Genomic DNA, 55,998 nt, shown 5'->3' on the forward strand with positions numbered 1-55,998 from the left:
TCCTGAGCCAGGATCAAACTCTCCATAAAGGTAGAACTTTGATTTGTACTCATTCCTTGCTGACGAGAATTTGCATTCTCTTGTACTGCTATTTACTCACTCGTTGATTCAGTTTTCAAAGGACAATCAGTTAAATATTCATTTTGGACCACCATTTTCATTAAATGTTATTAATCATTTAATTTTAGCGGCGACTTTTTTAATATACCACACTGACCCACTTCAATGCAAGCTTTTTTTGAAATTAATGATAACATGCTTGATCTAGTTGGTCTTATGCTTGTACCGTTTTTAGCGGCGAGAAGTAATGTATCATATCGCTGTTGTATAAGTCAAGCGTTTCATACAATTATTTTAACGTTGCATTTTATTCCTCGCATATTTGGAGATTTCTCTGGGCGAAGCCAGCCTCGCATACATTCGAAAAATCACTTTATAACGGGATTCAATCGCCTTCTTGATCTCATTATCCAACTTTTTATCATTTAAATCGAACAGCATTTCATCCAATTCTTTTTTTAATACATAGTCGAGCTCACTACATTCCCTTGCATTAAACAAAAAACCGAGCATCAGGCCTCAATGCCCCTTTCCTCTGAAGTTATTCTGTTCATCTGAAGACGCCAAAAAGCATGCATGGTTAAAGCACTGATCCATCAAAATTCACTTTGCTTTAAACATGCATGCCTAAGCCAGTTAAACAGCTCGTCTGCTTTACTGTTATGCACATATTTAGTTTTTTTATGCGGTATACGTGTTAACTTTTTACAAGCCAGTACGTAAATGTACTTTCGATCAGCGCGGCTACGGTCAATGTAACAACAAGCACGATCACGACCGGACCTATCGCTTTAGCAAAACCAAGAAGCTCTTCCTTATACGCATTCGGTCGATTCGGGCTTATTAGGCCAGCTATAGATTTCATCACCAGAACACCTAAGCGCATACCAAAAGCAGCTGCAATGATGATCGCAGGGATTTCAAGAATACCGTGAGGGACGATTCCTTTTAAAACAAAGAGCAGCGATTCTTTATGTGCAGACAAAGCTCCTATATAACCGAGCAGCAATCCGTTCGTTAGCAAAAAAAACAACGGTAATATTCCAAAAAAAGCGCCTAATGCGATGACCAGCAGCGTCTTTAATACATTATTCCAAAAAATTAGCCAGAACATCGACCATTGCGGATTCGGTTTGTCAGCCATCGATTGTGTCAGCTGCTCCAAAGCTTTTAATTGTGTTTCAATAAAAGTCTGGAATGAATCCGAAAATCCCGCTCCAAGTATCATCCCAACAACAAAGACAAGCGTCGCTGCGATAAAATAATGCTTCATTAGCTTGAGTTGAATTCTTATATTATTCATGCTTTCTCATCTCCCTACGATTGTTTTATGGTTTTCGCAAGTGGTAGCCAAGCTCTTATCATATCTTCCTTGTCCCAGCATACACTGTATCAAATGCAAAATATACAAGCCCTTCTTGGTAAGCAGGGCTGCCGGGAGGTTAGGTTCATGAATTATTTTTATGTAGTGAACGGGAAAAAAATTAAGCAAGTTTTGATTATTGCTGTAGCGATCATTTTTGCAATTGGCATTATTTATTCAGAGCGAGATCAAGTGACGGTCTTTTCACAAAGTGAGCCCGCAGCCATTTACAGTGTACAAACCGAGAAAAAGTGGATAGCACTTACCTTTGACATCAGCTGGGGAGACAAACGAACCGAACCTATCCTCAAAATTTTGGAGGACAAAGGGGTAAAGAACGCTACTTTCTTCCTCTCTTCACCCTGGAGTAAGGATCATCCCGAGATGGTACAGCGAATTGTCAAAGGCGGATGGGAGGTTGGAAGTCACGGCCATAAGCATGTCAACTACAGCAGCCTTAACGACGATGAGATTCGGACACAAATACAAACAGCCAACCAAATCTTAAACCAGGTTACGGGTAAAAATCCGAATCTGATTCGGTTACCTAATGGTGATTTTGACAAAAGAGTGCTCCGCATCGCTAACGAGCTTAATTACACGGTCATCCAGTGGGATACAGACTCTATGGATTGGATGAATAAAGGTGTCGATAATATTATCAATCGTGTTGTATCCAAGGCTCACCCCGGAGACATCGTACTTATGCATGCCAGCGATTCCGTCAAGCAAACTCACGAAGCGCTGCCCGTCATTATCGATCAGCTTCGCGCCAAAGGCTATGAGTTCGTTACGGTCAGTGAGCTGATGAAGCAAACAGAGGTTCGCAACAAACCGCCCGTGGAAGATCAGGCCATGAAACAGCTGCAATAATTCAGTGCTGACTAATAGAAATTAAGAAGAGCCGTCACAGCGGCTCTTTGTTTGTTTTTAGCACTTTCGATAAAATCAATATTTGCCATGCATTGCAAGCAAGCAAAGGGATCATCATAAAGAGAGTTGAAGCTGCACTATTGAGCCTGAGCGCTGGTACTGCTTCGATGGCCGTAACAGCTGTCATAAAAAATAACGTAGGGATAAATCCATTCCTGTTCGTCAGCTTTACCTTCCACCAAGACGTGGAGAACGCGACAACAAGTAAAATAAGCGGCAGCAGCATGTAAGTAAGCCAGCTTTCCTGTGCATCTTCATGTCTTAGAAACACCAAATCGACCAAGGCAATAAGGACACAGATCAACTGCAGTGTATCTGTAATCCATTTGGCTCTTATCATGCCCATCACTATAAAGCGAACAATCAAGTAAGAGAAAAAACCCATTTGACTGAGAACGCTAATCATGGCCCCGCCAAGCAGCATCGTTACCATGTTAAAGCCAATTTCATTACCATTAAGCACACTTATCTTCTGATCGGTGGACTGTAAAATAAAACCTATAATTAAAGCTGCTACAGCTCCAATTACAAGTGTCGTCCAGAATAAATAAAACCATTTACGTAATGTCACAACTTTTACCCCCAGCACATGCATCTTTTCTGATGCTAATTGTACCAACCTTCTCAATAAAAAGCTAATGGGGAGGGCATTTCAAATAAGGCATTTTGGCGAATACTACACACAACAAAACATGAAAGGAGCCACGAAGTCATGAAATCTCAATGGTTGCGTCAGGTTGTTCTTCTCATTCTTATTGGGATGGTATTATCTTCTTGCGGCTCGGATAGCAGCTCTTCACAATCGCAAAACGGCGGTTACAAAGATACAAAAACGATGGTGCTCGACATATTAAAAACCGAGGATGGTCAAAAGGCTATACTTACAGCATCGCAAAAAGCAGCCGCACAAGATGGAGGGCAGCTAAAGCTACTGTCAGCCGGTGATGCCCAGCACATTCAACTTGCGGTTAAGGATGTACTTACCGATACGAGCAATAATAAATTTTTACAAACGGTCATTACAGATCCTAAGTTTGCAGGTGAATTTGCCAAAGCGATTCAAAAGGAAATGAAGCAGCTGCAAAAGGATTTGATGAAAGACCCTGAGTACCAGCAAGCACTGGTCAGCACCATGAAAAATCCGGATTTTGAAAAAATGCTACTGGATACACTAAAAAGTACTCCTTATAGACAGCAGACCAAAACAGTTATTCAAGAATCCATGCAAAGTCCGCTTTTTCGTCTCGATTTAATGAATGTGATGAAAAAGGTGCTTGAGGAAGAATCTCAACCCAAACAGCAGGCGAGCTCAGGAGGAGAAAAAAGCCAGAGTGGCGGCGGGTCTCAGGAAAGCGGCGGCGGCGGCGGCGGTGGCAATCAAAAGAAATAATTCGAGGTATCCTTGAGAAATTACAAAAATGACCGCCCGATTGCGATCTCGGACGGTCTGTTTATTATGAAGGCTATTTATTAATGACCTTTTGTGCCAGTTCAATATAAAGGCTGCCGGTTTCGGTATCAGCTTTGTAAACCGATGGTGAATAGTCAGACTCAGCAGGGTGATTATCTGGCGCACCCAAGGGGATTTGAGCAAGCAGCTCTGTATGCAGCTCTTCTGCAAGCTTCCCGCCACCACCTCTACCAAATATATAAGCCTTTTCACCACTGGAATCATTATAGTAAGACATGTTTTCAACGATACCAATGATTTCATGCTCGGTATGTATAGCCATAGCACCGGCTCTTGCGGCAACAAAAGCTGCTGTGGCATGCGGGGTTGTGACGATGATTTCTTTGCTTTGCGGAATCATCTGATGTACATCCAGGGCAACATCACCTGTACCCGGCGGTAAATCCAACAACACGTATTCAACATCTCCCCAGGTCACTTCCTGAAAAAAGTTGCGCAGCATTTTACCCAGCATCGGACCACGCCAAATGACTGGTGTATTGTCCTCGACGAAGAAGCCCATAGAAATTACCTTAACTCCAAATCGCTCAATCGGCACGATTTTATTGTCAATTAGCTCAGGCTTTTGGTCGATTCCCATCATATCAGGCACACTGAAGCCATAAATATCGGCATCAATAAGGCCTACCTTTTTGCCTAATCTTGCTAGCGCCACGGCCAGGTTAACGGTAACAGTGGATTTTCCTACTCCACCCTTGCCACTTGCAATAGCGATGAATTGCACACCTTCTGCAGCATCTAATATGTTACGCGCAGGCACGTTTACTGGATGATCAGCAGGTTCTTTGATTGTGTCTGCTTGTTTTTGGGCCGAAACAGCCGCCTGGGTTTTGCGTGAAGCTTCATTACGATCAAATTCAGATAGCCCCCGAAAGCGTAAATGCACCTCCTGAGCGCCCACTTTTTGAAAAGCGGCTGTAATTTGATCTTCCAAAGTTGTTCGGTAATCTTCACTTTCGTTGGACAATAACACCGTAGCTGCGACTCTCTCTTCTTTAATTACCATATCTCGAATAAAATGCAGCTCCACCAAATCCAGCAAAAACTCCTGGTCATGAATCGAGCGAACCGCATCCAATAATTGTTCCTTCGTAACCATAGATTCACCCCAGCAATTGTATTCATACTTGAGTGTTATTATACCATAGTTTGTTTATAAACCCACTTTTTCACCGGAGTAATATCTGAGGACACCTTGATAGATAGCAGCCGCGAGCTTCTTTTGATAATTGCGACTTTTCAGCTTGTCAGCCTCCGGAGGATTCGATAGAAAGCCTACCTCTATCAAGGCACTGGGCATTTGCAAAGTTTTCAACAAAAATACATTACCCACTGGCTTTGCGATACGTTCTGTATTATTCAGATTGGTTTTCAGTTCCTCCTGGATGAGTGTGGCCAATACAATGCTGTCTTTATGATTGGGATAGTAGAACGTCTGTGCCCCTGACCATTTAGCTGAGGGTATGCTGTTTACGTGAACACTTAGGAACAAGTCCGATTTTTGCTGGTTAATAAATTGCGCCCGATTCATCAAATCCTCGGTCTTTCTTTTACTATAGCCCTTGGTAGACGAGTCTGCCAAATCTTTATCATCCTCTCGGGTCATGACCACGAGTGCGCCGGCTTCCTGCAAATAATCGCGGAGGTGCAACGAAATGTTCAGGTTTATGTCCTTTTCTACAGTTCCATCTTTGCTTTGTGCACCTCCATCGGGACCACCATGTCCCGGGTCAAGCGCAATGACCTTACCAGACAAAGGCATCGTCCAGTATGTCCATGTTTTGGTTGCAGGCAATTCATAACTAAACATAATCAGCATGAGGGCAATAAGCAGAGCTGAGAGCCCGATCTTTAGGCCGCTTTGCAGAGTGAGCCATATAACGATTCGCTTTCTTCTTTTCCACATCAAAAATCCACCTCAAGTCCCTATAGATTCTGTATCATCTATATGGGTTGAGGTGGACAAATATACCTTATGACTGTAAGGTGATTCCGTGCGGCTTTATACTTTGCATTCTGGCTCTTTCATGCCTTCAATCAGCACTTGAGCTACTTCTGGTCTAGTAAATTCAATCGGTGGGCATTGTCCATCACGCAGCAGGGCACGAACCTTGGTACCGGACAAATGCAAGTGCTCTGATGCGTCGTGAGGACATGTTTTACTTGAAGCCATGTTGCCGCATTTTTTGCAAAAGAAGCTATGCTCAAAAAACAACGGGGTAATACCCAGCTCATCCTTGGTGAAATTGCTGAATATTTCTTGAGCCTCATACGTGCCGTAATAGTCACCCACACCTGCATGATCACGACCTACGATAAAATGCGTGCAGCCGTAATTTTTGCGAACCATTGCGTGAAAAATCGCTTCCCGAGGTCCAGCATAACGCATGGCTGCAGGGAATACGCCTAAGGATACGCGATCCTTTGGATAGTAGTTTTCCAGCAGTACCAGATAGCTATTCATGCGAACATCAGCCGAAATATCATCAGACTTGGTTTCGCCTACCAACGGATTCAGAAACAGACCATCGACGATTTCCATCGCTGTTTTTTGTATATACTCATGTGCACGATGCACAGGGTTACGGGTCTGGAAACCAACTACCGTCTTCCAGCCCTTCTCTACAAATAAACGGCGAGTTTCTGAGGGATCAAAGTAAAACTGCTTAAACTTCTCTGCTTTGGGTCTGTTTACTACCTGCAGGGAACCACCTACATTCGTAGTAGGAAGGGAAAACAATTTTTGGACGCCAGGATGGTCAGAATCGTCGGTTTTAAACACTCTTACAGCCTCATGCTTATGGTTGACACTATAGACGCTTTGAACGTCTAGAATGCCATATATAACGTCATCTGCTTCCCCAACCAGTGCGATTTGCTGCCCGATTGAAAGGCCTTTACCAATATGGGCCTCAACAGGAAGAGTTACCGGAATACTCCATACCGTACCGTCAGCCAAGCGCATCCGTTCAACAACAGACTGATAGTCCTCTTCTCCCAAGAAGCCGGTAAGTGGTGAAAATGCTCCTACCCCAATCAAATCCAGATCTGAGATAGCCCATGCACTTATTTTAAGTGTGTACAAAGTTTTGGCAAGCTCCAGCAGGTGCTCTCTCTCTGCACCTTCCACGATTCGGTTGATCAACGTGCCTCCATGAGGTTGAATCGTTTCAGTCATAGGTAGCAAATCATCTCCTCTATTCTTATTTATGAAGTCCGCATTCTGTTTTTTCATTGCCAGCCCAACGCCCGGCCCGAGGATCTTCACCAGCTGCGACTTGACGTGTACAATGCGTGCAGCCAATGCTTGGATAGTTGTTGTCATGCAATGGATTATACAAAACATTGTTTTTGCGGATATAATTCCATACGTCTTCACTAGTCCAGCTAGCCAAAGGATTGAATTTTACTAAACCAAACTTGGTATCATATTCAACTTTTTTGGAATTGGCACGTGTCGGTGCCTGATCCCGGCGAATACCAGTTATCCATGCATCGTAATTTTTCAAAATATCGGTTAATGGATCTACTTTTCTTATATTGCAGCATTGATTCGGATTGCTTTTCCAAAGCTCGTCACCAAATTGTGCAGCCTGTTCGTCTAAAGATAACTTCGGAAGTACTTGGACAAACTCCAAACCGTAGTGCTGCTGCAATTTATCACGTGTATCGTATGTTTCCTGAAAATGAACATTTGTATCTAAATAAAATATGTCTGTTTTCGGACTCAGCTTCTGCAGCATATCAACTAATACTACATCCTCTGCGCCGAAGCTACAGGCTAATGTGATATTGGGAAATTTCTCTACAGCCAGTTCGATCAATGCTTCTGCTGACTGATTCTCATAATGCTCCGCCGATTCCTGGATCCATTGCTCTTTTTCAAATAAATTCATTACAATTCCTCCTATAGAATTAATTCCGAGTATATTAATATGCTTTCTTTGTATAATTTCATTATAATGTTACCAGACTTTTTGTCAAATTAAATTTTTCTTTTACAATTAGAAGTAGAACGACTCCTATATCGATATGCAGAAGCACAACAAAAAAAGCCTTTCCACCAGAACGGTAGAAAGACTTTTTTGTTTGATCTGTGTATATCTTAACGTTTGGAGAACTGAGGAGCACGACGAGCGGCTTTCAATCCATATTTTTTACGCTCTTTCATACGTGGATCACGAGTCAGAAAACCCGCTTTTTTCAACGATCCGCGCAATTCAGGATCTACCTTCAGCAATGCACGAGAAATACCATGACGGATCGCTCCTGCTTGTCCAGAGATACCTCCACCGTTAGCAATAACCAATACATCGTATTGACCCAAAGTCTCTGTAAGATTCAAAGGTTGCTTAACGATAAGCTTTAATGTTTCTAAACCAAAATATTCATCCAATTCACGTTTGTTGATCACAATTCGGCCTTCGCCTGGTACTAGACGTACGCGAGCTACCGAATGCTTCCTACGACCTGTTCCATAGTATTGAACCTGTGCCACAAGATAGCCTCCTTTTAACTAACCGCGAAGTTCCCAGACTTCTGGTTGTTGTGCTTGGTGCGGGTGTTCGGATCCTGCATATACTTTAAGTTTTGTTTTCATTGCATCACCTAAACGGTTTTTCGGAAGCATTCCGAAAATAGCCAATTCAAGGACACGTTCTGGTTTGTTAGCAATCATGTCTTGAGCGGATGTTACTTTCAAACCGCCTGTGTACATGGAGTGACGGTAGTACATTTTGTTTTGCAATTTCTTACCTGTTAAATGGATCTTTTCTGCATTGATGACGATAACAAAATCTCCTGTATCCACATGAGGTGTGAATTGTGGTTTGTGTTTGCCGCGAATTAATGCTGCTACTTCGCTTGCAAGACGACCCAGAGTTTTATCTGTAGCGTCAACAATGAACCATTTGCGTTCTACTTCATTAGGCTTAGCCATGTATGTCGTGCGCATTTCGTTGTTCCTCCTAAACATTTTGCATATCGGTAATTGATTGATGACACAGTTTCGCTTTTGATACCGAGACAACCTGTCATCTCATCATCCAATTTATCTGTATCATTTAATTAATATGGTTTAAACGGCTCCTGCTTGATCCGGGGCCGTGGGTTAGCCGATCAAGAAACGCCAAGTTATATTATACTACGTACAGAAGATTAAATCAAGAACTAATCTCATCGTTATCGTATAAAACTTCCCAAAGCACTAGGCCATGAGGCATGGCGGTTGGTCCGGCCAAAGCACGGTCTCGCGAAGACAGAATCTCGCTCATTGCGTCAGCTGATCGTTTGCCTTCTCCGATCTGGATCAGCGTACCGACAATAATTCGAACCATATTGTATAAAAAACCATTTCCGGTCACATGAATATGAATACCATATGATTGCAAAATGGGATCCATCGGTTCACATTCCAATGAGGCGGCATAGATCGTCCGTATATTGGACTTCTTGGTAGAACGAATTGAGCAGAAGGACGTAAAATCATGTTCACCAACTAAACAGGACAAACTAGATTGCATCGCTTCCGTATTCAGATGTGTAGGATGGAAGAATTCCTGGTTACGACGAAATAAATCAGGGTGTTTGCCGCAACGGATCGTATATCGGTAGGTTTTGCGGTCTGCACTACGTCTGGAATGGAAATTATCAGCGACCTGCCTCGCATTACTGACAATAATGTCAGCAGGCAAAAGCGTATTTAAAGCCAAGCACCAACGAACGAGAGGAATCGGGGATGAAGTGAAAAAGTTGATAACCTGGCATCTGGCATGAACACCTGCATCGGTGCGTCCAGAAGAGGTTATTTTGATCGTCTCACCCGTCAGAGAACGTATCGCACGCTCCAGTATGTCCTGAATCGCGTTGTTGCTTGGCTGTGTCTGAAAGCCGTGATAAGCCGTTCCGTCATAGCTTACGGTCATGCATATATTTCTCAAGGCTAACCTCCGTCTCATATCCATAAGCTGAGGCTACAAAAAAAAGGGCTTCAGCAGAATCATAAGATCCTGTCCACCCTTTCCAATCCCTTTATGCACGATCTACTAGCTCTAAGTAAACCATTGGTGCAGCATCGCCGCGACGTGGTCCAAGCTTTAAGATGCGTGTATAACCGCCTTGACGTTCCGCGTAGCGAGGAGCCAGATCAGCAAACAGCTTTTGGATAGCGTCCTGGTTTTCATTCGCTGCTTCGCGACGAACAAAGGAAGCCACCTGACGACGTGCATGAAGATCTCCGCGTTTTGCCAAGGTGATTAATTTTTCTGCAATAGAACGTAATTCTTTTGCTTTAGCTTCTGTCGTTTGAATACGCTCATAAATGAACAGATCCGTTACCAGGTCACGAAATAATGCTTTACGTGAACTGGAATCACGACTTAACTTTTGATGTTGTGCCATTGTATGTGTAACCTCCTTATGCTTAATAATCGTTGACGTCTAGTCTTCCATGCGAAGACCAAGACCCAGCTCTTCGAGCTTCTCTTGAACTTCTTCAAGGGACTTGCGTCCAAGATTACGAACCTTCATCATATCTTCTTCGGTTTTCGTAATCAATTCTTGTACGGTATTAATACCCGCGCGCTTCAAACAGTTGTAAGAACGGACGGAAAGATCAAGCTCTTCGATCGTCATCTCAAGCACTTTCTCTTTCTTGTCTTCTTCTTTTTCAACCATGATCTCAGCATCTTTAGCTTCATCAGTTAATCCAACGAATAGCATCAAATGCTCAGTCAAAATTTTGGCGCCCAAGCTTACAGCTTCTTCAGGTCGAATACTTCCATCGGTCCACACTTCAAGAGTCAGTTTATCATAATTGGTAACCTGGCCTACGCGAGTATTTTCGATGTTGTAATTGACACGAGTGATTGGAGTATAAATCGAATCAATCGGTACTAAACCGATAAGCTGCTCTTCTTTCTTGTTTTTATCCGCTTGTACATATCCACGTCCACGATTTGCGTGAATTCGCATATGAAGACGGGAATCGGATGAAAGTGTAGCAATGTGCAAATCCGGATTAAGGATTTCAACATCACTATCACCACGAATATCGCCAGCTACGACCGCTCCTTCGCCCTCAGCGTCAATTTCCAACACTTTATCCTCGTCGGAATGAATTTTAAGCGAAAGTCCCTTCAAGTTAAGGATAATCTCAGTGACATCTTCCTTAACACCAGGAACGGTTGAAAACTCGTGCAGCACTCCGTCGATTTGAACCGAGGTAACCGCCGCCCCCGGTAAGGAGGACAGCAAAATTCTGCGCAGCGAGTTTCCCAAAGTTGTTCCATAGCCTCTTTCCAAAGGCTCTACAACAAACTTACCGTAAGTGCCCTCTTCGCTTAGTGCTACGGTTTCTATTTTCGGCTTTTCGATTTCGATCAATGATAACCCTCCTTCAAAACGTCGTTTCCCTCTGGATAACTTAAGACGCATAAAACGTGCAGTATTCTTATCCAAATAGTATTGTCAACTTTTGGATAAATATACCACTCTTCGTAATCTCAATTAGACACGACGACGTTTTGGAGGACGGCAACCGTTGTGAGGTACAGGAGTTACGTCTTTGATCAGGTTAACTTCCAGACCAGCTGCTTGAAGCGAACGAATTGCTGCTTCACGACCAGCTCCTGGACCTTTAACCATAACTTCAACGACTTTCATCCCATGCTCCATTGCCGCTTTAGCTGCTGTTTCAGCAGCCATTTGTGCTGCGAAAGGAGTGCTTTTACGTGAGCCTTTAAAGCCCATGTTACCAGCACTTGCCCAAGAGATTGCATTACCGTGAGGATCGGTAATAGTTACGATGGTATTGTTAAACGTTGAACGGATATGTGCTACTCCGGTGTCAATGTTTTTCCGATCACGACGTTTCGTACGAACAACTTTTTTAGGTTTAGCCATTTTCAGTGTTAACCCCCTTTACTATTTTTTCTTATTAGCTACTGTACGACGAGGACCTTTACGCGTACGGGCATTTGTTTTAGTACGTTGACCACGAACAGGTAAGCCGCGACGGTGACGAACACCACGATAGCAACCAATTTCAATAAGACGTTTAATATTCAAAGCGATTTCGCGACGAAGATCGCCTTCAACTTTAACGGTTTTATCAATAGCATCACGAAGCTTGCTTACTTCATCTTCAGTCAGGTCGCGAACGCGAGTCGCGGCACTAACACCAGTATCAGCCAATATCTTTTGGGATGTTGTTTTACCGATACCAAAAATGTAAGTCAGAGCAATTTCCACGCGCTTCTCACGAGGTAAATCTACACCAGCAATACGTGCCATTTATATAAGCACCTCCTTAACCTTGTTTTTGTTTGTGCTTCGGATTTTCGCAAATAACCATTACATTGCCTTTACGACGAATGACTTTGCATTTTTCGCAAATCGGCTTAACCGATGGTCTAACTTTCATTGTTATTACCTCCTGAGAGTTTGCTTCAGCAAACTGACTTCGTAAGCGTAAGCTAAGTTTTCGAGAGAAAACTATCTTCGTAAGCATAGGTTAAACTACACACATTTATTTAAAACGATAGGTTATACGGCCTCTAGTCAAATCATAAGGTGAAAGTTCCACCGTTACTTTATCTCCAGGCAAGATCCGGATAAAGTGCATTCTGATTTTACCGGATACGTGAGCAAGTATCTTATGACCGTTTTCCAGTTCCACTTTAAACATTGCATTCGGAAGAGGTTCAATCACTGTACCTTCAACTTCAATAACATCTTCTTTGGCCACAGTCATTCTCCTTTCTCTTGTGCTTCTGATAGAATTTGGTTCACAACCTTATTGATTACAAAGCGCAACTTACTATTGGTCACACGACCGCTATCGCTCATACTATCCACAACTTCGCTGCTAACAATAGGTAACAATTCGAGATGAAGTATATTTTTCTTCTTAGGCTGGTCGAATCTCCGTTTGTCGCCATCTACAATCCACACGAATCGTTGGTCTTCGACATTTATGATGACAGCGTACTTCCCGGAATCGTTGCCGCGAATAATCCTAACTAATTGTCCAAGCTGTGGTCTGTTCACCAAATTCACAAGGCTCACCTACGCTTTAGGCTTTCGTAAAAATTTCGTAACCATCCTGCGTAATTGCAATGGTATGCTCAAAATGCGCGCACAGTGTGCCATCCACTGTAACAACCGTCCAATTGTCTTTCAGTGTCTTAACATAACGTTCACCGACATTGACCATGGGTTCGATCGCTAATACCATTCCCGGCTTCAGTCGAGGTCCTCGTTCTGGTAAACCGTAATTTGGAATCTGCGGCTCTTCATGTAATTTGGAGCCAATTCCATGCCCAACATATTCTCGAACAATAGAAAACCCTTCGTTCTCGACGTACTTTTGAATAGCATGTGAAATTGTATACAACCGAGCATCCGGTTTAGCTTCCTCTAGTCCTTTGTATAAGCATTGCTCAGTTACCTCCAAAAGCTTCTTGGCAGTATCCGATATGGTTCCAACACCATAAGTCCAGGCTGAGTCACCATGATATCCTTTATATTGAGCTCCGATATCAATACTGATGATGTCGCCATTCAACAACTTACGTGGTCCGGGTATACCATGTACCAATTCATCATTGACTGAAGCACAGATACTTCCAGGAAAACCGTTGTATCCTTTAAAAGATGGGATTGCTCCTTGACTGCGAATATATCCTTCTGCGATTTGATCTAGCTCTTTGGTTGTAATATCGGGCTGAACGGCCTTTTGCAATAAGCGATGCGTTTCGGCTACAATTCGACCTGCTTCTCTCATTAAGTCCAACTCAGCTGGAGATTTACAAATGATCATTTCGCTTGACCTCGCAATAGTAAGCTGATTTGTGCAGCAACCGTACCTATCTCTTGCTCACCGTTAACCTCACGCAAATTTCCTTTGTTACGATAATACGATAAAAGCGGTGCTGTTTTATTCAGATACTCATCAAGCCGAGTTCCTACTTTTTCTTCGGTATCATCTGATCTTTGGTACAATTCGCCTGAGCATTTATCACATACATTCTCAGTATGAGGAGGGTTAAACAAGACATGATACGTAGCACCACAAGATCTACAAATTCTGCGACCTGTCAATCTCGCCAAAAGCAGGCTGCGATCAACATGAAGGTTTATAACATGATCAATGCTTGAACCTAAAGAATCCATAATCTTATCGAGAGCTTCCGCTTGCTCGATCGTTCTTGGAAACCCGTCAAGCAAAAATCCTGACTTACAATCAGGAAGCTGAAGTCGTTCTTTTACGATACCAATCGTAATTTCATCCGATACAAGCAAACCCTGATCCACATATTTTTTTGCCTCCAACCCAAGGGCCGTACCTTGCTTCATGGCTAAGCGAAAAGCGTCGCCGGTTGAAATATGCGGGATTTGAAACTCATTGACGATTGATTCCGCCTGTGTACCTTTGCCTGCACCAGGAGGACCCATAAATATTACGTTCATAATGATTCCTCCCTATCACAGCAAATGATGCAACCAGAACAATAGGTGCCGATAGTGAAAGTTCACTATCAGAACCTATTTACTATTTATTGATAAAACCTTTGTAATGACGTTTGATCAGTTGACTTTCAACCTGCTTCATCGTTTCCAAACCTACACCAATAACAATCAGCAAGGAAGTTCCTCCAATACGAACCGATTCCGGCAAGCCTGCAAGATGGCCCAGTACCATTGGAATGATGGAGATCGCTGCCAAGAAAAGAGCACCTGACAAAGTAATGCGAGTCATTACTCTGGTCAAATACACAGAAGTTGTTTTCCCAGGTCGAATTCCTGGTATGTAACCTCCGTTTTTCTTCATTTGGTCAGCCATCTGCTCAGGATTAATCTGAACAAACGTGTAGAAGAAAGTGAAACCAATGATCAATAGTACATACAGAACCATACCGAGTGGTGCTGTATAATTTAAATTCGTAATGATCCAATCTGCTACTACATTACCTCTCCAAAAATTTGCAAGTGTTGGAGGAAAAACAAGTAATGATAAAGCAAAGATGACTGGAATTACACCCGCTGCATTAACTTTTAATGGGATATGTGTCGATTGACCACCATAAGTCTTGCGACCTACAACCCGCTTGGCGTATTGCACCGGAATTTTACGAATGCCTTGTTGTATGAAGATAACCCCAGCGATCAACGCAATAATAACAACTACGATGAGCACGACTTTGATAATATTCAAGAACAGTGCATCTCCAGCATCGGCTAATTGAGTTTTGTAAATCTGCGAAATCCCTGTCGGAATTGCAGCTACAATCCCCGCGAAGATGATAATGGAAATACCATTTCCAATTCCATTTTCAGTGATTTGTTCCCCTAACCACATCAGAAATGCAGTTCCCGCTGTCAGAACGATTGCGATCAAAGCATACGTTGTGAACGTAGGATCCACAACTAACCCTGTGTAGATTCGGTTAAATCCGATAGCCAAACCAAACGCCTGGATAATCCCTAATCCAATTGTACCGTAACGGGTAATCTGCGCTAACTTCTTTCTGCCAACTTCCCCTTCTTTTGCCCATTGAGCAAAACGTGGTATTACATCCATCGATAAAAGCTGAACGATGATCGAGGCTGTAATATAAGGCATAATTCCCATCGCGAAGATCGAGAACTGGAACAATGCGCCACCGGAAAAAGTATTCATCAAACCAAACACACCACCGGTGTTGGCTTGATCCTGAAGTTTGATAATATCTGTGTTGATGTTAGGCACCGGAATAAAAGCACCAATTCTGTAGACGATCAAAACGATTAAGGTGAAGAATATTCTTCTCCTCAGATCGTCTACTTTCAATATATTGGATATGGTACGTAACATTAAATCACCTCGGTTTTACCGCCGGCAGCCTGAATTTTCTCTACCGCAGATTGAGAGAACTTGTTAGCTTTTACACTCAACTGAACAGTAAGATCGCCATTGCCCAAGATTTTGATTCCATCTCTTGCATTTTTGATAATACCGGACTCTTGAAGAATTTCTGGAGTCACTTCAGTACCAGCAGCAAATTTGTTAAGCTCAGTCAGATTTACGATAGCGAATTCCTTACGGAATCTGTTAGTAAATCCACGTTTAGGCAAGCGACGATATAGAGGATTTTGTCCCCCTTCAAAACCTGGACGAACACCACCGCCAGAGCGCGAATTTTGTCCTTTATGTCCACGAGTTGACGTTTTTCCCATACCACTACCGATACCACGACCCACACGCTTGCGGGCTTTACGTGCTCCGATAGCCGGAGTAAGCTCATGCAATTTCATCGTTTGCACCTCCTCTTAATACGTTTTGTAAAGCAATTTATGCTTCCAGTTCTGTAACTTCTACTAAATGACTTACTTGATTAACCATGCCGCGAATCGCTGCATTGTCTTGTTGTACAACAGTTGAATTCAGTTTGCCCAGTCCTAGTGATACAACAGTACGACGTTGTGTTTCTGGACGGCCGATCAAGCTGCGTTTGAGGGTAATTTGCAATTGTTTAGCCATGATATCCCTCCTACCCTAAAATCTCTTCAACAGTTTTGCCACGCAGCTTAGCAACTTCTTCTGCACGCTTCAGACGTTGTAAGCCTTCAAGTGTAGCATTTACCATGTTGATGGAGTTAGAAGATCCTAAAGATTTAGTCAAGATGTCGCCAACACCAGCAAGTTCCAGCACTGCACGAACTGGACCGCCTGCGATCACTCCAGTACCCTTGGAAGCAGGCTTCAAAAGAACATTACCAGCTCCAAATTTACCAATAACCAAGTGAGGGATAGTCGTTCCAACGATAGGTACATGAATCAGGTTTTTCTTAGCATCTTCAATACCTTTGCGAATTGCATCTGGTACTTCGCCAGCTTTACCGATTCCTGCGCCTACCCATCCGTTGCCGTCGCCAACAACAACTAATGCACTAAAGCTGAAGCGACGTCCGCCTTTAACTACCTTAGATACACGATTAATGTTAACAACTTTTTCTGTTAACTCTAAAGTATTGGGATCAATACGCAAGTGATTTTACCTCCTTATATGTTCTATTAAAATTCAAGACCTGCTTCACGAGCTGCATCAGCTAATGCCTGCACACGTCCATGGTACAAATATCCACCGCGGTCAAATACAACTTTGTCTACTCCGTTTTGCTTAGCGCGCTCTGCAATTAAAGCTCCGACCTTGCGAGCAGCTTCTGCGTTACCGCCATTACCGATGTTTTCCTTCAGCTCTTTATCTTGAGTGGAGGCTGCTACGATGGTTACACCTTTAACATCATCGATTAATTGTGCGTACATATGCTTGGATGAACGGAAGATATTCAAGCGAGGACGTTCAGTCGTTCCTTGAATTTTCTTGCGAACACGTAAATGTCTTTTCAAACGAGCTTTGTTCTTGTCGCTTTTGTTAATCATTCGAGGTTTACTCCTTTCAACTTAAATGAAGGATGATCCTGCATTTATGCAAACTTATTTCTTCTTACCAGCTTTACCTTCTTTACGAAGAATACGTTCGCCTTCGTACTTAATACCTTTACCTTTATAAGGCTCAGGCTCACGAACAGAACGAATCTTTGCAGCAACTGCACCGACCAATTCTTTATCAATACCCTTAACCGTAATTTTCGTGTTTGATGGAACATCAAACTCGATACCGTTTTCCGGCTCGATTTCAACTGGATGGGAATAACCAACGTTCAAAACCAGCTTATCACCCGTTTTGTTAGCGCGGTATCCAACTCCAACCAGCTCAAGGTTTTTTGCAAAACCTGTAGTTACGCCGTTTACCATGTTAGCAACAACGCTTCTTGTAGTACCGTGAAGAGAACGGTGTAATTTATTATCAGAAGGACGCTCAACGGAGATTTCATTCTCAGCAACGACCAGCTTCATATCTCTGTGTAACTCACGAGACAAAGTACCCTTAGGTCCTTTTACTGTGATAAGAGTGTTATCAAGAGTGATGTTTACTTCACTCGGAATTGTAATGGGCTTGCGACCAATACGTGACATGGTATGCACCTCCGTTCATTTAAATTCTTGATTACCAAACGTAGCAGATAACTTCTCCGCCAGCTTTAGTTTGACGAGCTTCTTTATCGGTCATAACGCCTTGAGAAGTGGAAATAATCGCAATTCCCAAACCGCCTAGTACGCGAGGAACCTCTTGACTTTTTGTGTAAACACGCAAGCCGGGTTTGCTGATTCTTTTAAGTCCGGAAATAACACGTTCATTGTTAGGTCCGTATTTCAAGAATACGCGGATAATTCCTTGCTTGTTATCTTCGATATATTCAGCGTCACGGATAAAACCTTCTTTTTTGAGGATCTCAGCAATTTCTCTTTTGACCGTCGAAGCAGGGATTTCAACCGTTTCATGACGCACAACGTTTGCATTACGAATACGTGTAAGCATATCTGCAATTGGATCTGACATCACCATTTATGTGAACCTCCTTCCCGAAACTTGGGTAATTACCAGCTTGCTTTTTTAACGCCAGGGATTTGACCTGCGTGTGCTAATTCGCGGAAACAAATTCTGCAAATTTTAAACTTCCGAAGAACCGAATGCGGACGGCCACAGCGTTCGCAGCGTGTATAAGCCTGCACCTTGAATTTTGGAGTGCGCTGTTGCTTCACGACCATTGAAGTTTTTGCCACTTACTTTACACCTCCGGTTGTACCGTACCTTATTTGGTAAACGGCATTCCTAATTGGGTTAATAACTCACGGGACTCTTCGTCCGATTGGGCTGTAGTTACGATAACGATATCCATACCGCGTACTTTATCAACTTTATCGTACTCGATTTCAGGGAAAATTAATTGTTCTTTCAAACCCAATGTATAGTTACCGCGTCCGTCAAATGCTTTAGAAGAAACACCGCGGAAGTCACGAACACGAGGAAGCGCAACATTGAACAATTTGTCCAAGAAATGATACATGCGCTCGCCGCGAAGCGTTACTTTTACACCGATCGGCATATTTTCACGCAATTTGAAGCCTGCGATTGATTTCTTAGCTTTAGTAACAACCGGCTTTTGACCAGCGATTAACTGAAGATCCTGAACAGCTACATCCAACACTTTGGAGTTAGAAACTGCTTCACCCACACCCATGTTAATGACGACTTTCTCAATCTTAGGCACCTGCATAACCGTTGTATAACTGAATTTCTGCATCAAAGCAGGAGTTACTTCATTCAAAAAACGATCTTTTAACCTTGCTGCCATCTTTCATGTACCTCCTTTCCTAACTTTTACGATTAATCGATAACTTCACCGGATTTACGAGCTACACGTACTTTTGTACCGTTGTCCAGAACTTTGTAACCTACACGGGTAGGCTGGCCGCTCTTCGGGTCAATCAGCATCACGTTAGATACGTGAATAGGTGCTTCTTGCGAGATAATACCACCCTGTGGGTTAGATTGCGAAGGTTTGCTATGCTTCTTGATCATATTTACACCTTCAACCAACACGCGATTTTCACGAGGGTATGCTGCAATTACACGGCCTTTTTTACCTTTATCTTTGCCAGTAATTACGAACACTTTATCGTCTTTTTTAACATTTAGCTTGTTATTATGAGACTCCAATTTCTTGGGTTGCTTTGGCATTGAGTTTCCACCTCCTGAGAGCATTCGTAGAATGCTAACTTCGTAAGCATATTCTTCGTTTTCGTAAGAAAACTTGTTTTTCAAGCAATTCTTCTATCGTGCAGCTGCTAAGCAGCATTTGAATTAGATAACTTCGGGAGCAAGAGAAACAATTTTCATGAAGTCGCGATCACGAAGTTCACGAGCAACTGGTCCAAAGATACGAGTTCCACGAGGACTCTTATCATCCTTAACGATTACAGCTGCATTTTCATCAAAAGTAATGTAAGAACCATCTTTACGGCGTGCACCGCTCTTAGTACGAACGATTACTGCTTTGACAACATCACCCTTTTTGACAACGCCACCTGGTGTTGCTTCTTTGACCGAGCAGATGATCAAATCACCGATATGACCTACACGGCGTCCAGTACCACCAAGAACGCGAATGCACATCAATTGCTTTGCTCCTGAGTTGTCAGCCACTTTTAAACGAGATAGAGGTTGAATCATTGTTTAAACCCTCCTTCCGGAATTGATGCTACGTATCTTTTTTTATACCAAAACAGCTTTTTCTACGATTTCAACTAATCTCCAACGCTTGTCTTTGGACAAAGGACGTGTTTCGGAAATTTTCACAACATCACCGATTTTAGCCTCATTGTTCTCGTCATGCGCTTTGAATTTCTTCGTATATTTAATTCTTTTGTGATAAAGATCGTGTTTTTTGTATGTTTCAACCGCAACAACGATGGTTTTTTCCATTTTGTCACTCACGACTTTACCGACTTGAGTTTTACGATCGTTACGTTCACTCATGGAAGATCCTCCTCTCTCACTCATTAACTAATGATCCCCAGTTCTCTTTCACGCAAAACAGTCTTTGCACGAGCAATCTCTTTGCGGACTTCCCGGATCTGTACTGGGTTTTCCAGTTGACCGGTAGCTAGTTGAAAACGGAGGCTAAAGAGTCTTTCTTTAAAGCCGGCAATTTTTTGTTCAATTTCAGCAGTGGTTAGGTTGCGAAATTCACTAGCCTTCATTTGCTTCACCACCTACATCTTCTCTTTTAACAAACTTGGTTTTGATCGGAAGCTTGTGAGAAGCCAAACGCAATGCTTCACGAGCAATTTCCTCACTAACACCGGCAAGTTCAAACATAATCTTACCTGGTTTTACAACGCAAACCCATTTCTCTACGCTACCTTTACCGCTACCCATCCGCACTTCAAGCGGTTTTTGTGTAACTGGTTTCGAAGGGAAAATTTTGATCCATACTTTACCGCCCCGTTTGATGTAACGAGTCATCGCAATACGAGCAGCCTCGATTTGACGATTGGTAACCCAACCCGGCTCCATAGCTTGCAATCCGAATTCACCAAAGCTTACTTCTACTCCGCCTTTAGCGCGACCGCGCATTTTACCGCGAAACTCTTTACGGTGTTTGACACGTTTAGGAACTAACATTCTTAGTTGCCTCCTTCCGTAACAGCCTTTTTCTTAGCCTGTGGAAGAACTTCGCCGCGATAGATCCATACTTTTACACCGATACGACCATAAGTAGTATGAGCTTCCGCTGTACCATAGTCAATATCCGCACGCAATGTATGAAGAGGCACTGTACCTTCACTGTAGCCTTCATTTCTAGCGATTTCCGCTCCACCCAAACGACCACTTACTGCTGTTTTAATTCCTTTTGCTCCGGCTCTCATCGATCTTTGGATCGATTGCTTCATAGCACGACGGAATGATACACGACGTTCCAATTGTTGTGCAATACCTTCAGCAACCAAAATCGCATCCAATTCAGGATTTTTGATTTCAGAGATATTGATATGAATCTTTTTGCCGTTCGACAGATTAGCAATGTAGTTACGAATAACTTCGATTTCTGCTCCGCCTTTACCGATAACCATACCAGGCTTAGCTGTTTGAATGGTAACATTCACACGGTTAGCAGCACGCTCGATTTCAATATGTGAAACAGCTGAATCTTTCAGCTTTGTTTTTAAGTATTCGCGAATTTTAACATCTTCAATAAGAAGATCGCCGAAATCTTTACCTGCGAACCATTTGGATTCCCAATCGCGAATAATCCCAACTCTAAGTCCTACTGGGTTTACTTTTTGACCCACACGTTATCCCTCCCTTATTTTTCGGATACCACTATTGTAATGTGGCTGGTACGTTTATTAATACGGCTAGCACGACCCATTGCACGTGGACGGAACCGTTTCATTGTTGGCCCTTGGTTAACAAATGTTTGTGATACGACCAAGTTGTTCGGATCCATGGAGTAGTTATGCTCAGCATTAGCAATGGCGGAGTTCAAAACCTTCTCAACGATCGGCGAAGCGGATCTTGGTGTATGACGCAGAATCGCAATTGCTTCTCCTACTTGCTTGCCGCGGATCAAATCAACAACCAGCTGCGCTTTACGGGGAGCAATACGAACGAATCTTGCAATACTTTTTGCTTCTGACATGTGTTGTACCTCCTCTCATCTACTGCTTATTACACAAGCCAAGCTCTTATTAGCGCTTGCTCGTTTTCTTGTCATCATCATGACCTTTGTAAGTACGAGTTGGAGCAAACTCACCAAGTTTGTGACCAACCATATCCTCTGTAACGTAAACCGGCACATGCTTTTTACCATCGTATACCGCAAACGTAAAGCCGATGAATTGCGGGAAAATAGTCGAACGACGCGACCAAGTTTTGATAACTTGTTTCTTTTGAGTGTCGCCTTGCGCTTCAACTTTCTTCATAAGATAGCCGTCAACGAAAGGACCTTTTTTCAAACTGCGACCCATATTTCGTTCCTCCTTTCTTCAACCCTTGCTAGAATCCGATTATTTCGTGCGCTTGCGTACAATATATTTATCAGATGCTTTGCCTTTTTTGCGAGTTTTGTAACCAAGAGTCGGTTTGCCCCATGGAGACATTGGAGATTTACGACCGATAGGAGCGCGGCCTTCACCACCACCGTGTGGGTGATCGTTAGGATTCATAACTACACCGCGAACTTCAGGTCTTTGACCCAACCAGCGAGAACGTCCAGCTTTACCAATTTTAATCAATTCGTAATCTTCGTTACCAACAGATCCGATTGTTGCGCGGCAAACCTTCAAAATTTTTCTAACTTCGCCGGAAGTAAGACGAATCGTTACATAAGTTTCTTCTTTACCAAGCAATTGAGCTTCAGTACCAGCAGCGCGAACCAATTGAGCGCCTTTACCTGGCTTCAACTCGATGTTGTGGATAACTGTACCTACAGGAATATTTTCAAGCGGTAAAGCATTACCGATTTTGATATCCGCTTTAGGTCCAGATTCGATTTGATCATCGACTTTTAAGTTCTTAGGAGCGATGATATAACGTTTTTCACCATCAGCATAATGAATCAAAGCAATGTTAGCGGAACGGTTCGGATCGTATTCAATCGTAGCAACGCGACCTGGTATTCCATCTTTATTCCGTTTGAAGTCAATAATCCGGTATTTACGCTTGTGTCCTCCACCTTGGTGACGAACCGTAATTTTACCTTGGTTATTACGTCCTGCACGTTTGAACAACGGAGCCAATAACGATTTCTCCGGTGTTGACGTTGTGATTTCTTCAAATGTAGAAACCGACATATGACGTCTTGCAGGTGACGTTGGTTTATATTTTTTAGTTGGCACTTGGATTCCTCCTTACTTGAAAAGGTTAATTACACACTCTCAAAAAATTCAAGCTCTTTGCTATCAGCGCTTAACGAAACAATCGCCTTTTTCCATTCCGATGTATAACCGGCATGACGACCGTAGCGTTTTGGCTTAGCTGGCATTCTCAAAGTGTTAACTTTCGTTACTTTTACTTTGAAAATTGACTCAATAGCCAATTTGATTTCCGTTTTGTTTGCACGGAGCTCAACTTCAAATACATATTTTTTCTCAGCCATCATATCACTTGTACGCTCAGTGATTACAGGGCGTTTAATAATATCGCGAGGATCTTTCATTATGCAAAAACCTCCTCTACCTTCTGTACCGCATCCTTAGTAATGATCAGCTTGTCGTAAACCATAACATCAAGCACGCTAATTCCGTCAGCAACTACAAATTTCACGCCTGGGATATTACGAGCGGATAATGCCACGTTTTCTTCAAAACCAGCTGTTACTACTAAAGCTTTGCGATCCACTTTCAAATTGTTAAGAATCGCTGCAAATTCCTTGGTTTTCGGCTGATTCAATAACAATTGATCCAGTACGATGATTTCGTTGCCGAGTACCTTGGAAGACAATGCAGACTTGATGGCGATACGACGAACTTTCTTAGGAAGTTTGTACGCGTAGCTGCGAGGAGTCGGTCCAAAAACGATACCGCCGCCCTTCCATTGAGGGGAACGAATACTACCTTGACGTGCACGACCTGTACCTTTTTGTTTCCAAGGTTTACGACCGCCACCGCGAACTTCGGAGCGCCCTTTAACTTTGTGTGTACCTTGTCGCAACGAAGCACGCTGCATTAATACTGCTTCATTCAAAATGTGGGAATGGGGTTCAATACCGAAAACGGAATCAGACAATTCCACTTCTCCCACTTGTGCACCACTTACATTATACAATGCTACTTTTGGCATCTGTTAATCCTCCTTCCTTGCTTTACTTAACTGTTGATTTAACACTCACGTAGCTATTTTTAGGACCCGGAATGGAACCTCTTACCAGGATCACATTACGTTCCGCATCGACTTTGACAACTTCAAGACGTTGAATCGTAACTGTTTCCGCACCCATATGTCCTGGAAGCTTTTTGCCTTTTGGAACACGGTTGGATTGGATGGAACCCATGGAACCTGGTCCACGATGGTAACGCGATCCGTGAGCCATTGGACCAACAGATTGATTATGTCTTTTGATAGTTCCTTGGAACCCTTTACCTTTAGAAGTACCGGTTACATCAACGAATTCGCCTTCTGTGAACAAGTCAGCTTTAATTTCTTGGCCAACTTCGTATTCAGAGATCTGAATACCACGAATTTCTTTAATGTAGCGCTTAGGTGTTGCACCAGCTTTTTTCGCATGGCCCAACTCAGGTTTGATAGCTCTGCTTTCTTTCTTGTCATCAAAACCGATTTGAATAGCTTCGTATCCGTCATTCTCAGCATCCTTTTTTTGCAAAACCGTACAAGGACCTGCAAGAATTACCGTTACCGGAATTACCAAGCCTTCAGGAGTAAACACTTGGGTCATTCCAAGCTTTTTTCCTAAGATACCTTTAGTCATCGTTGACACCTCTTTTCTTCTTATGCATTCAATTATTTATACACATGTGGATTACAATTTAATTTCGATATCCACACCGGACGGTAGATCCAAACGCATTAAAGCATCTACTGTTTGTGGTGTCGGATTAACAATATCGATCAAACGCTTATGTGTGCGTTGTTCAAATTGCTCACGCGAGTCTTTGTATTTGTGTACCGCACGAAGAACAGTAACGATTGTTTTCTCCGTAGGTAATGGGATCGGACCAGATACGCTTGCACCTGAACGCTTTGCCGTTTCCACAATTTTCTCAGCAGATTGATCCAGAATTCTGTGATCATATGCCTTCAAACGAATACGAATTTTTTGCTTTGCCATAGTATTCCCTCCTTCTATCGCCCAATTTAGTATCGGACATACTCTGTGAAAATCTCCTGACGCCTTCCCCATGGCAAAGGGGCCGGGTGTGTCAGCAACCTCTCACATCATCGCAACGTCTCAGACCAACGTTCACTATTATATAAAAAAACAAAACAAAAAGCAAGAACTTTTCTGTTCTTTTTTCATATAAATAAAAATTCATTATTTAAAATGGAAATCTGCAAAATAAAAGCCCTCCATCCAGTAACTGCGATGGAAGGCTCTCAGATCTATGATGATCTTATTTGCTGATTGTTGCTACTGCGCCAGCGCCTACAGTACGTCCGCCTTCGCGAATCGCGAAGCGAGTACCTTCTTCGATAGCGATTGGAGCGATCAGTTCAACAGTAACGGTGATGTTATCACCAGGCATAACCATTTCAGTACCTTCTGGCAATGTAATGATACCTGTTACGTCAGTTGTACGGAAGTAGAACTGTGGACGGTAGCCAGTAAAGAAAGGCTTGTGACGGCCACCTTCTTCTTTAGTAAGAACGTAGATTTGAGCGGAAAATGCAGTATGTGCTTTAACGGAACCTGGTTTCGCCAAAACTTGACCACGCTCAATGTCTTTACGGTCTACACCGCGAAGCAATGCGCCAATGTTGTCGCCCGCTTGTGCGGAATCCAACAATTTACGGAACATTTCAACACCTGTAACGATACATTTACGAGTTTCTTCTTGAAGACCAAGAATTTCAACTTCTTCTTGAATTTTGATAGTTCCGCGCTCTACACGACCTGTAGCAACGGTACCACGACCTGTAATTGAGAATACATCCTCAACAGGCATCAAGAAAGGCTTGTCAGTTTGACGCTCAGGAGTTGGGATATAAGTATCAACTTGTTCAAACAATTCGATAATTTTATCAGCCCAAGCACCATCTGGGTTTTGCAATGCTTCACGAGCAGCACCACGGATGATTGGAGTATCATCGCCTGGGAACTCATATTCGTTCAACAGATCGCGAACTTCCATTTCAACCAATTCAAGCAACTCTTCGTCTTCTACCATATCGCATTTGTTCAAGAAAACAACGATGTAAGGTACGCCTACTTGGCGGGACAAAAGAATGTGCTCACGAGTTTGTGGCATAGGGCCATCAGCTGCAGATACAACCAGAATAGCTCCATCCATTTGTGCTGCACCAGTGATCATGTTCTTAACATAGTCAGCATGTCCAGGGCAGTCAACGTGTGCGTAGTGACGGTTAGGTGTTTCATACTCAACGTGAGCTGTGGAGATTGTGATACCGCGCTCGCGCTCTTCTGGAGCTTTGTCGATTTGGTCAAACGCTACTGCTGCGCCACCGTATCTTTTGGACAATACAGTTGTGATAGCTGCAGTCAAAGTTGTTTTACCGTGGTCAACGTGACCGATGGTTCCGATGTTAACATGCGGTTTATTACGTTCAAATTTCGCTTTTGCCATGGCTTGGATTGCCTCCTCGAATAACTTATATTTATATTAAGCGCCCTTATGCTTAGCAACAATTTCTTCTGCAATGGACTTAGGCACTTCTTCATAATGATTCAATTCCATCGAGTATACGCCACGACCTTGAGTACGTGAACGCAATGTTGTTGAGTAACCGAACATTTCGGAGAGTGGCACTTTAGCACGAATAATTTGAGCGCCAAAGCGGGAATCCATCCCTTCGATACGACCACGACGGGAGTTCAAATCACCCATCACATCACCCATATATTCTTCAGGAACAGTAACTTCAACTTTCATGATTGGCTCAAGTAAAACGGGACGACATTTTTCAGCCGCTGCTTTCAAGGCCATAGAACCTGCAATTTTGAACGCCATTTCGTTGGAGTCAACATCATGGTAAGATCCGTCAACAACAGTTGCTTTAATATCAACCAGCGGGAATCCTGCCATAACACCGTTCTTCATCGCTTCTTCGATACCAGCTTGAATTGGGGCAATATATTCTCTTGGAATGGAACCACCCACAACCTTGCTTTCGAACAAGAAACCTTCACCAGCTTCTTGAGGCGAGAAAATAACCCAACAATGTCCGTATTGACCACGGCCACCGGACTGACGAACAAATTTACCTTCAACCCGAGCTTCTTGACGGAATGTTTCACGGTAAGCAACCTGTGGTTTACCCACGTTGGTTTCTACCTTGAATTCACGCAACATACGATCAACGAGTACTTCAAGGTGAAGCTCACCCATACCTGCGATGATCGTTTGTCCAGTTTCCTCATCTGTGTGCGCACGGAAAGTCGGATCTTCTTCGGACAGCTTGGATAAAGCAATACCCATTCTGTCTTGGTCAGCCTTCGTTTTCGGCTCTACAGCGAGTTGGATAACTGGCTCAGGGAAGTTCATTTTTTCAAGGATAACCGGGCTCTTCTCTTCACAAAGAGTATCGCCTGTTGTTGTATCCTTCAAGCCTACAGCAGCTGCAATATCACCGGCATATACAATGCTGATCTCTTGGCGCGTGTTTGCATGCATTTGAAGAATCCGTCCAACTCTTTCGCGTTTACCTTTAGTAGCGTTAAGAACATAAGAACCTGAATTTAACACACCTGAATATACACGGAAGAATGTAAGCTTACCTACATAAGGGTCAGTCATAATTTTAAAGGCAAGCGCGGAGAACGGTTGATCATCCGAAGATTTCCGGAACACTTCTGTACCATCATCTAGTACACCTTTAATATCAGGGACATCAATAGGTGCTGGCAAATAATCAACAACCGCATCCAACATCAATTGGACACCCTTATTTCTATATGAAGAACCACAAATAACAGGGAAGATTTTTACTTGGCATACACCGACACGAAGCGCTTTTTTGATTTCCTCAACAGTGAGTTCTTCACCTTCGAGATATTTCATAGTCAGCTCTTCATCCAGCTCTGCAACCTTTTCAACCAACTCAAGTCTCAAGCTTTCAACTTGCTCCTTGAATTCTTCAGGGATGTCAACGATGTCGATAACTTCACCTTTGTCATCTTTGAAGATGTGTGCTTTTTGTTCAACCAGGTCAATGATTCCGTCAAAATCACTCTCAGAACCAATTGGCAATTGAATAGCAATTGCATTAGCGCCTAATTTCTCGCGCATTTGCTGAATCGCGCCCAAAAAGTCAGCACCGATAATATCCATTTTGTTTACATAGGCAATCCGTGGAACATTGTAACGGTCAGCTTGGCGCCATACCGTTTCCGACTGTGGTTCAACGCCTTCTTTGGCGCTGAATACTCCAACTGCCCCGTCCAATACACGCAGGGAACGTTCAACTTCAACCGTGAAGTCAACGTGTCCCGGGGTATCGATGATATTAATGCGGTGACCCTTCCATGCAGCAGTTGTAGCAGCGGAAGTAATTGTGATACCACGCTCTTGCTCCTGCTCCATCCAGTCCATCGTAGCAGCGCCATCATGCACTTCTCCGATTTTGTGAGTACGGCCTGTAAAATACAAGATCCGCTCGGTTGTAGTCGTTTTACCCGCATCAATATGCGCCATAATCCCAATATTACGCGTATCTTTCAAGGAGAACTCTCTAGCCATCAGGATGTCTCCTTTCAAATTATAAGGAATTTAGATTCTACCAGCGATAATGAGCGAAGGCTTTGTTAGCTTCAGCCATTTTGTGTGTATCTTCACGCTTCTTAACGGAAGAACCTGTGTTGTTGCTGGCATCAATAATTTCTTGTGCCAATCTTTCTTCCATTGTTTTCTCACCACGAAGGCGAGAATAATTTACCAACCAACGAAGTCCCAAAGTCGTACGACGGTCTGGTCTAACTTCGATAGGCACTTGATAGTTCGCTCCGCCTACACGACGAGCTTTAACCTCAAGAACAGGCATAATGTTTTTGATGGCTTGTTCGAAAACTTCCATCGGCTCTTTACCTGTACGATCTTGAATCATTTTGAATGCATTGTACAAGATGGTTTGAGCAACACCTCTTTTGCCATCGAGCATAATGCGATTGATTAGACGAGTAACAAGTTTGCTGCTATAGATTGGATCTGGTAATACGTCTCTGCGAGTAACTGGACCTTTACGAGGCATAGTTATCCCCCTTTCTGAAAAAATCATTCGTTTTTATTTGCTTAAATTACTTCTTAGCTGCTTTAGGACGCTTCGTACCATATTTGGAACGAGCTTGTTTACGGTTGTTCACACCGGATGTATCCAATGCACCGCGAACGATGTGATAACGTACCCCTGGAAGATCCTTAATTCTACCTCCACGAATCAATACCACGCTGTGCTCTTGCAGGTTGTGTCCAATACCCGGAATATAGGCAGTAACTTCAACACGGTTTGTCAAACGCACACGAGCATATTTACGAAGTGCAGAGTTTGGTTTCTTCGGCGTCATTGTACCTACACGCGTACATACACCACGCTTTTGAGGAGCGCTAATGTCGGTTGCTTCTCTTTTCAAGGCGTTAAATCCTCTTTGAAGAGCTGGTGATTTGGATTTCTCCACTTTTGCTTTACGTCCTTTACGAACGAGTTGGTTAATTGTTGGCATATCGCCACCTCCTTCCAATCTTATTAGATCTCTTTCAAGCCCACAGATCCAGGCGAATCATAAATGAACAAACGAAAAGCTTTTGCCGCCAACATTTCTGTTATTGAACAAAAACGGATTTGCTTTATTCATTCACTATTGCTGCCACAGCAGCTCCAACATCAATACCGCACGCTTTACCCAATAACTTCATGGAATCAACGTAGGTCACTGGAACACCCTCTTTCTTGCAAAGGGCTACCATCTTTATCGTTATTCGCGGATCTGCATCTTTGGCTACAAAAACTTCGGATGATTTATTCATCTCGACTGCTCTTGCGGTTTGTTTCATGCCAATACTAATGTTAGCAGCCTGTTTTACTTTTTCATAAGACATATAAAATATCCTCCAAAGGACAGGAAACACTTCACAAAATGGCACACTTCGATATAATAGCACTTTGAAAGTGCCGTTGTCAAGATAATTACCTGCCCTTACAAAGAATTTACACAATCTCTCAGCAAGGGCAAGTATCTCATCCTTCTATAAGCAATTAGTCAGCCGAAACGACTTCTAATTCTAAAGATTTGTTATCGGACTCCACTTCATTCGGATTCGTGATCCGGATGTCACGGTATCTATGCATACCTGTTCCCGCAGGAATCAGCTTACCAATAATAACATTTTCCTTCAGTCCGAGCAATTTATCAACCTTGCCCTTAATGGCAGCGTCGGTCAATACACGCGTAGTTTCCTGGAAGGAAGCTGCGGAGAGGAAGGAATCCGTCTCAAGCGAAGCTTTGGTAATACCAAGCAAGACCGGTTTCGCAACCGCTGGCTCTTGTCCGGAGTACAAGGCAACCTTATTGGCTTCTTCGTATTCATGGATATCAACAAAGGAGCCTGGAAGCAGCGTCGTGTCACCAGAATCAACGATACGGATTTTACGAAGCATCTGGCGAACCATAACCTCGATATGCTTATCGTTGATTTCTACACCCTGGTTCCGGTAAACACGTTGAACCTCTTGAAGAATGTAGTTTTGTACACCACGGATACCCTTGATGCGGAGCATTTCCTTAGGATCGATTGATCCTTCTGTCAGCTCATCGCCCGCTTCAACCTGTTGGTTAAGCGATACGCGAATACGTGAACCGTAAGGAACTGCATACGTTTTGGATTCAGCTTCACCAAGAACTTCGATTTCACGACGATCCTTAGCTTCACGAATCTCCTTAACGATCCCATCAATTTCCGAAATAATCGCTTGACCTTTCGGATTTCTGGCTTCAAACAACTCTTGAATACGCGGCAAACCTTGTGTAATATCATCTCCCGCAACACCACCGGTATGGAACGTACGCATAGTCAGCTGCGTTCCTGGTTCTCCGATAGATTGCGCTGCGATAATACCTACAGCTTCACCAATCTCAACAAATTGTCCTGTTGCCAGGTTACGACCGTAGCATTTTTTGCAAACACCATGTTGAGAGCGGCAGCTCAGAACGGAGCGAATTTGCAGTTTTTCAATACCAGCTGCAATGATCGTATCCGCGATGCTCGCTTCAATCAATTCATTGCGGCCAACAATCACTTCACCCGTTTGCGGATCACGAATGACTTCGAATGCATAGCGGCCTTCAATACGGTCATACAGATCCTCGATAACCTCTTTACCATCTTGAATCTTGTTAACGGTAAAGCCTTTATCCGTACCACAATCTTCATCGCGAACGATAACATCCTGTGCAACGTCTACCAGACGACGTGTCAGATAACCGGAGTCAGCTGTACGAAGTGCTGTATCGGCCAAACCTTTACGCGCACCATGCGTCGAAATAAAGTATTCCAAAACCGTTAAGCCTTCACGGAAGTTCGACTTAATTGGCAACTCAATGATTTTACCAGAAGGGTTGGCCATCAAACCACGCATACCGCCCAGCTGTGTAATTTGTGATTTGTTACCCCGCGCCTTGGATTCAACCATCATGTTGATGGAGTTGTATTTGTCTAGGGATTTCATCAGGATATCCGTGATTTCATCCTTCGCTTTACTCCAAATCGTGATAACACGATCATAACGTTCTTCATCCGTTATCAAACCGCGACGGTATTGGTTCGTTACCATATTGACCTTATCATCGGATTCTTTAAGGATAGCATCTTTTTCAAGCGGTACCGTAACATCCGCAACGGCGATTGTTATTCCGGATTTCGTTGAATAAGTAAAACCAAGCTCCTTGATTTTGTCCAATATAACTGAAGTTTTGGTTGTATGGTATTTCCGGAAGCACTCAGCAATAATTAAGCCCAAATACTCTTTACCTACTGCTTTGCACTCAGGAAGCTCCTCCATGATTGCACGAATATCAGCACCCTTTTCGAACACGAAATATTGATCAGATGCTCCATTCAATAAATTCGATTTGGTAGGCTCATTGATATAAGGCAAATCTGGTGGATAAATTTCATTAAAGATTACTTTACCGATCGTAGTAATCAGCATCGCTTCTTGCTGTTCCGGTGTAAAGCTTGTTTTATTCAACGCTTTGGCTGGAATAGCAATACGCGCATGCAGTGCAGCTGCTCCACGTTGGTACAAGGAAACAGCTTCATGTACGGTACGAACAATAGTTAAGGCTCCATGTGCTGTTTTATTATCGGTTGTCAGGTAGAAGCTTCCCAAGATCATATCCTGTGAAGGCGTAACTACCGGCTTACCATCTTTTGGATTCAAGATATTACCGGCTGCCAGCATCAGCAATCGAGCTTCTGCTTGTGCTTCTGCAGACAATGGAACGTGAACCGCCATTTGGTCTCCGTCAAAGTCGGCATTATAAGCTGTACATACCAATGGATGCAGTTTAATAGCACGGCCTTCAACCAGAATCGGTTCAAACGCTTGAATACCAAGTCTATGAAGTGTAGGTGCACGGTTCAACAGAACCGGATGCTCCTTAATGACTTCTTCCAATACGTCCCATACCTCAGGACTTACGCGCTCTACCTTACGTTTAGCGCTTTTGATATTGTGAGCAAGTCCTTTATTGACAAGTTCCTTCATCACAAAAGGTTTAAACAATTCAAGTGCCATTTCCTTCGGAAGACCGCACTGGTACATTTTCAGACTTGGACCTACGACGATAACCGAACGACCGGAATAGTCGACACGTTTACCGAGTAGATTTTGACGAAAACGTCCTTGTTTCCCTTTGAGCATGTGACTTAAAGATTTTAACGGACGGTTACCCGGACCCGTTACCGGACGGCCGCGGCGGCCATTATCGATAAGAGCATCGACAGCTTCCTGCAGCATCCGTTTTTCATTTTGTACGATAATATCCGGTGCTCCCAGATCCAACAGCCTTTTCAAGCGGTTGTTCCGGTTAATAACACGACGATACAAATCGTTCAAATCTGAGGTGGCGAACCTTCCACCATCCAATTGAACCATCGGACGAAGCTCTGGCGGTATAACAGGGAGGACATCAAGAACCATCCAGCCCGGCAAGTTTTTGGAATTACGGAATGCTTCCATAACCTCAAGACGTTTGATCGCACGATTCCGGCGCTGACCTTGAGCTGTTTTCAGCTCTTCCTTCAGCATTTCCACTTCACGCTCGATTTCAATGTCCTGCAGCAATTTTTTTACAGCCTCGGCACCCATACCTGCCTGGAACGCATAACCGTATTTTTCACGGTAGCTGCGGTATTCCTTCTCGGACAAGAGCTGCTTTTTCTCAAGTGGTGTATCTCCCGGATCTGTAACCACATAGGATGCAAAGTAGATAATTTCCTCAAGCGAACGAGGAGACATATCAAGTGCTAAGCCCATACGGCTTGGAATTCCTTTGAAATACCAAATGTGTGACACCGGAGCTGCGAGTTCAATGTGACCCATACGTTCACGACGAACTTTTTGACGAGTTACTTCCACTCCACAGCGGTCGCAAACCACACCTTTGTAACGCACACGTTTGTACTTACCGCAATGACATTCCCAGTCTTTAGTAGGCCCAAAAATCTTCTCGCAAAACAGACCTTCCTTCTCAGGCTTCAAGGTTCTGTAATTGATCGTTTCTGGCTTCTTCACTTCTCCGCGGGACCACGAACGGATCTTTTCCGGAGAAGCTAATCCAATTTTCATAAATTCGAAGTTGTTAACATCCATCAAGGAGCCACCCTCCTTATGTTTTATGGGAAACCTTTAAGTGCAAGTTAGACCTGTGAACATACGATGGAACTGGGTTATTCTACACCCAGTTCTGAACCTTCCAGATTGAGATTCAGCTTATCGCTGCTAACCTCATCATCATCGTCTGTTTCCCTCATTTCGATCTCTTTTTCATCGCCAGACAAGATTTTAACATCCATGCCCAGGCTCTGCAGCTCTTTAATCAATACTTTGAAGGATTCAGGAACGCCCGGCTCTGGAACGTTCTCGCCTTTAACGATCGATTCGTACGTTTTCACACGTCCGACTACATCATCGGATTTAACTGTCAAAATTTCCTGCAACGTGTAAGCCGCTCCATAGGCCTCCAACGCCCAAACCTCCATCTCACCGAAACGCTGTCCACCGAATTGAGCTTTACCGCCCAAAGGCTGTTGAGTAACGAGCGAGTAAGGACCTGTAGAACGGGCATGGATTTTATCGTCAACCATGTGGGCAAGCTTGATCATGTACATAACGCCAACCGTAACTTCACGCTCAAACGGATCACCGGTACGTCCATCATATAGAATGGTTTTACCATTACGCTGCATACCTGCTTCAACCATTGTATCGAACACGTCATACTCACGGGCACCGTCAAATACCGGCGTTGCTGTGTGTATTCCGAGATACTTGGCGGCCATTCCTAAATGGACTTCCAGCACCTGACCGATATTCATCCGCGAAGGAACACCAAGAGGATTCAATACAACTTGCACAGGTGTACCATCCGGCATAAAAGGCATATCTTCTTCCGGCAAAATACGCGCGATTACACCCTTGTTACCATGACGTCCAGCCATTTTATCGCCTTCGGAAATTTTCCGTTTTTGTGCGATATAGACACGGACCAGTTGATTCACGCCTGGAGGCAGCTCATCACCATTCTCACGGGTAAATACTTTAACGTCAACAACAATACCGTCCGTACCATGCGGCACTCGAAGCGACGTATCACGAACCTCACGTGCTTTCTCACCAAAAATTGCGTGCAGCAAGCGTTCTTCAGCAGTAAGCTCAGTAACACCCTTAGGCGTAACTTTACCAACCAGAATATCACCAGCACCAATTTCGGCTCCGACACGAATAATTCCGCGCTCGTCCAAGTTCTTCAGAGCATCTTCACCTACGTTAGGAATGTCACGAGTAATTTCTTCAGGCCCCAGCTTCGTATCACGGGCTTCTGATTCATATTCCTCGATATGGATAGAGGTATAAACATCCTCTTTTACCAGCTTTTCACTAAGCAGGATCGCATCCTCATAGTTGTAGCCTTCCCAAGTCATAAAGGCAACGACCACATTACGACCTAACGCCAGCTCGCCCATTTCTGTAGAAGGACCGTCTGCAAGAATATCGCCGACCCGAACTTGCTCGCCTTTATGGCAAATCGGACGTTGGTTAATGCAAGTTCCTTGGTTGGAACGCATAAATTTATGCAATTTATGTTTTACCAGGTCTCCATTAACCAGCTTGCCGTCTACCATAGCTTGGCGGCGCACCCATATTTCGTTAGCAGACACACGTTCTACAACACCATCTATTTTGGACACAATACATACACCGGAGTCTTTAGCCGACTTATGCTCCATACCCGTACCCACCAATGGTGACTTCGGAATAAGCAAAGGTACAGCTTGACGTTGCATGTTTGATCCCATCAACGCGCGGTTGGAGTCATCATTTTCCAAAAACGGAATTAATGCTGTAGCCACGGATACAACCTGTTTAGGGGATACATCCATGTAATCGACGCGGTCTTTAGGAAGAATCAAGTTATCATCTTTATAACGTACGATAACCATATCGCTCTTCAAATGACCTTCTTCACTTAGCTCCGAGTTTGCCTGGGCAACAACGTAGTTATCTTCTTCATCAGCTGTCAGGTAAGCAATTTGCTCAGTAACGATGCCGCTTTTCGGATCTACCCAACGATATGGAGCCTCGATAAAGCCATACTCATTGATTCTCGCAAAAGAGGACAAAGAGTTGATCAAACCGATATTCGGACCTTCCGGTGTTTCAATCGGGCACATACGACCATAGTGAGAGTGATGCACGTCACGGACTTCAAAGCCCGCACGTTCCCGAGTCAAACCGCCGGGTCCGAGTGCAGACAGACGACGTTTGTGAGTCAACTCAGCCAATGGATTCGTTTGGTCCATAAATTGCGACAACTGGGAGCTACCAAAAAACTCTTTAATTGAAGCGATAACGGGACGAATATTGATTAACGCCTGTGGTGTGATAACATTGGCATCCTGAATGGACATCCGCTCGCGTACAACACGCTCCATACGGGACAAACCGATACGGAACTGGTTTTGCAGCAGCTCGCCAACCGAACGCAATCTACGATTACCCAGGTGATCGATATCATCCGTACTGCCAATACCATGAAGAAGATCAATAAAATAATTAATCGACGCAATGATATCTGCAGGCATAATATTTTTAACTGATTTATCAATTTTACCGTTGGCAATCACTTTAACGATCTTGCCGTCTTCAATCGGTGAATACACATTAATACACTGAAGTGGAATACGTTCCATTTCAGCAATACCATTAGAGGCTGTGTATTCTTTGAAGCCTACGCTTTTTTCCAGGAAAGGCAGAACTTCATCCAGCAATCTGCGATCCAGCAGTTGGCCTGCTTCTGCGATGATTTCCCCTGTTTCCGGATCAACTAAAGTTTCAGCCAATCGTTGATTAAACAAACGGTTTTTGATATGCAGCTTTTTGTTGATTTTGTAACGTCCTACATTTGCCAAATCATAGCGCTTTGGATCAAAGAAACGTGCAACCAGCAAGCTTCTTGCATTATCCAATGTAGGTGGCTCACCTGGACGCAAGCGTTCATAGATTTCAATTAACGCTTTATCCGTTGAATCCGTATTATCCTTGTCAAGCGTGTTGCGAAGATATTCGTCGTCACCCAACAGCTCCAAAATTTCTGCGTCGGTACCAAAGCCCAATGCACGCAGTAAAACAGTAACTGGAATTTTACGGGTACGATCGATTCTCACGTAAATAATATCTTTTGCGTCAGTTTCCAACTCCAACCACGCACCGCGGTTAGGAATTACAGTTGCTGTATACGTTTTTTTACCGTTCTTATCTATCTTCGTACTGAAGTAGACGCTCGGAGAACGAACTAGCTGACTGACGATAACCCTTTCAGCGCCATTGATAATAAAGGTCCCTGTTTCCGTCATCAGAGGGAAGTCTCCCATAAACACTTCCTGCTCTTTAACTTCTCCAGTTTCTTTATTGATCAAGCGCACCTTCACACGAAGTGGAGCTGCGTAAGTGACGTCCCGTTCCTTGGATTCATCGACCGAATACTTAGGCTCGCCTAAGTTGTAATCGATAAATTCCAGTATCAAATTTCCCGTAAAGTCTTGAATTGGGGAAATATCCTGAAACATTTCACGCAATCCCTCTTCCAAAAACCAATCGTACGATTTTTGTTGGATCTCAATAAGGTTAGGAACCTCCAAAACCTCATGAATCCGAGCGTATGACCTGCGTTTACGTCGACCTAATTGAATAAGATGACCCGCCAAGTTTGATTCACCCCTCATGTCTACTCAATAGAACAAAATAAAAGCCTCTCCTGAAGCCTTCTCGAGTAAATACTGCCCGAAGTGTCACTTCTTACAGAAGCTTTCCATGCATAAAATTCATTTAACCGATAGTTCCCTTACCTTTTGCTATGGTGCACCTAAAATTTACACATTATACGTATAAAGTGTCAATTTTATTCACCAAAGATAAAATAACGCTTGACATTTTAGCTAACTAAAGACAAAAACCCCATCTTTAATGCTGACATTTTATTATGATAACATAAAGGAAATGTCAAGTCAATAATATTTGTGAAAAATATGCATTTACTTTTGCGCTTTGATGATTCGGTAGCCTTTATCCTTGCCTATCTCCTGCACGCGTGCAAATAAGCTTTCCAGCTTCGCGAATGCAGACGGAGCCCCTTGTTTTTTTTGAATCACAATCCAAAGACTGCCTCCATCTCTCAGCACATGATGCGCTTGCTCAAAAATCTGATGGACGGTTTCCTTGCCTGCCCGGATAGGCGGATTCGTAATGACAACATCAAAGGTACGATTCATGACAGCATCCAGCTTATCACTCTGCACAATTTCGACATTCGTCACGCGGTTGCGTTCGGCATTCATTCGCGCAAGCTCCACGGCTCTTTCATTAATATCAACCATGGTGACCTTACCATGATGGGCCAGCCCCGCTGCCGCGATCCCCATCGGACCATAACCGCAGCCTACATCAAGAACCTCGCTGCGTTCGGGAATTTGCAAACTTTCGATCAATACTCTAGAGCCATAATCTACGCCTTTTTTGGAAAAAACGCCTGCATCCGTCATAAATGTATAGGAACGGCCTCGCAATGTCTCCTGGATTTGATGAAGATCATGTGCCGCTGTCGGCTTTTGCGAATAGTAATGCTCAGACACTAATTTCACCTCTTCGAAATCAGTTATATAGAAATGGAAAACCCCTTGAAGAAAAGCTTCAAGGGGTTTTAAGACAAAAAATTACTTAACTTCTACAGTAGCGCCAGCGCCTTCAAGTTTCGCTTTAACAGCTTCTGCTTCTTCTTTGCCCACTTTTTCTTTGATTGGTTTTGGAGCGCCATCAACCAAGTCTTTAGCTTCTTTCAAGCCAAGACCAGTGATTTCACGAACGATTTTGATAACGTTGATTTTGGAAGCGCCAGCGCCTGTCAAAATTACGTCAAATTCTGTTTGCTCAGCAACTTCAGCTACTGCTGCGCCGCCACCAACAGCAACTGGAGCTGCTGCAGTAACGCCGAATTCTTCCTCGATCGCTTTTACAAGATCGTTCAATTCCAAAATAGTCATTGCTTTAATTTCTTCTAAGATTGTTTCCTTACTCATTTGTGTATACCTCCGTTAATTGTTTTATAAAATATTTATTATTTTTAAATTAAGCTTCTTGCTTTTCTGCAACAGCTTTAACTGCAAGAGCGAAGTTGCGAACAGGAGCTTGTAGAACGCTAAGCAACATGGAGAGCATACCTTCTCTGGAAGGCAGATCTGCCAAAGCTTTAATTTGATCAAAACCAACAACTTTACCTTCAACAACGCCTGCTTTAACGCTAAGCTTGTCGTTCTTTTTAGCAAAATCCGTTAAGATTTTGGCAGGAGAAACGATGTCATCTTTACTGAATGCAATTGCCGTAGGACCGGTCAAAAATTCATCCAGTGCAGATAGGTCAGCACTTGCAGTTGCGCGTCTAGCCAAAGAGTTTTTCAGTACTTGAAATTCAATACCAGCCTCACGCAATTGTTTGCGAAGTTCGGTAACTTGAGATACGTTCAATCCACGGTAATCCGTTACGATTGTGCAAGAACTGCCTTTTAATTTATCAGCTACTACATTCACTTTCTCGGCTTTTAATTCAATTGTTTTCGTGTTTGCCATTTTTGCACCTCCTAAAAACTTTCGTAAGAAAGTTATCTTCGTAAGCATCTGCTAAGCATTCGTTAGAATGCTTTCTTCGTAAGCATAATCTTAACTTTCATAAGAAAGTCATCTTCTTAAGCATAAATAAAACTCAGCACGTAAACGAAGGCATCTGTAAAAAGTAAAGATGCCTCCGCAGACGCTGCGAAGGCATGATGATTCACGTTATCTTTGGTCAAACAAAGAAACCCGATTCTATATCATAACACCTCGGCAGGACATTAAGCTCTAAACGAGCACCTGCTGTCTACGGTAAGTCATATTCGATTATCAGCTAGAATAGGTTATCATGACCTTACTAAAAAGTCAATCCAACTTATCTATAAGTTTGTGTGTTTACGCGAGCTGCAGGACCCATTGTAGAGGAAACTGCGATGTTTTTAAGGTAGATACCCTTAGCAGCAGCAGGCTTCGCTCTAACCAAAGCATCGATCAATGCGCGGAAGTTTTCAGCCAACTTCTCGTCATCAAAGGAAACCTTGCCAATTGGAGCATGAATTTGTCCGGCTTTATCCAAACGGTATTCAATTTTACCTGCTTTAATCTCCTGAACTGCTTTCGCTACATCAAATGTAACGGTACCAGCTTTAGGGTTAGGCATCAAACCTTTACCACCCAAGATACGCCCCAACTTACCCACTTCACTCATCATGTCGGGAGTTGCTACGCACACATCAAAGTCAAACCAACCTTGTTGGATTTTGTTAATCATGTCTTGATCGCCTACGAAATCAGCACCAGCCGCTTCCGCTTCTCTTACTTTATCACCTTTGGCAAATACAAGAACACGTTTAGTTTTACCAGTACCGTGCGGCAATACAACAACGCCACGAACAGCTTGGTCTTGCTTTCTTGGGTCTACACCCAGACGAACTGCTACTTCAACAGTTTCATCAAACTTAGCAGTTGCCGCTTTTTTAACAAGCTCAATTGCTTCTTTAGCTTCATACAAAGCTTCTGCATCAAACAGTTTAACTGCTTCTGCATACTTTTTACTTACTTTAGCCATTTGGTTATCCTCCTAAGTGGTATTAGCGGAATGTCCTCCCACTGTGCACGGAACTAGTCTTTGATAACTACGCCCATGCTGCGTGCAGTACCTTCAACCATACGCATTGCAGCTTCAACAGATGCAGCGTTAAGGTCAGGCATTTTTTGTTCAGCGATTTCACGGATTGTCGCACTTGTTACAGTTGCAACTTTCTTCTTGTTAGGTTCACCGGAGCCTTTAGGAATTCCAGCAGCAACGCGCAGCAATACAGCAGCCGGTGGCGTTTTGCAAATGAATGTAAAGGAACGATCCTCGAAAACTGTGATTTCAACAGGAATAATCAAACCCGCTTGATCGGCAGTACGAGCGTTAAACTCCTTACAAAAAGCCATGATGTTAACACCTGCTTGACCCAGAGCCGGACCGATTGGTGGAGCCGGATTCGCTTTAGCGGCACTAACTTGCAATTTAACAATTTTAATAACCTTTTTTGCCATTGTGTTACACCTCCTTGCGCTAGTATACGATATTACTCTTTAGATCTTTTCTACCTGATGGTAGTCAAGCTCCAAAGGTGTTTCTCTTCCGAACATGTTGACATGAACCTTCAGCTTGCTTTTGTCGACCAGAATTTCTTCAATGGATCCAACAAAATTCGCAAAAGGACCTTCTTTAACACGTACGGTTTCTTTCAATTCGAAGTCAATCTTAGGCTTAGGCTCTTCCATGCCCATATGCTTAAGAATGGCCTCCACTTCTTCAGGAAGCAAAGCAGTTGGTTTTGAGCCTGATCCCGTCGATCCGACAAAGCCTGTGACACCCGGCGTATTACGCACAACATACCACGAATCATCCGTCTGAACCATTTCAACCAGCACGTAACCCGGATATACTTTACGCATAACCGTTTTCTTCTTGCCGTCCTTGTTTACAATTTCTTCTTCCATCGGAACCAAAACACGAAAAATTTTGTCAGTCATATCCATAGACTCAACGCGTTTTTCCAAGTTTGCTTTGACCTTGTTTTCATACCCGGAATAGGTATGTACGACGTACCATCTTTTTTCCATTTCCATAATCGCCACCTATAACTCCCGCTTATTTAAAAATAAGGCGTAGCAGCTCAGAAATACCCAAATCCAGCACATAGAAATAAACAGTGACAAAAGCAACCGTAAACAGAACAACCAGCGTGTAGCTGACCAACTCTTTACGATTTGGCCATTTTACTTTTTTCAATTCGGCCCAACTGTCCGCAAAAAAAGAAAATGTGTTACCGAAGCTCCGCTTCATTCGAACCAGAAATGACAAAACTACACCTCCAAGAAACTACCTAGTTTCGCGATGAGCAGTATGTTCATTGCAAAACTTACAAAACTTCTTCAACTCCATGCGGTCCGGGTGGTTGCGCTTATTTTTGTTGGACGTATAGTTCCTTTGCTTGCAGTTCGTGCACGCTAACGTAATAATTACCCGCATGATGTACACCTCCTACGGTCCCAGCCTCATATTTGAATCCTTAAAAAGAGCAAAAAAAGCCTACCAGTTTTAAGGCTACCTGATTACTTTAGCATAGCGCTATTTTCATGTCAAGGAAAACCTATTTACCAGTATATACGAAGAAGCGGGAAACTAAACCAGCAAAAAAAATAAAGCACCGTATCATCAACAGGCGCTTTACCTTGCATCTCTAACTTCCAAATACCGTTCCAGCTTTCGCTTGACACGCTGCAAAGCATTATCAATCGACTTCACGTGACGATCCAGATCTACTGCAATTTCCTGATAGGAACGGCCGTCTAAATATAGCATCAGTACTCTGCGTTCCAGATCGCTTAAGATTTCACCCATTTTATCTTCCAACCCGCTGAATTCTTCTTGGTTAATAATCAATTCCTCAGGATCGGTCACACGTGATCCGCAGATGACATCAAGCAGGGTTCGATCGGAGTCTTCATCATAAATCGGTTTATCGAGCGAAACATAGGAGTTAAGAGGAATATGCTTCTGGCGGGTTGCGGTTTTGATCGCCGTAATGATTTGACGGGTGATGCAAAGTTCAGCAAAGGCTTTGAAGGAGGCGAGCTTGTCTCCACGAAAGTCACGTATGGATTTATATAAACCTATCATACCTTCTTGCACGATATCTTCCCTGTCAGCACCTATTAGAAAATAGGAGCGTGCTTTGGCGCGAACGAAGTTTTTATACTTGTTAATCAAGTACTCCAATGCGTCGCTATCCCCTTCGCGGACCGCTTCGACAATGTCTTCATCTGCCTTGAGGTCGTATTCGCACATTCTCAATTCTTTGAGGTCGACACTCAAAATAATCCCTCCGGCCTAGGCAAGACTCATAATCTACTTGATCCTAAAAGATAGGATAAGTATACATTATGTAATCTATTATCGTCAACCGAATTCACGACAGCATGGGCTTTATTCATTCTATCGTCATCGGCCTCTGCGCCATTTTTCAAAGAGATCTTTCATCTCGCTGCTTAGCTTGCTGTCAAAAGTATTTCGTCTTCGCGACGTGTCCTGCTCGATTTTGTTGTTGATTTCCCGCTTGGCATGCTTGACCTTGACCAGAAGCTCGCTGGCCGGAATACGGAATGCACCTTTTCCAAAAATAACATGCTGCTCGGTCATATCGGAGGTGGCCACATAAATCTGCTTGCGCCGCCCCACATGCTCGGTAACCAGACGCTCAATCAGTTCATCCGCCGTCTCCTTTTCCTTCGTATAATAAATTCGCAGCTTGCTGTGCTCATACTTGCCACCCAGACCGGGCACATAGTAGGCATCGAACACCAGCAATACTTTGATACCGGAAAAGGATTGATATTCAGCCAACAGCTCGATCAATCGGTCACGCGCATCCTCCAGGCTAATATCCTTAAGCTTCTGCAGCTCGGGCCAATCTCCAATAATGTTGTATCCGTCCACAATGAGAAACTCCTTGAATGCCGGAGCTACCATCTATTTCACAGCAAGCCGCTGACGGACTACCTCGTACATAAAAACGGATGCAGCCACAGAGGCATTCAACGAATTGACATGTCCGAACATGGGAAGCTTGAGCAGGAAATCACATTTTTCTTTGATTAATCTGCCTACGCCTTTATTCTCATTGCCAATGACGATAGCGAGCGGAATGGTCAGATTCGTCTGATAAATAGGTTGATTGGCAGCTACATCCGTACCCGCTACCCAGACGCCGCGTTCTTTTAGCTGCTCAATCGTTTGCGCCAAATTCGTAACCCGCGCCACACGGACGTACTCAACAGCTCCCGCCGAGGTTTTGGATACAGCAGCTGTCAAGCCTACCGCTCTGCGCTTGGGAATGATAACCCCGTGCACGCCCGTACAGTCTGCAGACCGAAGAATCGAACCCAGATTATGCGGGTCCTCAATCTCGTCCAGAATAAGGATAAACGGCTCTTCATTGCGACTTTTGGCATATTCCAGAATATCTTCAATTTCTACATAAGCATACGCGGCGACCTGAGCGACAACACCTTGATGCGGCACCTCTTCGACCATCTGGTCAAGCTTGCGCTTATCCACAAATTGAACAATGATCCCCTTTTGTTTGGCCTCGGTTACGATCGGCTGGGTCAATTGCTTTTGAGCGCCCTCAGCAACCCATATTTTATTAATCGTTCGTCCTGAACGCAAAGCCTCAAGCACCGAATGCTTGCCGGCAATATATTCTTCTTCCTCCATGTTCATGCTCTCCTTTATGCAAAAGCTGGCTTTAACTAATGGCCATCGTCATTTTGCGTCCTGCTGATTAGGTTCAATTGTTTGCATCATGATGTATTGAAGCCTTTCCAACTGCTTCGTGTAATATAAGTAGCCAAGCAAGCATTCGAATGCCGTACTGTGGCGATATTCTAAAATATCTGCATTTTTCGCTGATGTCCCTGACTTGGCATTACGACCACGCTTGACGATATCCGCTTCCTCTTCGGTTAGTAACGGCATGAGACGCTGCAGGTTTTTGGCCTGCGCCCTCGCCGAAACATATTGTGTTGACAGACGATGCAAATGATTCGGTCGTTGATTGGCCATTGATATGACGTATTGTCGAATAAATACCTCATAGATCGCATCACCGATATAGGCGAGTACGATTGGACCTAGCAGCTTTGGTTCTTTGGCGGGAGGGAAGCAAAATAAGTCGGTCTCCATAACAAAGGGCTCTTGGCTCATTATTTCCTCCGCCAACGAATACCTTGTGCCGTATCCTCCAGTGTAATCCCCTTTTCCGTCAACAGATCACGGATTTCATCGGCACGCGCCCAGTTTTTGGACTTACGGGCTTCCGTACGGTCTATAATCAATTGTTCGATTTCCTGATCCAGCAGCTGCTCCGCTGGTTGGGCTAATATTCCCAATACTTTATCCATCGTTTCAAAACGTTCCAGCAGCAGCTGCAGCGAGCTGCGTGTCACCTCTGCCTGCTGGACATACAGGTTTGCTGCGCTAACCAATTCAAATACAGCTGTAATCGCATCCGGTGTATTGAAATCATCATTCATTTTCAATTCGAATTGCCGCTGCACTTCAGCTACTGCGTGTGCGATTTCTTCAGCAACCTCTCCTTCACCAGCTGTAGACAGACGATGCTTAATATTGGCCAGGCAATTCTCGATTCGCGCCAATCCATTATTAGCTTGCTCCATGCTTTCTTTACTGAAGTTCAATGGGTTGCGATAATGAACCGATAGCATGAAGTAACGCAACGTTTGCGGGTTGATCGTTTGTAACAGCTGATGGACATTGACACCATTTCCGAGTGATTTCGACATTTTTTCATTATCAATATTAATATACCCATTATGCATCCAGTAGTTAGCCATAGGGTGGCCAGTTAAGCATTCGGATTGTGCAATTTCACATTCATGATGAGGGAACTGCAGATCCTGCCCTCCCCCGTGGATATCGATCGTATCACCTAAATATTTGCGTACCATCGCGGAGCACTCTATATGCCAGCCGGGTCGTCCCTGTCCCCATGGGCTGTCCCATGAAATCTCACCTGGCTTAGCAGCCTTCCAGAGTACAAAATCCTGCGGATTTTCCTTGCGGTCGTCAACCTCTACACGGATGCCAAATTGCAATTCTTCCAGATTTTGATGCGACAGCTTGCCATATTCTGCGAATTGCGTTGTACGGAAATATACATCACCGCCACGCTCATAAGCGAAATTCTTTTCGAAAAGACCCTCAATGAATACGATGATTTCGTCAATATTTTCGGTTACACGCGGGTTCAGTGTGGCTTTGCGGATACCCAGGCCTTCCGTATCCTCGTAAAACTTTTGAATAAACATATCGGCCACTTCAGGGACGGTTAATTCCAATTGCGCTGCTTTCTTAATGAGCTTATCGTCCACATCGGTAAAATTAACCACATAGTTGACCTCGTAGTTGATCGATTCCAAATATCTGCGAACGACGTCAAAAAACACCATCGGACGCGCATTCCCTATATGAATGTAATCATATACAGTCGGACCGCATACGTACATTTTTACTTTTCCAGGCTCCAAAGGCTGAAATTCATCCTTTGCTCTTGTTAGTGTATTGTAAATTTTAAGCACCATGATCCTGGCTACCTCCACTTGTCTGTTTAATCGTCTCTACTTCCAATTTCAAATCATCAATCTGCTGCTGCAGCTGTCGAAACATATCGATAACCGGATCGGGCAAATTATTATGATCCAACCGTCCTACACGAACTCCATCCCGCTTCACGATTCGTCCGGGAATACCTACAACTGTACTATTGGGCGGTACCTCACTGAGCACAACCGCATTGGAGCCTATACGTGAATTATCGCCTACAAGAAAAGAGCCTAATACCTTGGCTCCAGAGGCAATCACCACGTTGCTGCCGATCGTCGGATGGCGTTTTCCCTTTTCCTTACCGGTGCCTCCAAGGGTTACCCCTTGATAGAGCACGACATCATCGCCAATCTCACAGGTCTCTCCGATAATGACCCCCATACCGTGATCAATGAAAAAACGACGGCCAATGACAGCTCCCGGATGAATCTCAATTCCGGTCATGAAACGGCTCCATTGGGATATGACTCTGGCTATCGTATACCAATGGTTTTTATACAGATGGTGTGCCACGCGATGCGCCCATAGCGCATGCAGACCTGAATAAGTAAAAACCACTTCAAACCAGCTGCGAGCCGCTGGGTCATTTTCGAATATTGTCGAGATATCTTCTTGCATGAACTTCAACAAGCCATTCCACCTGCTTTCCTTCTTGTCGTAGGCTGACCAACAAGCTGTACACATAGAAAAGCCCCCACAGCCATAAAGGCTGCAGAGGCGAAAAAGTCGCGGTTCCACTCTGCTTGGACAGCATAAATCCTATCCATCTCAACTGTTCGTAACGTGAACAGGTACGGTAAGACTACCTTGACTTCAGCTATGCCTATTATAGGCATCCATCTGAAGCAGCTCGTCAATACGGCTCCCAGGTGCATTTCCAAGCGACAGGATATGGACAGCTTTCAGCTCGGGCTGTATGGCCGCGGTTGTCCTCTCTGTTAAACCCTTACTCGATTGTACTCTCCTGATCTACGCCACGATTGTTATATTAGAATCAGTATAACGAAAAAGTATTCGGTTTACAATAATTTGTTCAAACGTGCAACAACCTTTTCTTTTCCCAGCAAAAACACGGTCATATTGAGGTCAGGTCCATGCGTTTGACCTGTTAAGGCGACACGAATCGACATAAAAAGCGGCTTGCCTTTATAGCCTGTGGCCTTCTGGACAGCTTTCAGCATAGCTGGAATAAGCTCAGCTTCAAAGGCTTCAGCACGCTCCACTTCGTCCAGAAACCCGCGAAGGACAATCGGCGCATAGTCTTCAGCCAAGATAGCCTTTGCTTCTTCTTCCTCATAGGTGACATCTTCCTGAAAAAAGATTTGGCTCAGCTGGACGATTTCTCCAGCGTACTGCATCCGGTCTTGATTCAAGCCTACAAGCTTGTTAATCCAATCTTCCTGCTCGGAGCTCAATGTCTGTGGAACCAGTCCGGCATTTTGCAAATGCGGCAGCGAAAGCTCCACGACACGAGACAGCTCCGTTTTTTTCATATAATGGTTGTTCATCCAGTTCAGCTTGTCCATATCAAATACAGCTGGGCTTTTGGACACACGGCTTAGATCGAATTGAGCTATAATTTCTTCTTTGGTAAAAATCTCTTCTTCGCCTACTGGAGACCATCCGAGTAAAGTAATAAAGTTCAGCACCGCTTCAGGCAAATAACCTAAATCCCGGTATTGGCCAATAAACTGGACGATCGACTCATCACGCTTGCTCATTTTTTTACGGTCCGGATTTAATATGATCGACAGATGGGCAAATTCCGGAATCGGCAATTCCAGTGCTTCATACATCAGGATTTGTCTTGGCGTATTCGACAAGTGCTCCTCGCCGCGAATAACAAGATTTATTTTCATCAAATAATCATCCAGAATAACAGCAAAATTGTAGGTCGGGATTCCATCCGCGCGTACAATGATGAAGTCGCCAATCCCATCGGATTCAAATTCCACATGCTCACGGATACGATCCTTAAATGCAATCAGACGGCCCTCGGGCACACGGAACCGTATCGACGGCTTACGTCCCTCAGCCTCATAAGCTGCAATTTGTTCCGCAGTTAAATAACGGCCCTTTCCTGAGTAACGGGGCATTTCCCCTCTTGCTTCCTGCTCGGCACGCTCCTGCTCCAGCTCCTCCTCGGAACAATAACAGGGATAGGCATGTCCGCCTGCAAGAAGCTGCTCCACGAAAGGCTTGTACAAATCCAGACGCTCCATTTGACGGTAAGGTCCGTACTCGCCACCAATGTCGAGACTCTCATCCCAATCCAAACCAAGCCACTTTAATCCATCCAGTTGATTGCTGACTCCAGACTCAATATGGCGGCTTTGATCGGTATCCTCGAAGCGAATAATAAATTGCCCGCCATCTTTACGAGCCATCAAATAATTAAATAATGCTGTTCGCGCTCCACCTATATGTAATTGACCGGTTGGACTTGGCGCATATCTTACACGCAAATGATCTGACATCATAATGGCTCCTCTCCTGTATTAAAAACCGTTAACCTAATAATAATAGTTGTTATGATAGCACATTTCTTATTAGACAAACAACCGATTGTGAAGCAATTCCTTCACCGCGTCCTGTAAAACCCAACTGCTCGGTAGTGGTCGCTTTCACATTGACCTGTGAAGGCTCCGCTTCCAGTGCTTGAGCAATACGTTCCACCATCGCCGGAATATAGGGAGCCATCTTGGGTTTCTGGGCAATAATTGTTGAATCGATATTTCCCAGCTTGTAGCCCGCTTCTTTAGCTAACTGCCATACCTGCACCAAAAGCTGGTAGCTATCGGCATCTTTGAACGCCTCATCCGTATCCGGAAAATGCTTGCCGATATCTCCCATGCCGAGCGCTCCAAGTATCGCATCGCTGATCGTATGCAGCAATACATCCGCATCGGAGTGGCCAAGCAGCCCTTTCTCATAAGGAATTTCAATTCCACCTATAATGCATTTACGTCCTTCCACCAGCTGGTGTACGTCAAAGCCTTGTCCTACTCGAATCATGATTCCTTCTCTCCCCTAACATTATGGATAATCCAATTGGCCCAAGGCAGGTCCTCCGGCGTTGTGATTTTAATATTGTAATAATCCGCTTCTACAACCTGAACGCCTACGCCCAATTGTTCAACAAGCATGGCATCATCCGTACCGATAAATCCTGTCTTCTCCGCCTGCTCGTAAGCTTCCAGCAGCATTGAAAAGCGAAAAGCCTGTGGGGTTTGAATAGCCCACAAGCTTCGACGATCAGGCGTGGATTGAATCTTTCCCGTCGTGTCAACTACTTTAATCGTATCCTTAACGGGAACTGCCAGAACAGCCGCCCCCGTTTCCATTGCTTTATGCCAGCAAGCGATAATATGCTCCTTGGCTGTAAAAGGCCGGACACCATCATGCACCAATACCCATTCCGTATCCGTTGCCAACATCTGTAAACCTTTATAAACGGAGTCCTGCCGTTCTTGGCCACCTGCGACAACGAATTGCACCTTGGATAGCCCATACTGCTTAATATAGCCCCTACAGCGCTCTACATCATCGGTACCTGTTACGAGTACGATGGAGTTAACCTGTTCCATCTTTTGAAAAAGACTCAATGTATGTACAAGAATCGGCTTTCCATCTAAAATCAGAAACTGTTTGCTTTCTACGGTTTGCATTCGCGATCCTTTGCCCGCAGCCACCACAACAACCGCCAGTTGATTCATTTATCTTATTCACCTGCCGTCTGCATCCTAGCGCCTTTTCAACCTTACACTGCTGGAGTCATCGTGTTTCCAACATGGTTTCAAAGGTACTGCACTCCTCTATCATATACGTTTCAGAGTGCTTTTTCCAATAATTTCGGTTTGGCGAAAATCATTCGGCCCGCAGAAGTCTGCAGCACACTGGTCACCATCACTTCAAGCGTCGTCCCGATGAACTCCCGTCCACCTTCCACAACGATCATCGTACCGTCATCCAGATAAGCAACCCCTTGTCCATGCTCCTTGCCGTCCTTAATAACCTGGACCAAAATTTCTTCTCCTGGAAGCACAACCGGTTTAACTGCATTCGCCAAATCATTGATATTGAGCACCGATACCCCTTGCAGCTCGCACACTTTATTCAAATTAAAATCATTGGTGATCACTTTGCCCTGCAGTACCTTGGCAAGCTTGACCAGCTTACTGTCTACTTCGGAAATCTCTTCAAAATCTCCTTCATAGATCAGCACCTTCACATCCAGTTCCTTTTGGATTTTATTCAAAATATCAAGACCCCGGCGACCGCGGTTTCTTTTGAGCAAATCCGATGAATCCGCAATATGCTGCAGCTCCTCCAACACAAACTCAGGAATAACCAGCGTCCCTTCAATAAATCCGGTTTTGCAAATGTCGGCAATGCGGCCGTCGATAATGACACTCGTATCCAAAATTTTATGTTCCTCAAAGCCCTTCACTTCACCTGCTGCAGCACGTTCTCTGGAAGAACGACTTTTGGTCAGCAAACCTATGAATTCCTCACGTTTGGCGTAGCCCAGACGAAATCCTACAAAGCCCAGCATCGCCGTCAATACCGTATGCAAGAATGGAGATAATAAGCCAGCTTGCTCAAAAGGCGTCAGCAGGTTGACCGTCAGCAGCAAACCTACCCCAAGCCCAAGTATCCCTGATATCAAATCAGCAATAGGGATATGCCCAATCCACTTCTCTGCGCGCTGCAAAAGCTTCCATCCATAATCAGCTACCCAAGCGCCTATCCCATAAAATACCAAAACCCCGATAACCATCATCCAATAGCCTTGTCCTGCCACTTCCTTGATACCAAAAACGGTATCCAGCATACCAAAAAAAGGTTTACCAACGATAGCACTCCACTCAAAACTCAATAGACCTCCAATAACGGCAAAAACACATTGAAACCATTTTTTCATCAATAGGGTCACCTCCATGCTCCTTTTCATACGTTCAGGTTCGTTAACATTATGAACCAAAAGCTTGCTGCCTAATCCTCAGTTATGTAAAAAAAACAAAAAAAGCATTTAAATTCCGAATTCGGAAAATAAATGCTTTTCATTTTCGACTTATTTTAAAGGGATGGAGTTTCCGGCTTCACATCATCACCGGATTTACGAGACCTTTTACGCTTTGTAAACAGTCGTTCAGCGTTTTTTTTTAAGCCGTACAGCGCATAAAGAAGCAGCGGTACAAAAATCATTTTAGATAATGTTCCTGGAAATTGAATCGCTACAACAACGGCGATGATGACAACAACCGGCGTAATCCAGATCGCTTTTTTGGGAATGCCCATTTTTTTGAAATTAGGGTATTTGACTGTGCTAACCATCAAATAGGATAACAACAATGTACTTAGCACGAGTACAAACGTATTTAATTCATTGTGAAAGAGTGCCAATGTACACAAGACACCACCAGCAGCAGGGATCGGCAAGCCGATAAAATAGCCAGGAGTACTTGCAATCACGTTAAACCGTGCCAAACGAAGTGCACCGCAAATTGGAAAAGCTGCAGTTGCAATCCAGGCTGTTGCGGCATTCAATTCTGTAAAAGCCACAACATACATAATAAAAGCCGGTGCTACACCAAACGAAATGACATCGGATAGGGAATCCAATTCTTTACCAAATTCACTTTGTACGTTCAACGCTCGAGCAACTCGTCCATCCAAACCATCCAGAAGCATGGCAATAATTACCATAATAGCAGCTAAGTCCGGTTGCTTATTGAAAACGAGAATGATCGCGATAATTCCCAAAAATAGATTTCCTATTGTGAAAATATTGGGAAGAGATTTTGTCAGCATGTTTTGTCCACCTCTGGTTTTACTTTACCCTAATACTTCTTACTATATTAAGGCACCCACTGATTGTTTGCAAGCTAAATGTGTCTGTCTATGAATACTTGATCCTTGATTCTTTTCAAACCTTCCTTGATCGTCCTTGCCCGAACCTCTCCAATCCCTTCCACTTCGTCCAATTCTCCGATCGTAGCCATCATTAAATGCGGGAGACGCCCAAACCGTTCCACAACATTTTGAATGATCGTAGAGGGCATCCGCGGAATCTTGTGCAGCACACGATAGCCTCTTGGAGAAACGGTTTCTTCGGCGCTGTTGCTGGCCGTTGGGTAGCCGAGCAGTCGTGCCACGTGATAATGGTCAAGCATCTCCTCGGATGCCAATCGTTTGAGGCTGTTAGTCAAATCCTTGATCTTCTCCTCATTCAGTTCCTTCACGTAATCCTTGAGCAGCAAATAAGCATCGTATTCAATCGTACCTACCAACTCTTCAAGCTGCATACTGATGAGTCTTCCTTCTGTTCCGAGCTCCACAATGTATCGCTTGATTTCAGCCTTGATGCGCAAGACCATCTCAACCCGCTGAATAACATTGGTCACATCATGCAGCGCAACCAGTTCTTCAAATTCAGATGCGCCCAGGTTGGTCAGAGCCTGGTCAAGCACCGATTTATATTTTTCCAGCGTCTGAATCGCTTGATTGGCTTTGGTCAGAATAACGCCTATATCTTTTAACGAATAACGCAGGTGTCCTTGATACAGGGTAATAACATTACGTCTCTGTGATATAGATACCACAAGCTTGGAGGTTTGCTTCGCTACACGTTCAGCCGTACGATGCCGTATTCCCGTTTCAGTAGAAGAAATGGTGGAGTCCGGTATCAGCTGGGTATTGGCATATAAAATCATCTTCACATCTTCACTAAGAATGATCGCTCCGTCCATCTTGGCCAGCTCATATAAATAGTTGGGTGAAAAATCACAGTTAATCGAAAAACCGCCGTCAACCAGCTCCATCACTTCCGGACTGTAGCCGACAACAATCAAAGCTCCGGTCTTGGCGCTCAGTACATTGTCGAGACCAGCTCTAAAAGCAGTTCCTGGCGCAACTAATTGCAATAGCTGGTTCATTACATCTCTCTTTACTTCTTCCTTGCTCATGTTGTTCCTCCCTGCCGGCCCTGTTTTCACATCTATCCCAGTGCTGCTTTTAATGCTTCTGATACTGTATTTACACCTATGATTTCTATGCCCGTGGGCGGTGTCCAGCCCTTCAGGCTTTTCTCAGGGACTATCACTCTGCGAAAACCAAGCTTCTCAGCTTCCCTGACTCGCTGATCGACACGGGAAACTCCACGCACCTCACCCGTCAACCCGACTTCGCCAAATACGACATCAAACGGCTGTGTTGGCTGCTCTCTGAGACTGGAGGCGATACTGACGGCGATGGCCAAATCAACAGCAGGTTCATCCAGCTTAATGCCACCGGCAACGTTAACATAGGCATCCTGATTTTGCAAAAACATGCCCATCCGCTTTTCCAATACTGCGATTATTAATGCAAGACGATTATGATCGATGCCTGTTGCCATCCGCCGCGGTGAAGGGAAATTTGTTGACGATACAAGAGCCTGAAGCTCTACAAGCACAGGTCTTGTTCCCTCCATACTGGCTACAACCGTAGAACCAGCAACCCCAAGTGGCCTTTCCGATAAAAATAGCTCCGAGGGATTGTTGACCTCAACCAAGCCCGTTTCCCGCATCTCAAAAATACCGATTTCGTTCGTTGACCCAAACCGGTTTTTCACGGCACGAAGGAGCCGATAGGAGTGGTGCCTTTCTCCTTCAAAATAAAGCACACAATCGACCATATGTTCGAGCATCCGCGGGCCGGCAATTGCCCCTTCTTTAGTAACATGACCCACAAGCACCGTGGCAATACCTTTGATTTTGGCAATTCGCATAAAATGGCCTGTGCATTCTCTAACTTGGGATACACTCCCGGGTGCCGAGGTGACGGCTGGATGGTATACCGTTTGGATCGAATCGATCACCAGAAAATCCGGTTGCACCTCAGCAATAGACTCTTCTATCAGCTCCAGGTTCGTTTCACAAAGGACATACAGCATTTCCGAGGACGCATTCAATCGATCAGCCCGAAGCTTGGTTTGTCGTATCGATTCTTCACCGGAAACGTAGAGAACCTTTTTTCCCACCTGCGTCAGATCATGCGAGGTTTGCAGCAGCAGCGTTGATTTACCAATACCAGGGTCGCCACCAACCAGAAGCAAGGAACCGGGAACCAAGCCTCCTCCCAGTACTCGGTTCAATTCTTTATTACCCGTTAGGATGCGCTGTTCCTCTCCACTTTTTATATTTATGATCGATACTGCCTTTTCTTTCGTATGGAGTAAAGAAGAATGTGTCATCTGGGTTTTGGATATGGTTTCGATCTCTTCTACAAACGTGTTCCAAGCTTGACAACCCGGACACTTCCCTAACCATTTGGGCGAATCGTATCCGCACTCCTGACAGCAGAATTTTGTTTTTTGCTTAGCCATCTGTATTCTCCCTGCTGAATTCAATTGTTAGCTTTATTATAATCGTATCCATCAAAGTTTACCATTTTGCACAAGTAATGAAAACCCTTGCCCTGACAAAGAAAAAAGCACCCTTCCCTCTGTGTGTAGAAGGAAAGATGCCTCGTTGTTTTATTAAAGCGATTGTTCAAAAAGTGATTGCTAATTAAGACTGAGCTACGGTCAGCTCTCCATCTTTTTCATCGATCACCAACGAGTTGCCCTTAACGATCGTGCCGCGAAGCAGTTCCTCGGAAAGACGGTCTTCAATATGTTTTTGGATCGCTCTACGAAGCGGTCTCGCACCATATGTCGGATCGTAGCCTTCTTTGGCCAGAAATGCTTTGGCTTTGTCAGTGAGAACAAAATCAACATCCTGTTCCTTAAGACGCTTGCTCAGGTCAGCTGCCATCAATGCCACAATTTGCCCGATATGCTGCTCATCCAAGGAATGGAATACGATGGTTTCATCGATTCTGTTCAGGAATTCAGGACGGAAGCTTTTCTTCAACTCGCCCATTACTTTATCTTTCATGTTGCTATAATCTTTACCTGCATCCTGGTTAGCCGTGAACCCAAGTGAAGAATTTTTCTTGATCACATCTGCCCCAACATTTGAGGTCATAATAATCAGCGTGTTGCGGAAGTCAACCGTACGGCCCTTGGAATCCGTTAAACGTCCATCCTCCAGCACTTGAAGTAAAATGTTGAATACTTCAGGATGCGCTTTTTCAATCTCATCCAGGAGTACTACGGAATAAGGCTTACGGCGAACTTTCTCGGTAAGCTGACCACCTTCTTCATAGCCTACATATCCTGGAGGCGCCCCAACCAGACGCGAGGTCGAATGCTTCTCCATATATTCGGACATATCGATCCGAATGACCGCATTTTCATCGCCAAACAACGATTCCGCTAACGCACGTGCCAGCTCGGTTTTACCTACACCTGTAGGTCCCAGGAAGATGAATGATCCAATCGGACGCTTCGGATCCTTAAGACCTGCTCTTGCACGACGTATCGCGCGGCTGACCGCTTTAACAGCTTCTTCTTGACCGATGACACGATCATGTAAAATGGATTCCATTTTGAGCAGACGTTCGGTTTCTTCTTCAGCCAATTTGAGGACCGGAATCCCCGTCCAGCTTGCTACTACCTGAGCGATATCCTCAGGAGTGACCTCGGAATCCGTACTGCCTTGCTTCTCTTTCCATTCATTCTTGGTGGAATCGAGTTCCTCACGCATTTTTTGCTCCGTATCACGCAATGAAGCAGCCTTTTCAAACTCTTGGCTTTGTACGGCAGCATCTTTCTCTTTACGCACATCCTCCAGCTTGCTCTCCAGCTTTTTCAAATCCGGTGGTACGGTATACGAGCGAAGTCTCACTCTGGAGCCAGCTTCATCCATCAAGTCGATTGCTTTATCGGGCAGGAAACGATCAGGAATGTATCGATCCGATAATTGAACAGCTTGCACAATCGCTTCATCCGTAATTTTCACACGGTGATGGGCCTCGTAACGGTCACGTAAGCCGTACAAAATTTGAATCGCTTCTTCCGGTGAAGGCTGGTCAACCGTAATTGGCTGGAACCGTCTTTCCAAAGCAGCATCTTTCTCAATATACTTGCGGTACTCAT

General features: G+C 44.0%; 72 protein-coding genes and 1 other annotated feature (1 of these 73 only partly in view). Of the genes, 2 read left to right on the plus strand and 70 right to left on the minus strand.

Features of this window, described 5'->3' with window-relative positions; translation table 11 throughout:
- Positions 1–354: 354 nt before the first annotated feature.
- Both LRL21_RS41045 and LRL21_RS41050 read right to left on the minus strand, forming a co-directional pair.
- A complete protein-coding gene (locus tag LRL21_RS41045) occupies positions 355–573 on the minus strand; it encodes a hypothetical protein (protein ID WP_091176471.1) in 219 nt (72 codons plus the stop codon).
- Between the two features lie 184 nt (positions 574–757).
- Positions 758–1,363 (minus strand): stage II sporulation protein M, encoded by a 606-nt coding sequence (locus tag LRL21_RS41050; protein WP_240421558.1) that lies wholly within the window; start codon positions 1,361–1,363, stop codon positions 758–760.
- Positions 1,364–1,510: 147 nt separating this feature from the next.
- Here LRL21_RS41050 and pdaB point away from each other — a divergent pair, with 147 nt between their 5' ends.
- Positions 1,511–2,296 (plus strand): polysaccharide deacetylase family sporulation protein PdaB, encoded by a 786-nt coding sequence (gene pdaB / locus LRL21_RS41055; RefSeq protein ID WP_240421559.1) that lies wholly within the window; start codon positions 1,511–1,513, stop codon positions 2,294–2,296.
- 34 nt (positions 2,297–2,330) lie between these two features.
- Here pdaB and LRL21_RS41060 read toward each other — a convergent pair whose 3' ends face one another.
- Positions 2,331–2,927, minus strand: coding sequence for a KinB-signaling pathway activation protein (locus LRL21_RS41060; RefSeq protein ID WP_240421560.1), 597 nt, complete (start codon positions 2,925–2,927; stop codon positions 2,331–2,333).
- A gap of 141 nt (positions 2,928–3,068) precedes the next feature.
- On the opposite strand from LRL21_RS41060, the gene gerD reads away from it, so the two are divergent.
- Positions 3,069–3,746 carry a spore germination lipoprotein GerD gene (gerD, locus tag LRL21_RS41065; protein ID WP_240421561.1) on the plus strand — a complete coding sequence of 226 codons (678 nt, stop codon included), beginning with the start codon at positions 3,069–3,071 and terminating at the stop codon, positions 3,744–3,746.
- A 73-nt stretch (positions 3,747–3,819) separates the two neighbouring features.
- Here gerD and LRL21_RS41070 read toward each other — a convergent pair whose 3' ends face one another.
- The 67 genes from LRL21_RS41070 to clpC all read right to left on the minus strand — a co-directional run.
- Positions 3,820–4,926 carry an Mrp/NBP35 family ATP-binding protein gene (locus LRL21_RS41070; RefSeq protein ID WP_240421562.1) on the minus strand — a complete coding sequence of 369 codons (1,107 nt, stop codon included), beginning with the start codon at positions 4,924–4,926 and terminating at the stop codon, positions 3,820–3,822.
- A 54-nt stretch (positions 4,927–4,980) separates the two neighbouring features.
- Positions 4,981–5,733, minus strand: a complete 753-nt coding sequence (gene cwlD, locus LRL21_RS41075) for an N-acetylmuramoyl-L-alanine amidase CwlD (RefSeq protein ID WP_240421563.1) — start codon at positions 5,731–5,733, stop codon at positions 4,981–4,983.
- Between the two features lie 96 nt (positions 5,734–5,829).
- Positions 5,830–7,005, minus strand: a complete 1,176-nt coding sequence (gene sat, locus LRL21_RS41080; RefSeq protein WP_240421598.1) for a sulfate adenylyltransferase — start codon at positions 7,003–7,005, stop codon at positions 5,830–5,832.
- A 25-nt stretch (positions 7,006–7,030) separates the two neighbouring features.
- Entirely contained in the window at positions 7,031–7,723 is a 693-nt protein-coding gene (locus LRL21_RS41085) for a phosphoadenylyl-sulfate reductase (RefSeq protein WP_240421564.1), read from the minus strand.
- A 209-nt stretch (positions 7,724–7,932) separates the two neighbouring features.
- On the minus strand, positions 7,933–8,325 hold the full coding sequence (rpsI, locus tag LRL21_RS41090; protein ID WP_076237405.1) for a 30S ribosomal protein S9: 393 nt from the start codon (positions 8,323–8,325) through the stop codon (positions 7,933–7,935).
- 18 nt (positions 8,326–8,343) lie between these two features.
- Entirely contained in the window at positions 8,344–8,781 is a 438-nt protein-coding gene (gene rplM, locus LRL21_RS41095) for a 50S ribosomal protein L13 (protein ID WP_076237407.1), read from the minus strand.
- Between the two features lie 208 nt (positions 8,782–8,989).
- Positions 8,990–9,766, minus strand: a complete 777-nt coding sequence (gene truA / locus LRL21_RS41100; protein WP_240421565.1) for a tRNA pseudouridine(38-40) synthase TruA — start codon at positions 9,764–9,766, stop codon at positions 8,990–8,992.
- 91 nt (positions 9,767–9,857) lie between these two features.
- Positions 9,858–10,226, minus strand: a complete 369-nt coding sequence (gene rplQ / locus LRL21_RS41105) for a 50S ribosomal protein L17 (protein WP_076237411.1) — start codon at positions 10,224–10,226, stop codon at positions 9,858–9,860.
- Between the two features lie 39 nt (positions 10,227–10,265).
- The gene (locus LRL21_RS41110; protein ID WP_076237413.1) at positions 10,266–11,210 is read right to left on the minus strand and encodes a DNA-directed RNA polymerase subunit alpha; all 945 of its coding nucleotides are present in this window, start codon (positions 11,208–11,210) and stop codon (positions 10,266–10,268) included.
- 123 nt (positions 11,211–11,333) lie between these two features.
- Positions 11,334–11,729: a 30S ribosomal protein S11 gene (gene rpsK / locus LRL21_RS41115; protein ID WP_076237415.1), complete on the minus strand. Its 396-nt coding sequence runs from the start codon at positions 11,727–11,729 to the stop codon at positions 11,334–11,336.
- A gap of 21 nt (positions 11,730–11,750) precedes the next feature.
- On the minus strand, positions 11,751–12,119 hold the full coding sequence (rpsM, locus tag LRL21_RS41120; RefSeq protein ID WP_240421566.1) for a 30S ribosomal protein S13: 369 nt from the start codon (positions 12,117–12,119) through the stop codon (positions 11,751–11,753).
- A gap of 16 nt (positions 12,120–12,135) precedes the next feature.
- On the minus strand, positions 12,136–12,249 hold the full coding sequence (gene rpmJ / locus LRL21_RS41125) for a 50S ribosomal protein L36 (RefSeq protein WP_003333770.1): 114 nt from the start codon (positions 12,247–12,249) through the stop codon (positions 12,136–12,138).
- Between the two features lie 105 nt (positions 12,250–12,354).
- The gene (gene infA, locus LRL21_RS41130) at positions 12,355–12,573 is read right to left on the minus strand and encodes a translation initiation factor IF-1 (protein WP_009676800.1); all 219 of its coding nucleotides are present in this window, start codon (positions 12,571–12,573) and stop codon (positions 12,355–12,357) included.
- Between the two features lie 2 nt (positions 12,574–12,575).
- Positions 12,576–12,884: a KOW domain-containing RNA-binding protein gene (locus LRL21_RS41135; RefSeq protein ID WP_240421567.1), complete on the minus strand. Its 309-nt coding sequence runs from the start codon at positions 12,882–12,884 to the stop codon at positions 12,576–12,578.
- Positions 12,885–12,900: 16 nt separating this feature from the next.
- Positions 12,901–13,647, minus strand: a complete 747-nt coding sequence (gene map / locus LRL21_RS41140) for a type I methionyl aminopeptidase (RefSeq protein WP_240421568.1) — start codon at positions 13,645–13,647, stop codon at positions 12,901–12,903.
- Entirely contained in the window at positions 13,644–14,297 is a 654-nt protein-coding gene (locus tag LRL21_RS41145; protein ID WP_076237426.1) for an adenylate kinase, read from the minus strand. The genes map and LRL21_RS41145 overlap by 4 nt, the downstream gene beginning before the upstream one ends.
- An 82-nt stretch (positions 14,298–14,379) precedes the next feature.
- Entirely contained in the window at positions 14,380–15,681 is a 1,302-nt protein-coding gene (gene secY / locus LRL21_RS41150) for a preprotein translocase subunit SecY (protein WP_076237429.1), read from the minus strand.
- Positions 15,681–16,121 (minus strand): 50S ribosomal protein L15, encoded by a 441-nt coding sequence (rplO, locus tag LRL21_RS41155; protein ID WP_076237431.1) that lies wholly within the window; start codon positions 16,119–16,121, stop codon positions 15,681–15,683. The genes secY and rplO overlap by 1 nt, the downstream gene beginning before the upstream one ends.
- Positions 16,122–16,158: 37 nt before the next feature.
- A complete protein-coding gene (rpmD, locus tag LRL21_RS41160; protein WP_076237434.1) occupies positions 16,159–16,347 on the minus strand; it encodes a 50S ribosomal protein L30 in 189 nt (62 codons plus the stop codon).
- A gap of 10 nt (positions 16,348–16,357) precedes the next feature.
- Entirely contained in the window at positions 16,358–16,855 is a 498-nt protein-coding gene (rpsE, locus tag LRL21_RS41165; protein WP_076237436.1) for a 30S ribosomal protein S5, read from the minus strand.
- Positions 16,856–16,881: 26 nt separating this feature from the next.
- Entirely contained in the window at positions 16,882–17,250 is a 369-nt protein-coding gene (gene rplR / locus LRL21_RS41170; protein ID WP_240421569.1) for a 50S ribosomal protein L18, read from the minus strand.
- A gap of 54 nt (positions 17,251–17,304) precedes the next feature.
- Positions 17,305–17,847 (minus strand): 50S ribosomal protein L6, encoded by a 543-nt coding sequence (rplF, locus tag LRL21_RS41175; RefSeq protein WP_076237440.1) that lies wholly within the window; start codon positions 17,845–17,847, stop codon positions 17,305–17,307.
- Between the two features lie 31 nt (positions 17,848–17,878).
- Positions 17,879–18,277 carry a 30S ribosomal protein S8 gene (rpsH, locus tag LRL21_RS41180; RefSeq protein WP_076237442.1) on the minus strand — a complete coding sequence of 133 codons (399 nt, stop codon included), beginning with the start codon at positions 18,275–18,277 and terminating at the stop codon, positions 17,879–17,881.
- A 32-nt stretch (positions 18,278–18,309) separates the two neighbouring features.
- Positions 18,310–18,495: a type Z 30S ribosomal protein S14 gene (locus LRL21_RS41185; RefSeq protein WP_240421570.1), complete on the minus strand. Its 186-nt coding sequence runs from the start codon at positions 18,493–18,495 to the stop codon at positions 18,310–18,312.
- A gap of 29 nt (positions 18,496–18,524) precedes the next feature.
- Positions 18,525–19,067: a 50S ribosomal protein L5 gene (gene rplE, locus LRL21_RS41190; protein WP_076237448.1), complete on the minus strand. Its 543-nt coding sequence runs from the start codon at positions 19,065–19,067 to the stop codon at positions 18,525–18,527.
- Between the two features lie 32 nt (positions 19,068–19,099).
- Entirely contained in the window at positions 19,100–19,453 is a 354-nt protein-coding gene (gene rplX, locus LRL21_RS41195; protein ID WP_076237451.1) for a 50S ribosomal protein L24, read from the minus strand.
- A gap of 123 nt (positions 19,454–19,576) precedes the next feature.
- The gene (rplN, locus tag LRL21_RS41200; protein WP_076237453.1) at positions 19,577–19,945 is read right to left on the minus strand and encodes a 50S ribosomal protein L14; all 369 of its coding nucleotides are present in this window, start codon (positions 19,943–19,945) and stop codon (positions 19,577–19,579) included.
- A 42-nt stretch (positions 19,946–19,987) separates the two neighbouring features.
- On the minus strand, positions 19,988–20,251 hold the full coding sequence (rpsQ, locus tag LRL21_RS41205) for a 30S ribosomal protein S17 (RefSeq protein WP_076237456.1): 264 nt from the start codon (positions 20,249–20,251) through the stop codon (positions 19,988–19,990).
- A 23-nt stretch (positions 20,252–20,274) separates the two neighbouring features.
- Positions 20,275–20,475, minus strand: a complete 201-nt coding sequence (rpmC, locus tag LRL21_RS41210) for a 50S ribosomal protein L29 (RefSeq protein ID WP_076237459.1) — start codon at positions 20,473–20,475, stop codon at positions 20,275–20,277.
- Positions 20,465–20,899 carry a 50S ribosomal protein L16 gene (rplP, locus tag LRL21_RS41215; RefSeq protein ID WP_240421571.1) on the minus strand — a complete coding sequence of 145 codons (435 nt, stop codon included), beginning with the start codon at positions 20,897–20,899 and terminating at the stop codon, positions 20,465–20,467. Before rplP ends, rpmC begins: the two co-directional genes overlap by 11 nt.
- A gap of 2 nt (positions 20,900–20,901) precedes the next feature.
- Entirely contained in the window at positions 20,902–21,567 is a 666-nt protein-coding gene (gene rpsC / locus LRL21_RS41220; RefSeq protein WP_240421572.1) for a 30S ribosomal protein S3, read from the minus strand.
- 14 nt (positions 21,568–21,581) lie between these two features.
- Positions 21,582–21,917, minus strand: a complete 336-nt coding sequence (rplV, locus tag LRL21_RS41225) for a 50S ribosomal protein L22 (RefSeq protein ID WP_076237468.1) — start codon at positions 21,915–21,917, stop codon at positions 21,582–21,584.
- Positions 21,918–21,966: 49 nt separating this feature from the next.
- Positions 21,967–22,245, minus strand: coding sequence for a 30S ribosomal protein S19 (gene rpsS / locus LRL21_RS41230; RefSeq protein WP_076237471.1), 279 nt, complete (start codon positions 22,243–22,245; stop codon positions 21,967–21,969).
- Between the two features lie 39 nt (positions 22,246–22,284).
- On the minus strand, positions 22,285–23,115 hold the full coding sequence (rplB, locus tag LRL21_RS41235; protein ID WP_240421573.1) for a 50S ribosomal protein L2: 831 nt from the start codon (positions 23,113–23,115) through the stop codon (positions 22,285–22,287).
- A gap of 29 nt (positions 23,116–23,144) precedes the next feature.
- Complete coding sequence (gene rplW, locus LRL21_RS41240) at positions 23,145–23,435, minus strand: 50S ribosomal protein L23 (RefSeq protein WP_076237476.1); 291 nt, start codon at positions 23,433–23,435, stop codon at positions 23,145–23,147.
- On the minus strand, positions 23,435–24,058 hold the full coding sequence (gene rplD, locus LRL21_RS41245) for a 50S ribosomal protein L4 (RefSeq protein WP_240421574.1): 624 nt from the start codon (positions 24,056–24,058) through the stop codon (positions 23,435–23,437). Before rplD ends, rplW begins: the two co-directional genes overlap by 1 nt.
- Before the next feature lie 22 nt (positions 24,059–24,080).
- On the minus strand, positions 24,081–24,704 hold the full coding sequence (gene rplC / locus LRL21_RS41250; protein WP_240421575.1) for a 50S ribosomal protein L3: 624 nt from the start codon (positions 24,702–24,704) through the stop codon (positions 24,081–24,083).
- A 51-nt stretch (positions 24,705–24,755) separates the two neighbouring features.
- On the minus strand, positions 24,756–25,064 hold the full coding sequence (gene rpsJ, locus LRL21_RS41255) for a 30S ribosomal protein S10 (RefSeq protein ID WP_240421576.1): 309 nt from the start codon (positions 25,062–25,064) through the stop codon (positions 24,756–24,758).
- Positions 25,065–25,347: 283 nt separating this feature from the next.
- Positions 25,348–26,538 carry an elongation factor Tu gene (tuf, locus tag LRL21_RS41260; protein ID WP_240421577.1) on the minus strand — a complete coding sequence of 397 codons (1,191 nt, stop codon included), beginning with the start codon at positions 26,536–26,538 and terminating at the stop codon, positions 25,348–25,350.
- A 36-nt stretch (positions 26,539–26,574) separates the two neighbouring features.
- The gene (gene fusA, locus LRL21_RS41265) at positions 26,575–28,650 is read right to left on the minus strand and encodes an elongation factor G (protein ID WP_240421578.1); all 2,076 of its coding nucleotides are present in this window, start codon (positions 28,648–28,650) and stop codon (positions 26,575–26,577) included.
- 37 nt (positions 28,651–28,687) lie between these two features.
- On the minus strand, positions 28,688–29,158 hold the full coding sequence (rpsG, locus tag LRL21_RS41270) for a 30S ribosomal protein S7 (protein WP_076237493.1): 471 nt from the start codon (positions 29,156–29,158) through the stop codon (positions 28,688–28,690).
- 46 nt (positions 29,159–29,204) lie between these two features.
- Positions 29,205–29,627, minus strand: coding sequence for a 30S ribosomal protein S12 (gene rpsL, locus LRL21_RS41275; protein ID WP_091176426.1), 423 nt, complete (start codon positions 29,625–29,627; stop codon positions 29,205–29,207).
- Between the two features lie 124 nt (positions 29,628–29,751).
- Complete coding sequence (locus tag LRL21_RS41280; protein ID WP_240421579.1) at positions 29,752–30,003, minus strand: 50S ribosomal protein L7ae-like protein; 252 nt, start codon at positions 30,001–30,003, stop codon at positions 29,752–29,754.
- Between the two features lie 157 nt (positions 30,004–30,160).
- Complete coding sequence (rpoC, locus tag LRL21_RS41285) at positions 30,161–33,781, minus strand: DNA-directed RNA polymerase subunit beta' (RefSeq protein ID WP_275901152.1); 3,621 nt, start codon at positions 33,779–33,781, stop codon at positions 30,161–30,163.
- Positions 33,782–33,855: 74 nt separating this feature from the next.
- Positions 33,856–37,392 (minus strand): DNA-directed RNA polymerase subunit beta, encoded by a 3,537-nt coding sequence (rpoB, locus tag LRL21_RS41290; protein WP_240421580.1) that lies wholly within the window; start codon positions 37,390–37,392, stop codon positions 33,856–33,858.
- A 327-nt stretch (positions 37,393–37,719) separates the two neighbouring features.
- A complete protein-coding gene (locus tag LRL21_RS41295; RefSeq protein WP_240421600.1) occupies positions 37,720–38,316 on the minus strand; it encodes a class I SAM-dependent methyltransferase in 597 nt (198 codons plus the stop codon).
- Positions 38,317–38,397: 81 nt separating this feature from the next.
- Positions 38,398–38,760, minus strand: coding sequence for a 50S ribosomal protein L7/L12 (rplL, locus tag LRL21_RS41300; RefSeq protein WP_240421581.1), 363 nt, complete (start codon positions 38,758–38,760; stop codon positions 38,398–38,400).
- Positions 38,761–38,809: 49 nt separating this feature from the next.
- The gene (rplJ, locus tag LRL21_RS41305) at positions 38,810–39,307 is read right to left on the minus strand and encodes a 50S ribosomal protein L10 (RefSeq protein WP_240421582.1); all 498 of its coding nucleotides are present in this window, start codon (positions 39,305–39,307) and stop codon (positions 38,810–38,812) included.
- A 155-nt stretch (positions 39,308–39,462) separates the two neighbouring features.
- Positions 39,463–39,620, minus strand: a sequence feature (ribosomal protein L10 leader region).
- A 45-nt stretch (positions 39,621–39,665) separates the two neighbouring features.
- A complete protein-coding gene (gene rplA / locus LRL21_RS41310) occupies positions 39,666–40,358 on the minus strand; it encodes a 50S ribosomal protein L1 (protein WP_240421583.1) in 693 nt (230 codons plus the stop codon).
- 53 nt (positions 40,359–40,411) lie between these two features.
- Positions 40,412–40,837 carry a 50S ribosomal protein L11 gene (gene rplK, locus LRL21_RS41315; RefSeq protein WP_076237519.1) on the minus strand — a complete coding sequence of 142 codons (426 nt, stop codon included), beginning with the start codon at positions 40,835–40,837 and terminating at the stop codon, positions 40,412–40,414.
- Positions 40,838–40,876: 39 nt separating this feature from the next.
- Positions 40,877–41,410: a transcription termination/antitermination protein NusG gene (gene nusG, locus LRL21_RS41320; RefSeq protein ID WP_076237548.1), complete on the minus strand. Its 534-nt coding sequence runs from the start codon at positions 41,408–41,410 to the stop codon at positions 40,877–40,879.
- 28 nt (positions 41,411–41,438) lie between these two features.
- Positions 41,439–41,651 carry a preprotein translocase subunit SecE gene (gene secE / locus LRL21_RS41325; protein ID WP_240421584.1) on the minus strand — a complete coding sequence of 71 codons (213 nt, stop codon included), beginning with the start codon at positions 41,649–41,651 and terminating at the stop codon, positions 41,439–41,441.
- 18 nt (positions 41,652–41,669) lie between these two features.
- Entirely contained in the window at positions 41,670–41,819 is a 150-nt protein-coding gene (rpmG, locus tag LRL21_RS41330) for a 50S ribosomal protein L33 (RefSeq protein ID WP_079914997.1), read from the minus strand.
- 198 nt (positions 41,820–42,017) lie between these two features.
- Positions 42,018–42,665, minus strand: a complete 648-nt coding sequence (sigH, locus tag LRL21_RS41335; RefSeq protein ID WP_076237524.1) for an RNA polymerase sporulation sigma factor SigH — start codon at positions 42,663–42,665, stop codon at positions 42,018–42,020.
- Positions 42,666–42,791: 126 nt separating this feature from the next.
- Positions 42,792–43,319, minus strand: coding sequence for an NYN domain-containing protein (locus tag LRL21_RS41340; RefSeq protein ID WP_240421585.1), 528 nt, complete (start codon positions 43,317–43,319; stop codon positions 42,792–42,794).
- Positions 43,320–44,066 (minus strand): 23S rRNA (guanosine(2251)-2'-O)-methyltransferase RlmB, encoded by a 747-nt coding sequence (rlmB, locus tag LRL21_RS41345; RefSeq protein ID WP_420832563.1) that lies wholly within the window; start codon positions 44,064–44,066, stop codon positions 43,320–43,322.
- A 48-nt stretch (positions 44,067–44,114) separates the two neighbouring features.
- Positions 44,115–44,555, minus strand: a complete 441-nt coding sequence (locus LRL21_RS41350; protein ID WP_240421587.1) for a Mini-ribonuclease 3 — start codon at positions 44,553–44,555, stop codon at positions 44,115–44,117.
- Positions 44,555–45,952 (minus strand): cysteine--tRNA ligase, encoded by a 1,398-nt coding sequence (cysS, locus tag LRL21_RS41355; RefSeq protein WP_240421588.1) that lies wholly within the window; start codon positions 45,950–45,952, stop codon positions 44,555–44,557. Before cysS ends, LRL21_RS41350 begins: the two co-directional genes overlap by 1 nt.
- Positions 45,942–46,592 carry a serine O-acetyltransferase gene (gene cysE, locus LRL21_RS41360; protein ID WP_083689852.1) on the minus strand — a complete coding sequence of 217 codons (651 nt, stop codon included), beginning with the start codon at positions 46,590–46,592 and terminating at the stop codon, positions 45,942–45,944. Before cysE ends, cysS begins: the two co-directional genes overlap by 11 nt.
- 401 nt (positions 46,593–46,993) lie before the next feature.
- Positions 46,994–48,451 (minus strand): glutamate--tRNA ligase, encoded by a 1,458-nt coding sequence (gene gltX / locus LRL21_RS41365; protein ID WP_240421602.1) that lies wholly within the window; start codon positions 48,449–48,451, stop codon positions 46,994–46,996.
- A 52-nt stretch (positions 48,452–48,503) separates the two neighbouring features.
- Entirely contained in the window at positions 48,504–48,989 is a 486-nt protein-coding gene (ispF, locus tag LRL21_RS41370) for a 2-C-methyl-D-erythritol 2,4-cyclodiphosphate synthase (protein WP_240421589.1), read from the minus strand.
- Positions 48,986–49,690 carry a 2-C-methyl-D-erythritol 4-phosphate cytidylyltransferase gene (gene ispD / locus LRL21_RS41375; RefSeq protein ID WP_240421590.1) on the minus strand — a complete coding sequence of 235 codons (705 nt, stop codon included), beginning with the start codon at positions 49,688–49,690 and terminating at the stop codon, positions 48,986–48,988. Before ispD ends, ispF begins: the two co-directional genes overlap by 4 nt.
- 113 nt (positions 49,691–49,803) lie before the next feature.
- Complete coding sequence (locus tag LRL21_RS41380; protein ID WP_240421591.1) at positions 49,804–50,901, minus strand: PIN/TRAM domain-containing protein; 1,098 nt, start codon at positions 50,899–50,901, stop codon at positions 49,804–49,806.
- Between the two features lie 152 nt (positions 50,902–51,053).
- Positions 51,054–51,788, minus strand: coding sequence for a CDP-diacylglycerol--serine O-phosphatidyltransferase (pssA, locus tag LRL21_RS41385; protein ID WP_240421592.1), 735 nt, complete (start codon positions 51,786–51,788; stop codon positions 51,054–51,056).
- A gap of 74 nt (positions 51,789–51,862) precedes the next feature.
- Entirely contained in the window at positions 51,863–52,942 is a 1,080-nt protein-coding gene (disA, locus tag LRL21_RS41390) for a DNA integrity scanning diadenylate cyclase DisA (protein WP_240421593.1), read from the minus strand.
- Positions 52,943–52,974: 32 nt separating this feature from the next.
- Entirely contained in the window at positions 52,975–54,342 is a 1,368-nt protein-coding gene (radA, locus tag LRL21_RS41395; RefSeq protein ID WP_240421594.1) for a DNA repair protein RadA, read from the minus strand.
- A gap of 184 nt (positions 54,343–54,526) precedes the next feature.
- Positions 54,527–55,998, minus strand: partial view of an ATP-dependent protease ATP-binding subunit ClpC gene (gene clpC, locus LRL21_RS41400; protein WP_240421595.1) — the 3' portion only. The gene runs 952 nt beyond the window's last position; the window shows 1,472 of its 2,424 coding nt (coding positions 953–2,424); its start codon lies beyond the right edge, outside the window — the gene reads right to left on this strand; it ends in the stop codon at positions 54,527–54,529.

The sequence above is a fragment of the Paenibacillus periandrae genome (genome assembly GCF_022458865.1).
Taxonomy (GTDB): Bacteria; Bacillota; Bacilli; order Paenibacillales; family NBRC-103111; genus Paenibacillus_S; species Paenibacillus_S periandrae.

Bases quoted from the DNA above. Each gene is read 5' to 3' on its own strand.
- LRL21_RS41045 (WP_091176471.1), bottom strand. From the start codon at position 573: ATGCTCGGTTTTTTGTTTAATGCAAGGGAATGTAGTGAGCTCGACTAT.
- LRL21_RS41050 (WP_240421558.1), bottom strand. From the start codon at position 1,363: ATGAATAATATAAGAATTCAACTCAAGCTAATGAAGCATTATTTTATC.
- pdaB (WP_240421559.1), top strand. From the start codon at position 1,511: ATGAATTATTTTTATGTAGTGAACGGGAAAAAAATTAAGCAAGTTTTG.
- gerD (WP_240421561.1), top strand. From the start codon at position 3,069: ATGAAATCTCAATGGTTGCGTCAGGTTGTTCTTCTCATTCTTATTGGG.
- LRL21_RS41070 (WP_240421562.1), bottom strand. From the start codon at position 4,926: ATGGTTACGAAGGAACAATTATTGGATGCGGTTCGCTCGATTCATGAC.
- cwlD (WP_240421563.1), bottom strand. From the start codon at position 5,733: ATGTGGAAAAGAAGAAAGCGAATCGTTATATGGCTCACTCTGCAAAGC.
- sat (WP_240421598.1), bottom strand. From the start codon at position 7,005: ATGACTGAAACGATTCAACCTCATGGAGGCACGTTGATCAACCGAATC.
- LRL21_RS41085 (WP_240421564.1), bottom strand. From the start codon at position 7,723: ATGAATTTATTTGAAAAAGAGCAATGGATCCAGGAATCGGCGGAGCAT.
- rplM (WP_076237407.1), bottom strand. From the start codon at position 8,781: ATGCGCACGACATACATGGCTAAGCCTAATGAAGTAGAACGCAAATGG.
- rplQ (WP_076237411.1), bottom strand. From the start codon at position 10,226: ATGGCACAACATCAAAAGTTAAGTCGTGATTCCAGTTCACGTAAAGCA.
- rpsK (WP_076237415.1), bottom strand. From the start codon at position 11,729: ATGGCTAAACCTAAAAAAGTTGTTCGTACGAAACGTCGTGATCGGAAA.
- rpsM (WP_240421566.1), bottom strand. From the start codon at position 12,119: ATGGCACGTATTGCTGGTGTAGATTTACCTCGTGAGAAGCGCGTGGAA.
- rpmJ (WP_003333770.1), bottom strand. From the start codon at position 12,249: ATGAAAGTTAGACCATCGGTTAAGCCGATTTGCGAAAAATGCAAAGTC.
- map (WP_240421568.1), bottom strand. From the start codon at position 13,647: ATGATCATTTGTAAATCTCCAGCTGAGTTGGACTTAATGAGAGAAGCA.
- LRL21_RS41145 (WP_076237426.1), bottom strand. From the start codon at position 14,297: ATGAACGTAATATTTATGGGTCCTCCTGGTGCAGGCAAAGGTACACAG.
- secY (WP_076237429.1), bottom strand. From the start codon at position 15,681: ATGTTACGTACCATATCCAATATATTGAAAGTAGACGATCTGAGGAGA.
- rplO (WP_076237431.1), bottom strand. From the start codon at position 16,121: ATGAAATTGCATGAGCTTACTCCGGCTATCGGAGCACGTAAAGCCCGC.
- rpmD (WP_076237434.1), bottom strand. From the start codon at position 16,347: ATGGCTAAACAATTGCAAATTACCCTCAAACGCAGCTTGATCGGCCGT.
- rplR (WP_240421569.1), bottom strand. From the start codon at position 17,250: ATGATTAACAAAAGCGACAAGAACAAAGCTCGTTTGAAAAGACATTTA.
- rplF (WP_076237440.1), bottom strand. From the start codon at position 17,847: ATGTCACGTATTGGTCGCAAGCCCATTACAATTCCGAGTGAAGTAAAC.
- rpsH (WP_076237442.1), bottom strand. From the start codon at position 18,277: ATGGTGATGTCAGATCCAATTGCAGATATGCTTACACGTATTCGTAAT.
- rplE (WP_076237448.1), bottom strand. From the start codon at position 19,067: ATGGCAGCAAGGTTAAAAGATCGTTTTTTGAATGAAGTAACTCCTGCT.
- rplX (WP_076237451.1), bottom strand. From the start codon at position 19,453: ATGCCAAAGCAACCCAAGAAATTGGAGTCTCATAATAACAAGCTAAAT.
- rplN (WP_076237453.1), bottom strand. From the start codon at position 19,945: ATGATTCAACCTCTATCTCGTTTAAAAGTGGCTGACAACTCAGGAGCA.
- rpsQ (WP_076237456.1), bottom strand. From the start codon at position 20,251: ATGAGTGAACGTAACGATCGTAAAACTCAAGTCGGTAAAGTCGTGAGT.
- rpmC (WP_076237459.1), bottom strand. From the start codon at position 20,475: ATGAAGGCTAGTGAATTTCGCAACCTAACCACTGCTGAAATTGAACAA.
- rplP (WP_240421571.1), bottom strand. From the start codon at position 20,899: ATGTTAGTTCCTAAACGTGTCAAACACCGTAAAGAGTTTCGCGGTAAA.
- rplV (WP_076237468.1), bottom strand. From the start codon at position 21,917: ATGTCAGAAGCAAAAAGTATTGCAAGATTCGTTCGTATTGCTCCCCGT.
- rpsS (WP_076237471.1), bottom strand. From the start codon at position 22,245: ATGGGTCGCAGTTTGAAAAAAGGTCCTTTCGTTGACGGCTATCTTATG.
- rplW (WP_076237476.1), bottom strand. From the start codon at position 23,435: ATGAAAGATCCTCGCGATATTATTAAACGCCCTGTAATCACTGAGCGT.
- rplD (WP_240421574.1), bottom strand. From the start codon at position 24,058: ATGCCAAAAGTAGCATTGTATAATGTAAGTGGTGCACAAGTGGGAGAA.
- rplC (WP_240421575.1), bottom strand. From the start codon at position 24,704: ATGACTAAAGGTATCTTAGGAAAAAAGCTTGGAATGACCCAAGTGTTT.
- rpsJ (WP_240421576.1), bottom strand. From the start codon at position 25,064: ATGGCAAAGCAAAAAATTCGTATTCGTTTGAAGGCATATGATCACAGA.
- tuf (WP_240421577.1), bottom strand. From the start codon at position 26,538: ATGGCAAAAGCGAAATTTGAACGTAATAAACCGCATGTTAACATCGGA.
- fusA (WP_240421578.1), bottom strand. From the start codon at position 28,650: ATGGCTAGAGAGTTCTCCTTGAAAGATACGCGTAATATTGGGATTATG.
- rpsG (WP_076237493.1), bottom strand. From the start codon at position 29,158: ATGCCTCGTAAAGGTCCAGTTACTCGCAGAGACGTATTACCAGATCCA.
- rpsL (WP_091176426.1), bottom strand. From the start codon at position 29,627: ATGCCAACAATTAACCAACTCGTTCGTAAAGGACGTAAAGCAAAAGTG.
- LRL21_RS41280 (WP_240421579.1), bottom strand. From the start codon at position 30,003: ATGTCTTATGAAAAAGTAAAACAGGCTGCTAACATTAGTATTGGCATG.
- rplL (WP_240421581.1), bottom strand. From the start codon at position 38,760: ATGAGTAAGGAAACAATCTTAGAAGAAATTAAAGCAATGACTATTTTG.
- rplJ (WP_240421582.1), bottom strand. From the start codon at position 39,307: ATGGCAAACACGAAAACAATTGAATTAAAAGCCGAGAAAGTGAATGTA.
- rplA (WP_240421583.1), bottom strand. From the start codon at position 40,358: ATGGCTAAAGTAAGTAAAAAGTATGCAGAAGCAGTTAAACTGTTTGAT.
- rplK (WP_076237519.1), bottom strand. From the start codon at position 40,837: ATGGCAAAAAAGGTTATTAAAATTGTTAAATTGCAAGTTAGTGCCGCT.
- nusG (WP_076237548.1), bottom strand. From the start codon at position 41,410: ATGGAAAAAAGATGGTACGTCGTACATACCTATTCCGGGTATGAAAAC.
- rpmG (WP_079914997.1), bottom strand. From the start codon at position 41,819: ATGCGGGTAATTATTACGTTAGCGTGCACGAACTGCAAGCAAAGGAAC.
- LRL21_RS41340 (WP_240421585.1), bottom strand. From the start codon at position 43,319: ATGGTAGCTCCGGCATTCAAGGAGTTTCTCATTGTGGACGGATACAAC.
- rlmB (WP_420832563.1), bottom strand. From the start codon at position 44,066: ATGGAGGAAGAAGAATATATTGCCGGCAAGCATTCGGTGCTTGAGGCT.
- LRL21_RS41350 (WP_240421587.1), bottom strand. From the start codon at position 44,555: ATGAGCCAAGAGCCCTTTGTTATGGAGACCGACTTATTTTGCTTCCCT.
- cysS (WP_240421588.1), bottom strand. From the start codon at position 45,952: ATGGTGCTTAAAATTTACAATACACTAACAAGAGCAAAGGATGAATTT.
- cysE (WP_083689852.1), bottom strand. From the start codon at position 46,592: ATGCAAGAAGATATCTCGACAATATTCGAAAATGACCCAGCGGCTCGC.
- gltX (WP_240421602.1), bottom strand. From the start codon at position 48,451: ATGTCAGATCATTTGCGTGTAAGATATGCGCCAAGTCCAACCGGTCAA.
- ispF (WP_240421589.1), bottom strand. From the start codon at position 48,989: ATGATTCGAGTAGGACAAGGCTTTGACGTACACCAGCTGGTGGAAGGA.
- ispD (WP_240421590.1), bottom strand. From the start codon at position 49,690: ATGAATCAACTGGCGGTTGTTGTGGTGGCTGCGGGCAAAGGATCGCGA.
- pssA (WP_240421592.1), bottom strand. From the start codon at position 51,788: ATGCTGACAAAATCTCTTCCCAATATTTTCACAATAGGAAATCTATTT.
- disA (WP_240421593.1), bottom strand. From the start codon at position 52,942: ATGAGCAAGGAAGAAGTAAAGAGAGATGTAATGAACCAGCTATTGCAA.
- radA (WP_240421594.1), bottom strand. From the start codon at position 54,342: ATGGCTAAGCAAAAAACAAAATTCTGCTGTCAGGAGTGCGGATACGAT.